The following is a 56,575-nucleotide window of genomic DNA, read 5'->3' as shown; positions in this document are numbered from 1 at the left end:
TTTTGGCGTCGAAGATCCGGGTGCCGCCGTGGCGGCCATTCGCGCCTTGGGCGTGCGTGGCATGAACGTCTCCATGCCTTACAAAACGCTGGTCACCCTGTACACAACGTTCAACACCCCGGAAACCCTCAACCGCGACCTCGACGAACCCCGCGATGCCTGGGAAATAGCCAACGCCGCAACGGCGATCCCTGTGCAGTCCAGAACCCGCACGCGCACGGCGTGAGATGAACCGGCCAGGGAGCCAGTACCTTCTTGCCTGCGAGATGAATTGATTAGTGTGCTTACGACTTGGCCTGGTATTTGCTGTCCAATTGCCATCTCAATGTCGCAGTGGATTAAGTGGATGTCGCTATCAAGTCATTTCATGCCGTTGTCCGCAAGCGAGAAGCGCTGGCTACCCTGGTTCGGCAAGACCGGAAAACTCTCGATGGGCTGGTCGTGCTGGCTCAATCGATCGGCATACCCGGTGATCGAACAAACCTTCGAGGCTATCGCTGAAACCCGGGTGCAGTTGCTGCAGAACTGGACGCGGGAACAGTGGGAGCACCTGGCGGAACTGGCGGATAACCTCGGTCGTGATTTCGCCAACCTCGACAGCACTGCGCTAACGGACAAGCTCGACCAGGCCGCAGATTTTTCCGAGTTATTTGTCGTTGATGCCAGCGGCCAGGTCATCGTGTCGACCTGGAGTCGCCGCGGCAAAACCCGGCTCGAGCACACCCGCGCATTGGCCGAAGGCTTGAAAGCGCCGTTCCTCCATGGTCCTTACAGCGATCCGTTGACCTTGCCAATCGGCCCCTCGTCTTCGCGCTTCCACGACGAAGTCACGCTGATGTTCTATCAGCCCCTGCGCGTCAATGGAAAAGTCCTGGGCTGCCTCTGCGGGCGCGTGCCCAACGATGTGTTGGGCGATCTCATCCAGCGCGAGGCCGGGCACATTTTTGCCGAGTCGGGCGACAACTATCTGTTCATGGCGCAATCGCGTTTTGATCCGGCCATCGAGCCCGGAACCGCCTTGTCACGTTCGCGTTTCGAGGACGGCACCTTCAGCCACGGCGAGAACCTCAAAAGCGGTGTACACACCCCCTGGAAGACCGTGCAGATCCAGCGCCACACCGAACTGGAGCTGCGCTTCACCGACCCGGCGACCCAGCAACTGCACCCGGGCGTACGCGAGACCATTCGTGCCGGCTCCAACCTGTTCGTGACTTACCCCGGTTACTCGGACTACCGGCACATTCCGGTAGTCGGCAAGGGCGTGACCTTCCAGCTGCCAGGCTCACCTGATCGCTGGGGCATGATGTGCGAGGCCGACCTGGAGGAGGTCTACCGCCGGCGCTCGCTCAGCCACGGCCTGATGAAACCCTACGTCGCGACCATGACCGGACTCTTTGCCAGCAATTTCCTGGCCCAGCATTACAGCGGCCTGGGCCAGGGCGTGATCGATAGTGTCGAGGTCTTGAGCATGTTGTGTGCGACGCTGCTGTTCAGCCGGCTCGGGCCCAAGCGTCTCGCGGCAAGGCTCAACGAGATGACGAGCGTGATCAGGACCATCGCCGAAGGCGAGGGCAACCTGCGTCAGCGTCTGGACATCAAGCGCATGGCCAACGATGAGACCGGTGATATGGGACGCTGGATCAACAGTTTCATCGATAACCTGGACTCGGTGGTCGGGCAAGTGGTGAAGGCCAGCAGCAACGTCGGCACCACCAACCTGATGATGCTGGGCCGCAGCCAGGAAGCCGGTGTCACTTCCACCGAGGTGGCCGAAGCGGTGCATCGGATGATGATCATCGTCGAAGACCAATTGGGCGAGATCCAGCAGGCCTCGGCCAGCGCTGAACAAATGAAACAGGCGATGGACGAAGTGGTCACCCGCGCCCGCGAGCAATTTCTCGCCGTGCAGGAAGGGACGCAGTCCATTCGCGATGTCGTCGAGCGTTCTTCTTCTAGCGTGCAGTTGCTCGATAGCAGAATGACCGAGATCGGCAAGATCACCGGCCTGATCAGCGACATCACCAACCAGACCAATCTGCTGGCGCTCAATGCCGCCATCGAGGCCGCACGAGCGGGTGAACACGGGCGAGGTTTCGCGGTGGTTGCCGACGAGGTCCGCAGCCTGGCCTCACGCACGTCACGGGCGGCCGACGATATTCGGCACATGGTCGAAGGCTTGCAGAAAGAAACGCAAAAAGCCGTCAGCTTCATGGAGGAGGGCGTCAAGGACGTCGATAACAGCCTGCGCCTGGCCGAAGATGCCTCCTCGGAAAACGTGCAGCTGCATCAGGCTGTAGAAAGCATGTTCGCGATCATTCAGCAGCTCAACAGGCGCAGCCTCGACTGCGGCAAGACGATCAGCAAGGTCGATCACTGCTCCACGCAAATGCGCCAGACCGTGGTGGTGCTGCAGAACAGTGCGGAAACGGTGCGGCTCAATGCCAACAAGCTGCAGAAACTGGTGGGGCAATTCGAGGTGAGCAGTAATACCGAGCGAGTGGCCGCCGCATGAGCCATTTGATATAGCTTGAAACGAGGTTTTTATTCCACAAAACAAGTACTAACGAATTTTATATTGCGTTTTAATCTAATCAGGTATTTTGAATTGATTGGAGTATTTGTCATTGAAAACCCGAGCTTTTTTACCCCTGGGCCTGGCTTTGCTGGCTACCTGCTCAACTGCGTGGGCAGGTGCCACCCTCGATCGCGTCACGCAAAAAGGCGAATTGACCGGCGTGCTGATGGAGAGCTATCCGCCGTTCTCGTTTCTCAACGAGCAGAACCAGCTGGACGGCTTTGACGTGGACGTGGCCAAGGCCGTTGCACAACGCCTTGGGGTGAAGCTCAAGCTGGAAACACCGTCCTGGGATGTCATCGCCGCAGGTCGCTGGAGCGGACGCTATGACATCTGCGTGTGCTCGATGACCCCGAGCAAGGCCCGCGCCGAAGTGTTCGATTTCCCCGTGGAGTATTACCAGTCGCCTGCGGTGATCGTGGTCAATGCCAAGGACAACGCCATCACGGCGGGCAAGGATTTGTCCGGCAAGAAAGTCGGTGTGATCAGCGCTTCAACTTATGAAGCCTACTTGAACAAGGACCTGGTGATCGAGGGCGCCGGGGACAAGCCATTGAGCTTTCCGTTCGACAACGTCCAAGTGGCGCCCTACGACAATGAAACCGTGGCCTTCCAGGACCTGGCACTGGGCAGCGGCGTGCGTCTGGATGCAATGGTCACCAACCTGATCACGGCCCGCGAGCGAATTGCCCAAGACCCGCGTTTCAAGATCGCCGGCGAGACGCTCTATGCCGAGCCGAATGTGGTGGCGATTGAAAAGGGCGATGCGCAATGGAATGCCAAGGTGACCGAGGTGATCGGCCAACTGAAGGCTGACGGCACCTTGAGCAAAATATCGCAGAAGTGGATCGGTGCCGACATCAGCCAATGACAGCCCTGAACCCACACCCGGCCAAAACGACGCTGGCCGCCGACATCGGAAAGCGTCGTGTGCACCCGCTGTTTGCCTTTCGCACGCGCCTGTACCTGACGTGGGCGACGCTGTTCGGATTGTGCGTGATGTTTTTCATGAGCTTCGACCTGAAGTTCTCGATCATCCTGGAGAAATTGCCGAACCTGGTCGGACTGCATCTGGGGCCGAACGGTTTCCTGCAAGGTGCCGCGCTGACGTTGTTCCTGTGTTTCGGCTCGATCTGGCTTTCATTGCTGCTGGGCTTCGTGACGGCGCTGGCGCGATTGTCACGCAGCGCGGTGGCCTATGGCATCGCCAGTTTCTATGCGTCCTTCTTTCGCGGCACGCCGTTGCTGATCCAGATCCTGCTGATCTACCTGGGCCTGCCGCAGTTGGGCGTGGTGCCTGGCGCCATCAGTGCCGGGATCATTGCGCTGTCGCTCAATTACGGGGCCTACCTCAGCGAGATCTTCCGTGCCGGCATCCAGGCGGTCGCCCCCGGGCAACGGCAAGCGGCGATGGCGTTGGGGCTCGGGCCGATCGCGGCTTTCGTGCACATCATTTTGCCGCAAGCGATGCGCACGATCATTCCACCGACCACCAGCCAGTTCATTTCAATGCTCAAGGACTCATCGCTGATTTCGGTGATGGGCGTGTGGGAGGTGATGTTCCTGGCGCAGTCCTATGGGCGGTCTTCCTATCGCTACATCGAAATGCTCACCACCGCAGCCGTCATCTATTGGTTGTTGTCCATCGGGCTCGAGCTGATCCAGCACCGCCTTGAGCGCCACTACGGCAAAGGGTTCAAGCACCCGCGCTGATTCGCTCTCAGTCATTCACTTTTTTCAGGAACCACCATGTCCGATCCAAAACCTCTTCTGTTTGCTCTCTATGAGCAAGCCAGCGTGGGCTGTGGCGGTGCGCCAAGCCTGTGGACGCACCCTGCTGACGAACGCCTGGCGATCAATTCCCTGGGCTACTGGTCGAACCTGGCGCGCATCGCCGACCAGGCGCACCTCGACATGCTGTTTTTCGCCGATGTCCTGGGTTTCTATGACGTGTTTGGCGGCAACGCCGATGCGGCGATGAAATGGGCGGTGGAAGCGCCAGCCAACGACCCGCTGATGATCATTCCGGCACTGGCGGCCGTCACGCAAAACCTGGCCTTTGGCGTGACCGTGACCACCAGCTACGAGCATCCCTTTACCCATGCCCGCCGCTTCAGCACCCTGGATCACCTCACCAATGGCCGGGTCGGCTGGAACATCGTCACGTCCTACCTGTCCAGCGCAGCGCGCAACTTCGGCCTGGAGCAGATGATCAAGCACGATGATCGTTATGAGCGCGCCGAAGAGTTCCTGGATGTGGCCTACAAACTCTGGGAAGGCAGTTGGGCTGCCGACGCCGTGGTCGCGGACAAGGCGAGCCGGCTCTACGCCCGGGGTGATCGCGTGCGACCGATCAATCATGCGGGTGAGCATTACCGCGTGGCCGGACCGCACCTGACTTCTCCATCGCCGCAACGCACGCCTGTGTTGATTCAGGCGGGCTGGTCGGGGCGCGGTCGTGAGTTCGCCGCCAAACACGCCGAACTGATCTTCATCGCCAAGTCCAACCCCCGGGAAATTCGTCTCGGGCTGGAAGAGATCTGGGCCAAGGCCGAGGCCCGTGGTCGTCAGAGCGAAGATGTAAAGTCGCTGACGGTGCTGCGCATCGTCACGGCGAAAACCGAAATCGAAGCCCAGCGCAAATATGACGAACTGCAAAGCAACTACCACTTGCAGGCACAGCTGGTGAGTTATGCCGGTGACACCGGTATCGATATCGGCCGCTACGCCGACAGTGAGGCGCTGTCCACCCACACCGAGGGCATGACCTCCTACGTGATGCATCCCGATGGCAGTGGCAAACCCTTGACCGCCGGCGACGTCAAACAGCGCTTTGCCAAGGTGACCCGAGGCAGCGACCTGATCCTGGTAGGCACACCACAACAGGTGGCCGAGCACATCGAGGAACATGCACGAATCTCCGGCACCAGCGGCTACATGCTCAACCCGCTGATCAGCCCCGGCAGCCTCGAGGATTTCGTTGAACTGGTGATCCCCGAGCTGCAAAAGCGCGGGCTGTACCGCAGCCAACCGCATAGCGGCACCTTCCGTTCGCGGCTGCGGGCAGACGGTTCAAGTCGTTTGCCAGCCTCGGCCTATGGGGCTTCGTTCCGTTTTGACTGAGCCTTGCAGGCATCTGGATAGTAATCCCAACCCTGCGAGTCCGTTCAATGCGCTGCGACAGGCTGACTGTCCAGCGCATCGGGCTGGGTGCGAATGATCATCAGTCCCGCCGCTGCAATCGCCAATGGCACGATCAGCGCCGAGTAATAACCCGCAGGGCCGCCGTGCTCGAGAAACCAGCCGCCGCTTGCTGATCCGATGATCGCGCCTACCCGCCCCAGGGCAATCGCCCAGCCTGTCGCCGTGGCGCGCAAGGCGGTCGGGTACGCCTGGGCAACCATGTAGTTCAGGACGATTTGCTGACCGCCGATACCCAAGCCGGCCAAACCGGCGAGGATGAACACCAGCGCCCAGTTCGTGCCGCTGTTCGCCAGGCCCAGGCACAGGGCAATCCCGAATAGGAACAGGGCCAACAGCAACAGTCGAATGTTGATCTTCGGCAAGATGATCGAGAGTGGAATCGCACAAACGACAAACACGGCATTGACCGCAACAGTGCCCATGGGTGCCTGCTCTGCGGGGAGCCCGGTGGCTTTGAGAACGGTGGGTAGCCAAGAGAGAAACATGAACCATGCGACCCAATTGAACAGGTAGATCGTCCATATTCCAAAGGTATTGCGCGCCTGGCCGCCAGAGAACAGGGAGGTTACGCTGGTTTTGACATCCACCTCCGGAACACTGAAGGTACTGCCGGGCAAGAACTGCTTTTTGCTGATGGTGGCAACAATTTTCCCGATCTTTGCAAGGCTGCTGTTCGTGCGGCGTCTCGTGAGGAAATACAACGACTCTGGCAGTGCGAACATCAAGACAACCACCAGCAGCAGCGGCACGATACCGCCGACGGCAAAAATGCCTTGCCAACCGATCGAGGGCAGCATCCGGGCGGCCAGTAGCCCGCCAAGAATGGCGCCTGCGGGCAGCCCCAGCAAAACGGTGGTCATGATAGTGCCCCGCTGTCTGGCACTGCCGTATTCGGCCGCGAGCGATAGCACTACGGGGGTCGCACCGCCCATGCCAAGCCCGGCGATGAAGCGCAGGACCAGGATCTGCTCGGTAGTCTGCGCAAATGCGGTGGCCAGGGAGGCGAAACCAAACAATGCGACGGACCCGATAATCGTCGGTCGTCGGCCGAATTTATCGCCCATGAGGCCCAGTACCATTGCCCCGAGCACCATGCCGACAATTCCGGCGGTCAGGATAGGCGCCAGAGCGCCTGCGCCGAGTCCGAATGCCTGGATGATCGAGGGACCGGTGAACGCAATCGCTTGAGTGTCGAATCCGTCGAGAATGGCGACGAAAAAGCAGAGGGCAAAAACCCGCCACTGAAAAGCACTGGTTCGAGTGCTATCGATCAACTCGGGAATTGAATAATGAGTGCTCATGACGGCTCCAATCAACAGGTCGTTTGTTATCGTTCTTGTGCGCAGGCAGAACCTGTCGAATCACAGGCTAAGGGTGATGCGGAACAGGGTCTAATATCGTATTGGTGGCGTACGATACCCAGCAGGTATGATCGACCAGCGCAAGCTGCGAGCAGCTCAGGTGCCGAATGGAGTAGAAAAGTTGTACAAATTCTCTGTTAATGGCGTAAAAACTATACATTGAGCTAATCTTGTATAGTATTTAAAAAAACGCCGAGACGCTGATGAACATGGCCAGTCCCAGACGCTTTCTCGAACCTCGCCTATCGAGATGCTGGCTGTTGCTGCTGATACTCGCCGTACCTGCCTGGGCGGATTGGCGTCCCGCGTTGCCTGATGCTCGCCTGGTGGGCAGCGGCGACTTCACCTGGTTCGGCATAAGCCTGTACACCGCACGGTTGTGGAGCCCGGGGGTGCCGATGACCTGGGATCAACCCTTTGCGCTTGAACTGACCTATCACCGTGACTTTTCCAGGGGCACGCTTGTTGAGGCCAGCCTCAAGGAAATGCGTCGCATGGGACCGGCTCGTCCAGAGGAGTCCACCCTTCAACGCTGGTCCGATGAAATGCATGAAGCCTTCGTCGATGTCCGGCCCGGAATGCGCATTACCGGGGTCTACCACCCAGGCTTTGGCTGCACGTTCTACGTCGACGGCCAGCTTCGCCGGCGGGTCGACGACCCTGTATTTGCCCGCGCCTTCTTCGACATCTGGCTGGATCCGCGCACGCGGGACAAGCCGTTGCGTCAACGACTGCTGGGGATGACCGGGCCGGCTGATTGAGGAGGTTGAGATGCGTCGAATACTGGTACTGCTCGTTTGCCTGTTGCTGGCCAGCTGCAACAACGTTGGGGTGGAGCATTACGCCCAGGAGCGACCGGCGCTGGATCTGGTAGCGTTCTTCTCCCGGCCGGTACAGGCCTGGGGAATGTTCCAGAATCGCTCGGGCGAGGTGGTCAAGCGTTTCCACGTGCAGATCGAGAGCCGTCTCGAGGGGCAGCAATTGATTCTCGACGAGCGTTTTCTCTACAGCGATGGCACGCGCCAGCGCCGGGTCTGGACGCTGCAGCCCGCCGGCGCCGGGCGTTGGCGTGGGCGTGCGGACGACGTCATCGGCGAGGCAAGCGGCGAGGCCGCCGGCAACGCGCTGCGCTGGCGCTATCGCCTTGACCTGCCGGTCGACGGCAGGCATTGGGAAGTGGATATGGACGACTGGATGTACCTGATGGACGAAGACACCATGATCAATCGCACGAGCATGAGCAAGCTTGGCGTCGAGGTGGGACAAGTGACGCTGTTCTTCCGTCGCCAGCCGTAAACGGATTCACGCACGGGGTGCAGCCATGCGCAGGATCAGCGGCAGCCACACTGCCCACAGCGGCGCGAGCAGCAGGGTCGTGCCAAGGGTGCCCAAAGGCAGACCGATACCGGCCAGCTTTGCGCCGGCGAGGTAAGCCAGGGGGCCACCGCACAGGCCCAGTAGCGCTCCGTACCACACCGGGCGTCGCGCCCAGGCCAGGCTGTGGCGCAGCCCGCTGGCCAGCACCAGCCACAACAGGGCCAGCCACAGGGGCAGGGGTTGCGAGGTAAAATCGAAGACGCCCAGCGCACCCAGGCCGGCATCCAGCAGCCAGCCTGTCAGCCCCACGCAGACCAGTGTGGTTGCTTCGTCCCGCGGCCGTGGGCAAGCAGCCAGATGCACCAGCAAGCCCGCCACCACTGGCAGCAGCAGCCAGGGATGCCGCTCGCTCAGCACGCAAGCCCACCAGGCGGCCTGCATCCACAGCGCGTTGCCGATCAACCAGGCCCGGCTCAATTCAGGCGGCCGGCAGCGAGGCGCGGCGGGCGGCCGGGGCTGCCCAGAGCAGTTGCGCGACACCGATGGCGCGCTCCTCGAAACCGCCCTGGCAATAACACAGGTAGAACTCCCAGAGGCGCTGGAAAGTGTCGTCATACCCCAGTTCTACCAAGGCGCTGCGCGACTGGCGCAAGTTGTCGCGCCAGTGCTGCAGCGTGCGCGCGTAGTCCAGGCCGAAGTCCTCCATGTGCACCAGGTTCAATGCGGTGTGGCGACTGGCGGTCTGCAGCATGACGCTCAAGGAGGGCAGGGCTCCGCCGGGAAAGATATGGCGCTGGATGAAATCCACCGAGCGCTGGGCCTGCTCATAACGCTGGTCGCGGATGGTGATGGCTTGCAGCAGCATCAAGCCGTCGTCCTTGAGCAGCGAGGCGCAGCGGCGAAAGTAGAGCGGCAGATAGCGGTGCCCGACCGCCTCGATCATCTCGATCGAAACCAGCTTGTCGAAGCGCCCGCCGAGGTCGCGGTAGTCTTCGCGCAGGACGGTAATGCGCTCTTGCAGGCCAAGCGCCTGGACGCGTTGCCGGGTATGGGCGTACTGCGCCTCGGACAACGTGGTGGTGGTCACCCGACACCCATGGCGGGTGGCGGCGTGGATTGCCAGGCTGCCCCAGCCGGTGCCGATCTCGAGCAGATGGTCGTCGGGGCGCAACGCGAGTTTGGCGCAGATACGCTCGAGCTTGTTCAATTGGGCCTGCTCCAGGCTCTGCTCCTGACTGTCGAACATGGCAGCGGAGTACATCATGGTCGGGTCCAGCAGCCGCTCGAACAAGGCATTGCCCAGATCGTAATGGGCCAGGATGTTGCGTCGCGAACCACGCCGGCTGTTGCGGTTGAACCCGTGCAGCAGGCGCAGGATCGGACGACCGAGGCGCGCCAGGCCGCCCTCGAGGGCGTCGAGCACCTCCAGGTTGGCGACGAACAGGCGGGTGACCGCGGCCAGGTCCGGACTGCGCCAGTAGCCGTGGGTATAGGCTTCGCCGGCACCGATCGAGCCGTTGGCAGCCACCATGCTCCAGGCGGCCTCGTCGACGATCTCGACCTCTGCATGCAGCGTGCTACCGATGTCGCCGAACAGCCACTGCCGCCCGTGGCAGATCAGGCGCAGACGGCCCTGGCGCAGGTGGCGAAGTTGCGAGAGCACGGCGCTCCTGGCCAGGCCACCGAACAACGGCGCCAGGCCAAAGGATTTGCTAACGCTCAGGGTTGGATCGGACATGCTCGGACTCCTCGATGACAGGGGTTTCGCTGCTCTGACAGGGCGTATGGGTGTAGAGCGGGGTGCGCTTGAGCAACAGGCGCAGGGCTTGCCAGTAAATGGCGCCGAGGGTGCGCAGGCTCATCCAGGGGAAGGCCAATACGTGGCGTCGAAGTGCGGCGGCATCCAGTGGCTGGCGGCGCAGGGCCAGGTCGGCCTCAAAGACTTTTTGCCCTTCGCAGCGGTTTTCCATGTGGATGCGCAGGTGCTCGCCGTCAATGTCAAAGCGCATGTGGTACTGCATGTCCAGCGGCAGGAACGGCGAGACATGGAAGGCCTTGTTGACCGAGAACTGTCGGGGCTGACCGGGCAGCACCGACAAGACGTAGTGAAAGCGCTCACGCCAGGGTGTGTTACGCACCTCCAGCACAATCGCCGCCAGCAGCCCGTCGTTGTCGTGGCAAAAGTAGAAACTGACCGGATTGAACGAAATCCCCCAGCTGCGCGGCTGGGTCAGCAAATGAATGGCGCCGCCCGGCGCCTGGCCCAGGGCCTTGGCCACCACTTCGCGCACGGCATCCTTCAAGGGCATGCCGCGACGAGTCCAGGCCGGCAGGTAGTCGGTTTCCCGCCAGCACAACGGCGCCAGGCGAGAAGCACCGAGCAGCGGGGACAGGCCCAGCAGCCGTTCCTGTTCGTCCAGGTCCAGGTAGAACATGCCGCTGCGATAGCGGAAGCCATGGAACCGCGGCGCCAGGCGCCGGTGGCTCACCCAACCGTAGCAAAGGCTGCTGTTCACAGTCGCTCCCCGAAGCTTTGAGCGACGTCCAGTGCGCTGACCACGCCATCCTCATGGAAGCCGTTTGCCCAGTAAGCACCGCAGAAGTAGCTGTGCTGGTTTCCCTGCAGCTCACCCTGGCGCGCCTGGGCTGCCATGGCGGCCAGGCTGTATTGGGGGTGGGCATAATTGAAGCGTGCCAGCACCTTCGACGGGTCCACGCTGTCGCCCTGGTTGAGGCTTGTGCAGAAGGTCACCGGGGCGTCGAGGCCCTGCAGGATGTTCATGTTGTAGGTCACGGCCGCCGGGGCATGGGCGGGTCCGCCGAGGCGATAGTTCCAGCTCGCCCAGGCCTTGCGCCGGCTGGGCAGCAGGCGGGTGTCGGTGTGCAGCAGGACTTCGTTGGCGGCATACTCAAGGGCGCCGAGCACCTCGCGCTCGGCGGTCGACGGTTGCTCCAGCAGCGCCAGGGCCTGGTCGCTATGGCAGGCGAACACCACCTTGTCGAAACGCTCATGGCCTGCGGCGCTGTTGATCATCACGCCGCTGTCGTCCCGGCGCACGCTCAGCACCGGGCAATTTAGCCGAATGCGCTCGCTGAAGGACTCGCACAACGGTTGCACGTAGCTGCGCGAGCCACCCTCGATCACTCGCCACTGAGGCCGCTGGCTGATCGAGAGCAGGCCATGGTTACGAAAGAACCGCACGAAGAAGTGCAGCGGAAAGTGCAGCATGTCGGCCCTTGAGACCGACCAGATGGCCGAGCCCATGGGCACGATGTAGTGATGGATGAAACGCTGCCCGTAGCCTCGCGAGTGCAGGTAATCGCCCAAACTCATGCCGGGCTCGATGCGCTGGCCGTCCAGGTCGGCCACCGCCTGGCGGTTGAAGCGCAGGATATCGCGCAACATGCCCCAGAAGCCCGGCGACAGCAGATTGCCGCGCTGGGCGAAGAGGGTGTCGAGGTTGTTGCCGTTGTATTCCAGGCCACTGTGCGGATCGTTGACGGAAAAGCTCATCTCGGTGGGGCGCGAGGCGACGCCGAGGTGATCCAGCAAGCGAATGAAATTGGGGTAGGTCCAGTCGTTGAAGACGATGAAACCGGTGTCCACGGCATAACGCTGTCCCTGCCATTCGACGTCGACCGTATGGGTATGACCGCCAATCCAGTCAGCCGCTTCAAACACAGTCACCTCATGACGACGTGACAGCAGATAGGCACAGGTCAGCCCAGAGATCCCGCTACCGATGATGGCGATGCGCATGTGCCGCTATTCCTGTTCGGTTCGCGCCAGGCGACGGCCCAGGGCCAGGCGCCAACGCGCTGGCAGGGCGCCGAGCAGGCGCAGGACGAGAGTGAAAAGCCGTGGAAAGTTGATCTCCAGCGGACGGCGCGTCAGGCGCGCGATCACATGCCGCGCGGCGCGGTCGGCGCTCCAGATTTGTGGCATGGCAAAGGTGTTGCGCCGGGTCAGCGGGGTGTCGATGAAGCCCGGGCTGACCAGCGTTACATCGATGCCTTCGGCGTGTAGATCCAGGCGCAGGGACTCGACCAGATACCTCAGGGCCGCCTTGGACGCGCCATAGGCTCCCGCCCGCGGCAGCGCCAGCCAGGTCACCGAGCTACCGATCACGACCAGGTGGGGTCGATGCCCGCGGCGCAGCAGGGGAAGGGCCGCCTGCAGGCAGTAGCTGACCCCCAGCAGGTTGGTGCGTATCACACGCTCGACGGTCTCGGCCTCGAACCCGCCGGGCACCAGGTATTCGCAGGTGCCGGCGTTCAGGATCACCAGGTCCAGCGCGCCCCACGCCTGCTCGATGTTCTCGCAAATCGCCTCGACCTGGCGTGGCTCAGTCACATCGCCAGTGGCGAGCAGGGCCCCGGGGTAGCGCAGCATCAGCGGCATCAGTGCTTCCGCGCGCCGGCCACCCAAGGCCACCTCATGACCTTGATCCAGAAGGCGTTCGGCCAGGGCAGCACCGAGGCCGCTGCTGGCGCCGGTCAGCCAGCAGCGGCTCATGCCAGCCTGCCCTTGATCCAGCCGATCACCCCGCCAAGCAGCGGAACGTGCTCGTAGAGCAGGGCGCCGGCATCGAAGTAGTCGTGGTGCAGGTAGACCTGTTGCGCCCAGCGCAGGTGGCTGCACCCTTGCAGGCGGATCGGCCGGCCGCGGGACAGGCGTGGATGACGAAAGTGCAGGTTCCAGCGAAGGTAACCGTGGCCAGGCGCGGTTTCATCCACGTCAAGGATGTCGTAGCGAATATCCTCGACGTTGCTGTACAACTTTTCAAAGTAACTGCGCAGTGCCGGCAAGCCCTCCACCTGATGCAGGGGATCACGAAACTGCACGTCGTTGCTGTAGAGCTCGCCCAGCCGGTGCAGGCTATCAGCGTTCAGCGTGGCGAACGTGTCAGCGAAATGGCGGAGATAGGCAGACATGACAGGCTCCAGGCAAAATTGTACAAGTCGATAAAACTGTACAGGTTTATCTGTAGCCTAGGGCGAAAATTGTACAAGTCAATATGCTTGTACACTTTTTGTGGCGGTCGTGGCGTAACGGGTGTCAGCCACCGAGCCTCGCCAGTTGACGGCGAAGATCGGCCACTTCGTTCTCCAGTGCCTGGATTTTTTCCAGGGCGGCCATCTTGTCGCTGACGTCGTGCTGTATGCCGATGTAGTAGGTCAACTGGTCGGCTTCATTGTGCACGGGGGTGATCGACAGCTCGTTCCAGAACAGGCTGCCATCCTTGTGATAGTTACGCAGCACCTGGCGGCAGGGCTGACCGAGGCGGATGGCGTCACGGATGACCGCAAGGCCTGCCTGGGCATGATCGTCGGCCTGCAGGAACCGGCAATCCTGGTAGAGAATGTCGTCGGCACTGTAGCCGGTCAGGCGCTCGAAGGCAGGGTTGGCATAGATGAGGATGCTGTCATCGCCTTCCTGCTCGGCCACGACGATGCCGTCATTGGAGGCTTCGACCATCAGTTGCAGGAGTTTGGCGTCGATCATGGTCTGGGCTCGCGGTGGTTCGTGGGTTTGCCCCACAGCGTAGTCGTCAGCGACAGCGATGCCTAGATGGCAGGGCGCAGGAGCCGGTCTTCGATGGAGGCTGGTTTAAAAGTGCCGGGCCTGGTTTAGAATGCCGACACACTCAGCAGGCACCCCCTTTCAATGACCGAGCCCAGCGAATCCGCCTCCGACGACGTCTTGCTCCCCATGCGCGAAGTCGCCAGCCTGACCGGCGTCAACCCGATCACCCTGCGGGCCTGGGAGCGCCGCCACGGGCTGATTCGACCAGTACGCACGGTGGGCGGTCATCGCCTGTATTCACAACAGGACGTCGAACATATCCGCAATATCATGCTCTGGACGAGCCGGGGCCTGCCGATCAGCAAGATAGGCGCTTTGCTCGTGCGCCAGCAGGACACCCCCGGTATCGCTGGATCAGGCTCGGTCGAAGCGCCCCTGGTCCAATGGCAAGAGGCAATTCATCGCGCCACCCAGGCGTTTGATGGCGCCGAGCTGGAGCGTCTTCACGGGCAACTGTTCACCCTCTACCCGAAGGCTACGGTGCTGGAGACTATCCTGCTGCCGGTCTGGCGCAGACTGGCAGCAGGCAATGCTTTCGGCCGCCGCAGCCAGTGGCTGTTCCTGGACGCCTTCCTGCGTGCGCGGCTGTTATTGCGACTGCAGATGAACCCGGGCAAGGGTGCGTGCGTGCTGCTGGCAGACGGCTCGGGTCATGCACACGAACTGGAGCTGTTGTGTGCCGGTGTGTTGATGAGCAATGACCAGCTGCGCATCGAGGTGCTGGGCCCGGGCCAGCCCCTGGAAGAACTGCCGTTGCTGTGTAAAGCGATGCAGCCCGCCGCGCTGGTGCTGTGGGTCCAGGCGCCTCTGCAGGCCGATGCGCACCAGCGCCTGCGCGCCCTTCAAATGGGCGTCGCGTGCCCGGTGGCGTTGGCCGGCGACGCAGCTGCCACTTCGGCGGCAGGCTTGCGCGGTGCTTCGATTGCCATTCTGGGCAATGACGAAGCGAGTATTTTGCCCAGGCTTGAAGCCTTGGTCAGGGGGACGCTGCAAATTTGAATCCGGTTGTTCCAGCTCAAGTCAGGGAACACGACGGGGTTTCGGATCGAAACGGGTTCCCGCCAGCCTGATGAGCACTGGCAGTATGCGAATCACCGGCAGACTGAGCACCCCACAGCACCAGGCCTCATGAGTTGCCGCTCATTGGCAGTACCTTGTGGAAAGCAAATGGCGTATAGTTCATTTGACTGAAAAAATTATTCATTTGGAGGTAGTGATGATGAGCGCTTCAACGGTTGCTCCGCGTCCGACCAAAATCAAAGAAGAGCCTCGTGAAGCCGGGATTGCGGCCTTTTGGCGATTCAGTTCCGCCCGCGAGTTTCTCAAGGACTCCGAGCGGCTGAATCAGATCAGGGAGGGATTTCCCGCCTATCTCGTTTACGCGGTCAGGCAGACCTTCGACCTCCATGAGCGCAATCTGGAAACGCTGCTCAATGCCTCCTTCTCGACACTGGAAAGACGTCGGCGTGAGCACAAGAACCTGGATTCCGTTGCCTCCGAACGCCTGGATCGGATCGCCACAGTGGGTCACCTGGCCGAGGAGGTCTTTGAGAGCCAGGAGAAAGCGGCTCAATGGATGTCGACTGCCAATAAAGCGCTCGGCGGTGCCGCACCGATCATGCTCTGCGAAACCGAGATAGGCGCCAGGCAGGTTCGCCGTGTCCTGCATGCCCTTGAATGGGGTGGTGCAGCCTGATGCGGGCTTGGCGAATTGCGAAAGCGAAACGTGCGACCGATCTATCAGGTATGGGAGCTGCCATCGAAGGAGGGCGGTGGAACGATCAGGACGTGCCAGCTGTGTACATGGGACTGACACCGGCTATCTGCTGCCTTGAAACATTCGTCCATGCGGGGGGCGAGCCTACTTTCCCGATGAAGATCACCTGCTTCGAGCTGCCCGCCGATGCCGCGCTTTACTGGGAGCCTGATCCAAAAACCTTGCCTGAAGGCTGGGCGAGTCTTCCCGCTGACCGTCCAGGCATGGACTTCGGCACTACCTGGCTGAAGGCGAACACTCACCTTGGCTTGATCGTGCCCTCGGCAGTGTTGGTCCTGGAGCGTAATGTGGTGATCAACCCCAATCATCCGGCGGTCAGCCAGATCAAGGTGGTCGATGTCTTTGACTTCATGTACGACCCTCGCATGTTCAAATAGGGCATCTCACCTCACATGAGCTCCTGGAATGGAAAGCTACTTGCGTCGCAACTTCGTGGACTTTGACCCTAACCTCGACCTGGATAGGAATTTCTTGACCTGAGGGCAGGGGACATCTACCAGGACTGTTGAAACATAACTCAACTAAATAGATGTTTAGTTGAGTTATAAGGATTATTCATATAAACGCACAGGGCAAAGGTGCGACTCTAACCAAAAACAGCCAACCATATAGTATGCCCACCACAATCCGGATCTTCCGTTACTTGCTCAACGACGCTAAAACCATGGGCATTGAGCAGCGCAGTATACTCATCGTGGTCCAGGCTGGCGTGATAAAGCGTTTCACCCTCGAACCTGCCCAACGCGATGCCATGGGCCGTTCCGCTGGTAAACATCAATGCGGCACCAGGTTGGGCATGGGCCTGGAAAATCGGGAACATTCGGCGCTGATCCTCAGGCGTCAGGTGAAAGAAACTGTCCCACGCCAGGATACCCGCGTAACGCTGATCAAGCGCTAACTGGCGCATGTCGGCAACATGCCAGTCGTGCTGTGGGAAACGTTGCTGACACAAGGTTATCATCGCCATGGACGAATCAATGCCACACACGCTGTGTCCGGCGTCGATCAAGTAAGCGGCCATGGGTTCGGCACAGCCACAGCCGATGTCGAGAACATCACCAGTAGCAACAGGCATGGCCTGACGAAAACGATCCAGCCAGGATTGCTCGACGAGGCGCCGCGAGCGAACACGATCCCATGTTTGAGCGTGACGCTCGTAGAGATCGATGATTTGATGAGCTGCTTCATGCATGAGGGGCAATCCTGAGGGATGTGGTCGAGGGATGTGGCTGGGGTTTGAAATGTACCTTGGAGACGCCCTGTGTGGAATACCTATGGGTACGCATAATGTATATTATGTTAAACGAGGTGCTATGTTAGGTATGTTCATCAGCAGCCTAAAGCACTGATGTGACCGACCACAATTAAATGGAATCCTAACGGCAGGCAATAAATCTAACATTTTCATTCGGTTATGTTCCTAGCTAGCAAGCACGCAGTTATCTTCTGTCGTTGATCGCTGGAATTGTATCGATATTTATCAACTGATAAACCTAGCGACATCGCTCTTTTCCACCTGATAACGAGCAATTCCACTGATTAACAGCTACCAATTCCACTTTTTTCAGACGAATAAATCCATTGCTTACGCAATAACAATAAGAAATTCCACGGTTTTTGGTGATTTCTTTGTTGGATAGTCCACCTGATAGTTTTCCATGCGTAATCGATTATCGGTGGAAATATAAAAAGATTTCCAGAAATCGATATCAATTAATTGACTAATTGGAATCGGACATTTACCGTTCCTAATGAGCCTGTGAGCTCTGTGTAACAGCGCGCATTTACGGTGCGCACCTTTTCTTAATAGATGCGGAGTGTTCATAGGTGAAAATCTACTTGCGGCCTCGCCCAATTTTCGACGACAAGGCGTCTCTGGAAACTCCATTATTAAACCTCTATGCTCGTTATCCGTCAGTGTGCAAATATTTTGAGAGCTTCCAGTCTTCTATTGATGTCGAGAAAGACTACGTTTGTGCACGCAAATTTTTATTAGCGCGCTGCGTAGAACCTAATACGTTCCCAAACTACAGAAATTATATTGAGCGCATACTTCTTTGGAGTTGGATCTACGCGGAAAAATCACCATTAGCTTTGAGTGTCAATGACATCAGGGACTTTGTTAGTTTTAACGAGCACCCTGCGAATGATTGGGTGGGAAGCTGTCCGAGACAGCGATTCACTGATAATGAGGGCTATATCGATTTCAATGACGCTTGGCGACCAATGAGGAATCGACGCTCAAAGGCGATGGGGAATTGTATTAAAATAGATGATGAGGACGACTCGACTTTTCAGTGCGTGACGTCAGTTAGTTGCATGGTTCAGTTGCTTAGTGCATGCAGTTCATTTTATAACTACATGATCGAGATAGGTGTTGGTAAATCGAATCCTGCGGCGCTATTAAGTAAACGATACGCTAATCGCTTGAGATCCACAAAAAAAAATAGGCCATCACTAACGCACGAACAATGGGCATTGGTTGTTGATACTGCGGAAACCATGGCGCAGTGCGACCCTAGATATGAACGATCGTTATTCATTATCATGGTAACCTATTACTTGTACCTTCGAGGTGCTGATCTCGCTAGCTTTAATGAAAACACACCATGCATGAGTTCTTTTTTTGAACGCGACGATTGTTGGTGGTTTGAATTACCAGGTCGAAGCAAGTCTCAGATAATTTCGGTGGACCCCGAATTTATTCCATATCTTGTCCGCTATAGAGAAAGCCGAAATCTGTCACCCTTACCGAGTCCTGGGGACAGTGATCCGCTGCTTGTAACGGTACATGGTAGACCTGGATTAACGGATCGACAGATAAGAAAAATCGTTCAAAACATTTTTGATCTCACGCTTTTGAAGATGGTACGTAGTGGTTCGAGCGATGAGCAATGTACTTCCCTTCGTGCTGCTTCTTTAGCTTGGTTGCGCGAAACCGGGGCAATGAACGCCGCACAATTTAGGGATCTTAGACACCTTCAGCGAGATCTCCGCTACGCATCACTCGCCTATACGATGGACCGGTACTACAGCAAAGGAACAGAACAGCTCTAGGGTGCAGTTGTATTGCAACCTGCTTAGCCTTCTTTTGGCCAGAGTTTTCTAGGAATACCTAGCGGCCAGATCGGAGAAATACAGATGTGATATCCGATAACTACCAGACCCGGATATTGCATAACGCTCCTGGTACACGCAAGCTAGCGCCACTCCAGTACTGCCTTGGTCAATTGTATGTCACGACTTCCACAGCCGCTGTTCGACACCTTCGAGTGCTTCCACGAGCTCAATTTTCTCCAGCTCAGCAACGAGCGTTCTACTGTCCAACAATATCTCAAAGGTTTCAATGACAGTTGCTGCGCCATTGACAGCTATCTGGTTGTGCGGAGTTTCTTGAAGTCCTACGCCGGCAACCGGTCAACCTTCAACTCCTTCAGAACGCATGTAGAACGTTTGCTGCTGTGGGCACTGATTGTGGCGCGTAAACCAATCTTGGATCTGCGCCGCTCCGATGCGGAGCATTTCATGGAGTTCTGTCTAAACCCGCCCGCGGATTGGATCGGCCCGATGATCAAATCTAGGTTCAAACGCATCGGTGGTCGCAAGAAGTTTGAATCAGATGAGTACGTATTGAATCCTGATTGGCGGCCATTCAGTTGCACCGTTTCTAAACGTGAGCGTAAGCTGGCGGCTGAAACGATCAGTGATCTCCCCTCGCGTAGTTACCATATGGCCCAGGGTTCTGTAGCTCAGGTCTTCGCTGTCTGCGGCAGCTTCTTTCAGTACGCGATGGATGAAGGCTTTACGGAAGCAAATCCGTTCCGTGCGATCAAGCAGAAGTCTATCTATAAGCAGAGAAACACACTGGACGTGGCATCACGGTCCCTAACCGAGTTGCAATGGAGTTTCGTGATTGATACTGCAGAGCAGATGGCGGGCGATGACCCCGCCCACGAGCGCACGCTATTTATCCTAACGACGCTTTTTGCCATGTACCTCCGGGTCTCGGACCTCATCGGGCGTGACAACTGGCGGCCAACAATGGGAGATTTACGACGCGATACAACGGGCAATTGGTGGTTTCACGTCGTTGGCAAAGGTAACAAAGCGGCGAAGATCAGTGTGAGGGACGAGTACATCGACCGCTATCTTGTAAGGTATCGCCACTTCCTTAATCTTTCTCCCCTGCCCTCACCACAGGAAAAAACGCCACTGATTAGCACGTTGAACGGTCGCGGTGGGCTCTCGGATCGACATGTACGATCTATTCTTCAAGTCGTGTTTGATCGCTCCTTGCAACGTATGCAGAGTGAAGGATGGAGTGAAGACGAGATTGATCAACTTCGCTCTGCGTCGCTTCATTGGTTACGCCATACGGCCGCAACGTTCGACGCGCCATTTCGCGAAATGAAAGACCTCCAGGCGGACTTGCGACACAATAGTCTAAGTACGACCCAAAACACCTATTACAATGCTTTGGATGAACAACGAGCGAAGTCAGTGAAGGGATTAAAAATGCGGAAGTAATTTCGAGCGCGTCAGATGAAGTTGGTTCTGGATGGAGCCTTACATCGCGCGTTTTTCTCTGGTTGTCGCCTAGCGTTTGTACAGCGACACCATATTTTTGGTTCGCGACAACTTGGTCAGACACCACTGTCTGCGGCGTGTTGAATAGGCCGCGCTGTGCATCGTAGGCAACGTAGGCATTGAGGGATATTGGCGCCCTTTTGATAGCGACTTTCAGCCAAGCTAAATACTTTAGAGGTATCGTGGCATACCTCTAAAGTATCTAATGTGAACTATTAGTACTCCTTAGGTTACTTTGGCCGATTACCGAACGTTTCTGGTGCTTATTTATTGAACGTTAACTGTTTTTTGGCGTATGTTGCAGCCGGCCGCCGAGCCGACGATTAGTTAGTGTTAGGCAGTGAGACAAAAGAATAAACACAAGGAATATACATTGGATAAGCTGGCTGACTTTTTTACAGAGCTGATGAGGCGGTATATGCCTGATCCGTTCGTTTTTGCGATCGGTTTAACATTATTGACCATGGCCCTCGCCGTCCTAGCGCAAGGACAGGCGCCTGCGTTAGTTCTACAAAGCTGGGGAGATGGTTTCTGGAGTCTGTTGGCATTCACGGCACAGATGGCTGTCATTCTGGCGATGGGTTATGTCCTGGCAGTCTCCTCGGTTGTTAACGGCTTTCTTGACCGAGTCGTAAGCCGTGTCAGCAAACCTGCGACTGCGATCATAGTTGCAACGCTCGTCGGGTCGATCGGCAGTTATCTTAATTGGGGGTTTGGTCTTGTCATCGGCGGTATTGTGGCGCGCAAACTGGCTGTGCATGTCAGGGGTGTCCATTACCCTCTGATCATCGCCGCGGCGTACAGCGGTTTCACATTTTACGGTCTGGGATTATCGGCAACCATTCCAGTGTTAATCTCCACGCCCGGCCACTCTTTGGAATCAAAGATGGGGCTGATCGGGTTAGGAGACACTATTTTTTCGTTGCCTATGTTGCTCACAACGCTGTGCGTGCTGATCACCTTGCCTCTTCTCAATGCGTGGCTGCACCCCAAACATGCCAAGGACATCGTTGAGATAGATCCGTCACTGCGCCGGGAGGACTCGGTTAATAAGACATCCCCGATTGACACTCTTTTTGCCGATAATACATTGGCAGCCAAGTTAAACAACAGCCGACTGCTAAGCACAGTTATCGGGCTGCTCGGCATGGGCTACCTAGCCCTGCATTTCATCAATGGCGGCAGTCTGGACCTGAATAAGATCAATTTTCTCATTCTATTTCTCGGCATATTGCTTCTCGGCACACCTAGACAGTACATCGCGAGCCTCAGCGAAGGCATCAAGACGATCTCGGGCATCATCCTGCAATTCCCGTTTTATGCCGGCATCATGGCAATCATGCAGAGTTCGGGTCTGGTCGAAAGTATTTCCCACAGTTTTGTCGGGGTAGCAAATGCTCAGACGTTGCCGTTCTGGGGATTGACCAGTTCGTTCGTGATCAACTTCTTCGCACCGTCCGGTGGTGGACACTGGGCAATTCAGGGCCCATTCATGATTGAAGCTGCGAAATCACTGAACAGCTCTCTCGCTCAGACATCGATGGCGGTCATGCTGGGCAATGCCTGGAACGATTTGGTACAGCCATTCTGGATTTTGCCGGCGCTTGCACTTTCGCGCCTGCGGCTCAAAGATGTGATGGGTTATACAGTCATTATGATGATCTGGGTTGGACTGATTTACATTGGGGCTGTGTTGCTGTGGGGCTATCAGAGCCACTGACGTTTGAGGGCGACGGGATTATTCCCGTCGCCTTGTTCATTGAGTCAGTGATTCCATCTCTACTGTTGATCATCCGCGTGTAACTGCCCACGGGTGTTGCGGGCAAGCCCTCCTAGCCGAAACCGTTACGCTTCCAGCCATACGTCGGTTAATAGTCAGTGATTCGGGGCTGAGTCTGTTCGATTCGCACTACCACGCCCTGATCCATACCTGTCATAAATCCGCTCTTCCATGGCAAAAAAGAGCCTTTTGTTTACGTTCAACGATCCCTGCAAATCCTTATACCGACCTGGCTATTCTGGACGTCACTTCAGACGGCTTGAAGGTCCGGGAGATTGTTGCCGATATCAGCTTTGAGGACTTGCAGACGCTCAGTGGCGTGCCGTTGATTCGATAGCGGATCGAATTTGCCTGGTCACCCAGCAAGTGCCGGACGGCCACAAGCTTGTCCGGCTACGGGTATTCTCTGCTCCAGAGCTCAAGCCAGAGAGCGGCCAGTTACTGAGAATATAGTTGAATGTTTCAACTATATTGCTATACTCCATCCATTCGACTGGAGCCTGCCATGTATTCTGACTTTCTGAATTTCAAGCTGGATATGACCAGTGCCCTGCTGATGGAACACGCTAACACCGTGTACCGTCAGCACTGGGATCTGGATGTCCGCGGGTTGCGGGTTTTGCGTCTGATTCAGGCCTGCCCGGACATCACTCCAAAAGAAGTTTCATCACGCGCTTTTCTGGAAAAAACACTGCTCTCCAAGACGTTGGCGCAGCTGGAGTCGCGTGAGCTCATCTTGCGCGTCCCTCACCCTGTCGATCGCCGCAGCGTTGGTTTGCGCACAACCTCCGAGGGCTCGCGGATCGCTGACGAATCCTCTGTCGTCGGTTCCCAACTGGAAGATCAACTGGTTTGCGCGCTCTCGCCGAAGGAACGCGTGGCACTTGATGGCCTTCTTTCAAAGCTGATGGAAAGTCTGCTTCCGCCTTCCTGACACCGCTTCACTCCCACTTTTTTCGCCCTCTTTTACATTAAGGAGTACCCCATGTCGTCCCTCGAAAAGTTGATTCCCGATCTCGATGCCTTGTTGCCTGAGCTGGAAGAGATCTACAAGGACTTGCACCGTCACCCTGAACTGTCGATGTATGAGTATCGCACCGCGGAAATCGCCGCCGACTACCTGGTGCGTTATGGGTACGAGGTTACACGCGAAATCGGTGTCACCGGCGTTGTCGGCTTGCTGCGCAACGGTGAAGGCCCGGTGGTGATGCTGCGCGCAGACATGGACGCGTTGCCCATGGCCGAAGCGACAGGCCTGCCCTATGCCAGCGACGTGGTCACCCGTGACGAAGATGGTGTTGAGGTTTCTGTCTGCCACTCGTGTGGGCATGACATGCATGTCACCTGGTTGATGGGGGTTGCTCGGGTATTGTCCGAAAATCGCGGCACCTGGCGGGGTACTCTCCTGGCTGTTTTCCAACCGGGCGAAGAAGTGGGTGTCGGCGCGCAGAACATGATCGACGACGGCATGCTCGATCGCTTCCCCAAGCCAGACATCATTCTGGGTCAGCATGTAATGGTGGGGCCAGCCGGTACGGTGGGGCACCGCAGCGGCACCATTCTTTCGGCCGGTGACAGCCTGAAAATCAAGATGTTCGGCCGTGGCGCCCACGGCTCACAGCCACAAACGTCGGTAGATCCGGTGATCATGGCGGCGTCGACGGTGCTGCGCCTGCAGACCATTGTGTCGAGGGAGATTTCCCCGCTGGATCAGGCAGTCCTTACGGTTGGCTCGTTACAGGCTGGCACCAAGGAAAACATCATCCCGGACAATGCGACGTTGAAACTCAACATGCGCACCTACGACGAGGGCGTGCGCGAGCACATGCTGGGCGCCATCAAACGGATCTGCTGCGCCGAATGCTCTGCATCCAATGCACCACGCGACCCCGAGATCACCACCATCAACCGCTACCCGTTGACGGTTAATGATGAGCGCGCCTCTACCCGGTTGGCTGATGCCTTTGGCGCCTGGTTCGGCGACAGGGCTTATGAAACGGCGCCGGCCGCGGCGAGTGAGGATTTCAGTGTGTTCGGCCGCGCATGGAAGGTGCCCTACGTGTTCTGGTTCGTAGGTTGTACGGACCCGCAAGTGTACGAACAGGCCAAGGCCCAGGGAAAAATAAACAGCATCCCGAGCAATCACTCACCCCAGTTCGCGCCTTTACTGCACCCTACCTTGCGCACCGGGCTGGAAACCATGCTTTGCGCCGCATTCGCCTGGTTCGGCAACGCCGAGTAGAACAGTCATGGACACCCACCTGATTTACACCATCATCGATCTTCTCGGTACCTTTGCCTTTGGTGTATCCGGCGCAGTGGCCGCGCGTCAGCAGCGATTGGACCTGTTCGGCATTGCTACCATCACGTTCATCGTCGCCTGCGGTGGGGGGATTCTTCGGGATCTGTGCCTGGGCACACTGCCACCGGCCGGGCTGTCGAGTTGGCGCTATCTGGTGGTGTCGCTAATCGCTGCAGCGTGGGTGGTGTGTGCTTACCCAATGGTGTGTCGAATGAAATCACCGGTACAGCTGTTCGATTCCATTGGCCTTGGACTGTTTGCAGTGGCAGGCGCGAAAAAGGCACTGGCCGTCCAGGCCGGTGCCGAGGTCGCGATCGTACTGGGGATGGTCAGCGCTGTCGGTGGCGGCGTACTCAGGGATATTTTGCTATCACGCGTGCCAAGCATCCTGCAGCGGGAAATCTACGCGTCTGCCGCGTTGGCAGGCGCAGCTGTGGAGGTTTTGCTCAGCTACAGCGGCGCCAATTCGGTGTTGACCTCGTGGCTGACCGCCGCGGGATGTACCGTACTGCGCATGGCGTCACTTCACTACGGTTGGCGGCTGCCCTCCATTGGAGATGATTCTGCCAATTAGCCTGGCAGTGCTCTTCAGGTCCGACGGTGCACATAAAAAAGGCCCGCGCGTGGGCGGGCCAAAAAAGTGCATCAAAGGAATGATGAAGTGGAGATACACCTGCACTTGCTGCGCAAGCGGCACCCTGTGAATTCATCCCCGCTAGCTTACCCCTGTTACTAAATTCTAGATCATTGATTTTATTGATAATTAGAATCGAAAATAGGACTTATCCCTGAGCTGTTTCCAACAGTATTTATCGTGCTGCTGCAACCGGTGGAAGCACTTAGACCAACAATTACCCCGCCAAAAAACCACTTCTCATTGTGGCCAGCAACGACTTTTGCAGCCTCCTGCCAACACCAGAATCTAGAAAATAGCTATTGGGAGTATTCGATGTTCAATCCTAGACATGTCGCGATCGCGTGCACGCTGATCTCGGCAAGCGCGTCTTGTGCCTTTGCCAGTGATCAGTCCGACGCCAAAGGCTTTATCCAGGACAGTGACCTGAACTTGCTGTTGCGTAATGCCTACTTCAACCGCGATTACAAGAACCACACCAATGACGCCAGGGTATGGGGCCAGGGTTTCATCGGTACGTTCCAGTCCGGCTTCACCCAGGGGGCCGTCGGTGTCGGCCTGGATGTCTATGGCTTGCTCGGTGTGAGGCTCGATAGCGGTCGTGGGCGTAACTACACAGCCTTTTTCGATGAAGACAGCGATGGCCGCCCTGTCGATGACCTTTCGGAGGCAGGAGCTGCACTGAAACTGCGTTTCTCCAATACTGTATTGCGCTACGGCAACCAGTTCCCGTCCATGCCGGTGCTGGCCTATGACGATTCGCGTCTGTTGCCCCAGTCGTTCACTGGCACGCTTGTCACGAGCAAGGAAATCGCAGGGCTGGAACTGAATGCCGGACGGTTCACCGCGGACAGCCCGATGGGCGATCCTTCACGGGATCCGAATCATCTCAAGAGCATCGATGTGATTGGCGGCGGCTACAGTGTGACCGACGCATTGAGTGTCGCGGCGTATCACTCCGACGTGAAGGACACCTACAAGAAATACTATGGCAACGTAAACTATACCGTGCCGTTTTCCGATTCCCAGGCGCTGAACCTCGACTTCAACATCTACCGCACCGACTACGCCAATGGCTCTCAGGCAGCGCTGGATTTTGGTGGAGATGGCGTCAATGACACCAACACTATCTGGAGCCTGGCGGCCAAATACAGCGTCGGTGCGCATGCATTTATCGTCGCCCATCAGCGTAACAGCGGCGATGCCGGTTATGCCTATGACTATGGCGACGGTGGTAGCGCCATTTATGTCGCCAACTCTTACTACTCTGACTTCAACCTCAAAGACGAGCAGTCCTGGCAACTGAGTTATGAGCTGGACTTCTCGGAGTTCGGTGTCCCGGGGCTGACGTACAAGACGGCTTACGTGCGCGGCAGCAACATTGATGCAGGGGGGGAGCAGGACGGTACGGAGCGTGAGTTCTTCAATCAGGTGAAATACGTAGTGCAGGAGGGCTCGTTCAAGGATCTGTCATTCAAACTGCGCAACTCGATCTACCGGGCAGACCGCGATGTTGGCCCTAACCTGAATGAAGTCCGGGCGTTCATCGAATACCCTCTGGACATACTCTAGGCAATCGCGCGGTCTGACTGAACGACTCATGGAGAGTGGCGCGGCGGCATCGGGATTGAACTGCCGCCGTCGCCCTGACTATTAAACGGTTGAATGCCTTTCCCGTAGCGAATTCTTGATCAACGCCCCAATGGGGGCTAGCGTCGGGCCAGCGAAAAGTGCAGCCAACTGCATGACATCGGCACTGACATTGCCCAATAGGGTTTGCCACCGCTCATTCAGCGCGCGCAGGGCAAGCTCATACATTTCGAGGCCCTCGTCAGATAACTGCAAGACAACCATTCGTCTGTCCGGCCGCTCACGTCGACGTTGCACCAAGCCTGCTTTTTCGAGTTTTTCAGTACTCAAGGTTACTTTCGAAGGCAGGGTATTCAGATACTGAGCGCACTGGCTCGTAGTCGCGACGGCACCCTGGGCCAGGCTATCAAGAATTCGAAAATCCAGAACGGTCAGGTTGTGGCTGGCCATGGCGTTTTCCATCCACTCCCCCATCGCTTTATTAACGCTCTCAAGCACATCAAATGCGTCAATTAAATGAGTAGCCACTCATGCCTCCAAACAAATGTTTTGATTAATGACTGTAACAGCAACCCCTGAAATCAATCATATTCAAATGCCATACTTATTATTCACATCTTGAATAATTGAAGCGAGCGCCTCTTATTGACCGAATTTATTTTAGAGTTTATAAATACCGGCAGTTTCTATTGGCGCTTTTCACCATCGCGAAACAAGTCAGAACAACCCATGACCTCCAAACCCGACCTGCCAAAACCTGCCAAAGCCCGTAGCCGATCCTCCATTGGCGCCGTACGCAGCCCTCAGAGCACAGAAGCCATTCTTGAGGCAGCTGCGGCCATCCTCGAGGAGCGTGGCTATCAGGCATTCACGATGGACGCACTGGTGGAACGTGCCGGGTCGAGCAAGCCTACGATCTATCGCTGGTGGAAGAGCAAGAGCGCGTTGCTCAGGGATGTCTATGAACGCACCGCCCTGACATTCGTGACACAGCCGAACACCGGTGACCTGGAGAAAGACCTGAACCTTCACTTGCGGTCCCTCTGGTACTGGTGGCGGACATCAAGCGCGGGAGAGACATTGCGCAGCTTGATTGCCGAGATCCAGCACGAGCCGACAGCGCTTGAGGAGTTCAGGAAAGAGTTTCTGCCACGTCGCGAGCGCACGTTACGAAAGATCTTTGCCCGGGCAGTGGCGTCGGCGGACATTCAGGAAAGCCCGGCCGTTGATAGTGCCGTCTCGATGCTGACCGGGATGTCCTGGCTTCACCTGGTCACGGCAGACCTCGAGAACCTGGATGACATCGACAATGCCGTTGCCATCATCGTGAAGGGATTGAGGGCTGGATAAACCGGAATGACCGCTTCGGCGGTTTTTTAACCAGCATAACGACACTAACAGTGTTTATTAGAATTTCTGGCGAAAGCCCTGCCCTTACTCATTTTCATCGCATGCTTCAGAGAAAATCGTTAATGAAAAGTCCATCGATCCAGGGTGCAAAGGGCTGGCCGCCCTTCACGAAACCAGGCAGGAACGCATCGTTAGCGATGGCGCTGGCGCTGCTTTGCGGATGCACGTTCAGCGATCTGAAACCCCAATCCCGCCTGTTGCAGCCTTCCGAGGTCAACAAGACGCTTGCCAATAGTGGAGTCAAGCTCTCCGAGGCTTCGTGGCCGGCCGACAACTGGTGGAGCAGTTTCAAGGATCCTCAACTTGATGCGTTGATAGTTGAAGCGCTCACCAACAGCCCTACCCTTCGATCCGCCGCAGCGCGTGTCCACCAGGCCAGCGCACTGGAAGCGATACAGGGTGCCCAGTTGTTGCCGGACGTCAGCGCTTCCATGAGTGTCACCCGCGAGCGGTTCAGCGCCAATGGCACGACCCCGGCGCCTGCCAAGGGTACTTGGCAGAACGTCCACCAAGGCACATTGAATGTCGGCTATGAGTTGGATTTCTGGGGCAAGAACCGCTCTGCAGTCGAGGCGGCCGTGGGCAGGCGAAAGGCATTGGAAGTCGATGAGCGCGCTGCCGCCCTCATCCTTTCCTCCTCCATCGTACAAACCTATATCGCCCTGCAAAATGTCTATCAACAAATCGACGTCGCACAGGCCCTGCTCAATCAGCAGGAGCAGATTGAGGAACTCACCAAAAAGCGTTTCGTCGCCGAGCTCGGTACGGAAATTGACATCAGGCAGTCACAGGCCGCATTGCCTTCCAGTAGAGCCAATATCGCAGCGCTCAAAGAGTCCGTCGAACTTAATCAGAACAAACTCGCCTCACTGCTGGGCAAAGGGCCTGACCGTGGACGTACGATCACTCGACCTCACCTGCAAGCCAGCGACACGGTTGTGATGCCGTCGAATATCCCGGTCGAACTGATTGGTCATCGCCCGGATGTTGTGGCCCAACGCTGGCGCGTGGAAGCCTCCGGTCATGAGATTGATGTGGCCAAGGCACGCTTCTACCCGGACGTGAACTTGACAGCTTTCATTGGATTGCAAAGCCTGGCGTTCGACACGTTCAACGATCACGGCAGTCGCATCCTGGGAATCGCTCCCGCGATCAGCCTGCCCATTTTCGAAGGAGGCCGCTTGCGCGGCAACCTCGATGCGCAGGATGCGGCCTACGATCTCGCTGTTGAAAACTACAACCAGACGGTCATCGACGCGCTGCGTGACATCGCCGATCAATTGTCTTCGCTTCGCTGGTTGAAGGAACGCCTGGCTCAACAGAACGAGGCCGTAGCGACTGCAGTGGCCGCAGCGGATCTCGTCGACAAGCGCTATGGCGCGGGCCTGGCGACCTATCTGCAAGTACTGGCGACGCAAAACGCAACGCTCGTTGAAAAACGCCAACTGGTCGATTTGCAGTCCAGGGCGCTTTCCTTGCAAGCCAACTTGAGCCGGGCTCTGGGTGGTGGATACCGCCCGGAAATGCCCATGACTGCCAATGCAAACTCTACCGTAGCTGATAAATCATGACGTCCAATACTTCCCCCACGACTGAATCCGCAAATCGAAAAGCCCCCTTCTTGCCTCGACTTCTATTGCTTCTCGTCATCGCGCTGTTAGTGGCGGCACTGGCAGGGTGGTACGTGATGAAGCTGGGAACGGAAACCACCGACGATGCCTATGTCGACGGCAACATCGTCCAGGTGACTGCTCAGGTCAGCGGCACGGTGACGGTCATCAGTGTCGACAATACGGATCACGTCGACACCAATTCACCCTTGGTCACACTGAACGCCGTGGACGCCGAGATTCAATATGAGCGCGCGAAATCCAACCTGGCGCGGGCGGTTCGCCAGGCACGCACTCAGTATTATCAAGTGCAACAGTTGCAGGCCGAGGTCAACCAACGTCAGAACGACGTGCGCAAGGCACAGGACGACGTTCGTCGGCGCAGTCAGCTTGCCTCCAGTGGGGCAGTGTCCCGTGAGGAGATCAGCCATGCCGAAGAAGTGCTCAAAAATGCCATAGCGGGCCTGGAGGGTACTCGCCATGCCTTAGCCGTTCGCCTGGCCATGGTGGACAACACAACGCTGCGAACCCACCCTGACGTTCTCGTCGCGGCAAGCAATCTGCGTGACGCGTACATCTCGCTACACCGTACACAGGTCTATGCGCCCACCTCGGGGATCGTGACCAAACGCAGCGTGCAAGTCGGGCAGCGAATCAGTCCGGGCGTGGCACTGATGTCGGTTGTACCCATGGATCAGGTTTGGGTGAACGCCAATTTCAAGGAATCTCAACTCGAACATTTGCGTATCGGGCAATCGGTTCATTTAAGTGCCGATGCTTACAGCCGCCATGTGGATTTCCATGGCACGGTGGTCGGGCTGGATGCGGGCACGGGAAGCGCGTTTTCTCTGATGCCGGCACAAAATGCCACCGGCAATTGGATCAAGGTCACCCAGCGCGTCCCTGTGCGAATTGCCCTGAAACCTGAAGAGGTTGCACGAAACCCGCTTCGCCTCGGCTTGTCCATGCGCGTTTCGGTGGACACCTCGGATACCAGCGGCCCGGTTCTCAACACTCGTACACCGCCGCAACCTGCTTATAGCACCGACATTTTCAACAACGAGCTTAAAGATGCCAACGACATCGTCGAGCGGGTGATTACGGCCAACGCAGATCGTCCTGGCTCCAAAGATTTGAATCTGTAACGGGGCCTGACCATGTACAGAAAGAATGCCGCCTTATTGCTGACCGTGGGACTGTTGTGCGCGCTGGAATACTTGCAGGCAGGCATGATTGCTTTTGCCTCGGCGCCCATCCGCGGAGAAATAGACGCCAGTCCCGAAGAGTTCACGCTGGTCGCAGCGCTGTATGCGTGCATCGCCGTTGTGGTTATTTCCAAACAGCGCTGGCTGGTCGAGCGGCTGGGTTGGCGCAACTTCATGCTGGGTTCCATCAGCATTTACGTACTGGGCGCATTCGTGTGTGGCGTGGGGACTGATCTGAATACCTTCACGGTCGGTCGCGTGATCATGGCCTTGGGTGGCGCATCGTTCATGACCTCCGCGCGCTTGATGGTCAATCTGCTGCCGCCTGGCCCCGGGCGTTTTGTCGGGGTCAAGGTGTTTGCCACCGGTCTGGCGGGCGGGACGGCTTCGGCGCCCTTCCTCTCGTCACTGGTGGTGGTTGAAGATACCTGGCACGCCATTTTCGGGATATTGGCTGCGGGCGCTGTGTTTGCAGCGTTTCTGTGCACGCGTTTTCTGCCCAATACCCTCGCGCCCGAAGATGAAAGAACGCCCTCCAGCCCGGCCAATATCCTCTTGTTATCAGTCAGCAGTTTTTTCCTGCTTTATATCCTCCAACGCTCTTACTACGACTTTTACAACGAGTCATTCATTCTCATCGCATTTGCGCTGCTCGCTGCGCTGGGCATCTACATCTTTTTTCACACCGAACACGGCAAACACGCGCCTTTCCTCAAGGTTAAAGACTTGATGCAGCACCGCTACATGCTAGGGGTCGCCCTCTTCTGCTTCACCTACATAGTGCTGGGCGGCAACAACTATATCTTGCCGTACTTTCTACAGACCGGGCTGGGCTACTCATGGGACACCATCGGTACGTTCCAGGCGTTCGGCTTGGCGGGAGCGCTGATCACCTGGGGTTTCATGTCCGTTGTCATTCCCAAATTCCCCGCACCGAAGAAGTTTTTCGTCGCCGGGTTCGCAGCGTTGCTCGGGTTCGGCTGGTTGTCCTCATCCCTCACGCCTGGCGCGAACATGTGGTCAAACATCTTGCCTGCGCTGGTGCTCAATGGTTGTTTCGTGATGCTGGTACTCGCCACGGCGGCCATGCAGACATTTCGCGACGTAACACACCATGACACGCTGTTCGCCCATGCGTATCAGATCAAAAGCATGCTGGCGCAGATAGCCATGGCACTTGGCACAACCGTTGCGACCTTGTTCCTGCAATGGCGCACCACCGTGCAATACAACAACCTCAACAGTCACTTCAGCGCCGGCGACCCGCTCTATCTGGAACAGACCCGAATGCTGGCCGAGGCACTCACACCTGCCGTGGGTGCGGGCCCTGCCAGCCAGATTTCGGTGGCGACACTTGCCCAATCCCTGCACCAGCAATCAACTCTGGTGGCGAGCATGGAGTATTTCTGGGCGGTCATCGTTGTCGCCAGTGTTGCGCTGGTGTTTTCCGCGACGCAGAAGACTTTCAAGTGAGGCCTGCCTTACCTGTCAGCCTGAATCACTGCCAATGCGCACACAGCTTGACCAACTCATCGACCACATACCTGACCTTCGGCCGCAGGTGCGACACCTTTGGCCACACGGCATGCACATCGACTGCTTCGGGTTCATACCCCTGCAAAACCTCCACCAGCCTGCCCGCCTCGATATCCTCCTGGAACAGGCTGCGTGGCATCTGGCATAAACCGGTGCCCGCGACCGCCGCGAGAATCATGACTTCCCCGTCGCCAATCTGATGGGTCGTGGGTGGCGCGAATCTGACAGTCTGCCCGCACTGCATGACCCGCCACGCCAGCGGCTGGCCGCGCCTGTGCCCGACAATGCAACGGTGCTTGCTGAGGTCTTCCAGCGCCTGCGGAACGCCAAAACGCGCCAGATAGTCGGGGGCGGCACATATCGCCCAGCGTTGCCTGGTCAGCCGCCGCGCCACCAGGCCGCTGGTGTCTTGCAGTTCTCCGAAGCGCACCAGCAAATCGATGCCCTCCTCGAAGGGATCAACCAGGTGGTCGGAGAACGTCAGGTTCAGTTGCAAGGCCGGGTATTTGTTGGCGATCTCGAACAGCAACGGGGCCACGACCCGACGCCCGAATGCCACGGGGATGTCCACTCGCAGGCGTCCGGAAGGCTCGCCACCGCCGGGGCCCAACCCGCTCTCGGCGGCGCCGATTTCTTCAAGGGCGCTGGAACACGCCACAAAATACGCCTCACCGTCCGCGGTCAGGGAAATGCGCCGCGTCGTGCGATGAAACAACTGGGTGCCCAAGCGTTCTTCCAGGCGCGCAATGGCTTTGCCGACGGCAGATTTTGACACGCCGAGGCGATCGGCCGCTTGGGTGAAACTGGTCGAGCGCGCCGCCACGACGAAGGTGATGACGCCTTGAAACGAATCGATAGGTACCATGCCGGCTCGATGATTGTAGAGTTTGGATCTACCCAGATTATAGTTTCAAACCATTTATCGCCAGCCCACGCAACAGTACGATGGGCTTCTCTTCTCCTGATCATCAATGCCCAAAAGGACATCATCATGCCCGTCGTACGTGTGAGCTGGTTCGAAGGTAAAGACCACGCGCAAAAAGCCGCTGTAGCCGCGGATATCACCGAAAGCATCGTTAAACACACCGGTACAGATGCCAACTACATCTACGTCATTTTCGAGGACGTTGCGGCTTCGGACTGGGCCGGTGCCGGCAAACTGTTCGGGGACGCACCGGAAAAATCCTGACCCCATCCGCACCGAATGCATCGGCTTGGCCAGCGATGCATCCTCAACAGGCTTTTCACGAAGCCTCTGACGAAGGGCTACCCATGCATCCCCATATCTCCTGCCTGTTTTCCCTCGCGGTAAAACCCGAAGCATTTGCCGAGTTCAAGGCGCTGATCTCGAACATCGTGGCTGCCACCCGCACCGAGCCCGGCACGCTGGTTTACGAATACAGCGTCAACCAGGACAACAGCACCGTTCACATCCTTGAACGTTATGACGCCGGTGCCGTCGTCAGTCACGTCGACACCACCTTCGCTCCGTTCGGCGAACGTTTCCTTGAACTGTGCAGCGTGACCAGCCTGGTGGTCTACGGAACACCGGATGCAGAAGTCCGCAAACGCCTGGACCCGTTCGGCGCGGTCTACATGACGCCTTTCGACGGCTTCAGTCGCTAAGTTCATTGACTGCGCAGGCCAACCAAAACACTGGGTCTGCGCGCTCCCCCTTTCCCGCACAGAGATCACCATGTCTGCCATTGCTGAAGTAATTAAGTCGCGCATTTCCGCCAACAGTTACGACACTGAGCGCGAGTTGACGGATCAACAGGTCACCGACCTGGTCGATCTGGCCACGCACGCACCCTCCGCCTTCAACTTGCAGAACTGGAAGTTCCTGGCCGTTCGCAGCAGCGAAGCAAAGGCGCGGCTGCTGCCACTGGCCTACGGACAACAGAAAGTCATGGACGCCGCCGTGACCTTTATTGTCTGCGGCACCCTCAATCCCCATGAAACCCTGCCTTCAGCCCTGAAACCGACGCTGGATGCCGGCATCATTGATCAGACGATCTACGACATGTGGCTGGGCGCCGCTCAAGGCATGTACCAGCAAAACCCGCAGCTGCAACGCGACGAAGCGATCCGCTCAGGCTCGCTGGCCGCCATGACCCTGATGCTCGCCGCCAAAGGTCAAGGCCTTGCTTCGACGCCCATGATCGGTTTCGACCAATCGGCAGTGGCGCAAGCATTCGGTTTGTCCGCGACGCAGATCCCGGTGATGTTGATCACCGTTGGCTACCCTGGCTCGGCCAACTGGCCGCAAAAGCCCCGAAAAGCCGTCAACGACGTTCTGCAGTTCGTGTAAGCAGTGCTGCCAGCGAAAGCCAGGCCCTGCCTACCTTCGCTGGCCTTTGCATTTCGCCCCGCGACACAAAAACATGCCTGGACTGTAAATCAGTGACCGCACAACCCATCTCACCCGCTTCGCTACGGGCGATTCTGACCGCCGCCTGCCTGGGATTTCTCGTCGTTCAACTCGACGTCAGCGTCGTCAACGTCGGCCTGGGTGCCCTCAAGCTCGCGTTCGGCACCGACCTCACCGGCCTGCAATGGGTCATCAACAGCTACGCACTGCCTTTTTCCGCCTTGCTTATCCTGGGTGGCGCCTGGGGCGACAAGTGGGGAGCAAAATCGGTTTTTGCAGCGGGCTTCGCGCTCTTTACCCTCGCCTCCATTGGCTGTGGCCTGGCTGACAGCATGACCATGCTGATCAGCATGCGCATTGTGCAGGGCATCGGCGCGGCCTTCCTGATTCCGACATCGCTGACCCTGATTCGCGTGTCGTTTGATGACCCCGATGCACGTCGCGCGGCTGTTGCGCTCTGGGGCGCCTGTGGAGGGATTGCCCTGGCCGCCGGACCTGTGATCGGCGGACTGATGATCGAATACTTCGGCTGGCGAAGCGTTTTCCTGCTGAATATTCCCATCGGCCTGCTGGCGGTCGGGCTAATCCTGCGATACGCGCCCGCCTCCCCGCGGGTTGAAAAGCATGTCGATATTCCAGGGCAGGTCAGTATTGCGATGTGCCTGGCGTCACTGACCTATGGCTTGACCGAATCCAGTGCCAAAGGTTGGGCAAGCGAAACACTCACTGCGATGGCAATTGCCGCGATCAGTGCGCTGGCATTTGTCCTGATCGAGCGTCGGGTCAAACATCCGATGCTGCCCACTCATCTGGCGACAAACAAAGTGCTGGGGAGCATGGCGCTCGCGGGCGCTGCGATCAACCTGACGTTTTATGGAACGGTCTTCGTCTTCAGCATTTATTTTCAAGCCTTTCTGCACTACGACGCCTTCAAGACTGGGCTCTCGTTTATCCCGCTGACGGCGGTGCTGACACTGTCCACGATGCTCTCATCCAGGTTCGCCAGGCGGTTCAGTGCCACTGGTATCATCACGACGGGTTTCACGGTCCAGATCTTCGGCTTCATCGCGCTTTCACAAACTACCTCCAATAGCTCGCTCTGGTGGCTCAATGGTGCGTTGATGCTGGTGGGAATCGGTAGCGCCATGTCGGTCCCCTTCATTACCAACTCGATGCTGTCCTCGGTTACGCAGCATGACGCGGGTATCGCCTCCGGTCTGATGGCCTCTGCCCGGCAACTGGGCGGCGTAATCGGCGTGGCGGTCTTCGGCGCGATGATCGCCCATGCGGATCAAGCCGATTTTTCTGCCGGGCTATCCGGCCCGATGCTGTTTTCAGCGTGGGTCCTGGCAATCTGCATCGGCGTAAACCTATACGCAGCTTACGCCGGGAATCGATAAATACCGATATGGATGAGAGCCACCCCCATGCGCCCTGAATCAACTGCGCGATTTCTTAAACTGGATGGGATAGCACCATGAAATACCCACTGAACAATCAATCGCTTCTCTCGCTGCTCGGCGAAGACTTGCACTTGCCCCATGAAATCCCTGGTCAACCGGTACGGGTTTCTGACTTCGAAGGCCTGAAGCTCAACAGTTTTGTCACCAGCGACGGGGTCAACCTCGCCTATTGGGAAGCCGGTGCTGGCACGCCGCTGATTTTCATCCCAGGCTGGTCAGCCAACGGCGCGTTGTATTTCCACCTCATGCACATCCTCAGCCAGCATTATCACGTGTACGTGCTGGATGTAAGAAACCAGGGGCTCTCGGAAAAGGTGGCCTTTGGCAACCGGATTTCCCGCTATGCCATAGACGTGAAACAGTTTGCGCAACACCTGGGCGTGTCCCAGGCGCATTACTGCGGTTGGTCGATGGGGGCGTCGATCCTGTGGGCCTATATTGACCTGTTCGGTACACAAGGCATGCGCACGCTGAGCATCATTGACCAGGCACCCTCGGTTTATTGTCATGCAGACTGGACCGAACAGGAGCGACTGCAAGCCGGGGCGTTCACCACCTCGCCAGAGCGCATGATAGCGTCCTACGCCAAGGGAGCGCCCAGCAACCAACTGATCAGCGCGACGCGGGTGCTGGAACGGGCCATGGCCCTGGACTCACCCTGGTTTCACAACGCAATCAGCCTGGCCCAGGCCGTTGTAGAGGACGATATGGCGTTTATGGAGCGCGTGCTGTTCGATCACGTCACCAACGACTGGCGCGATGTCATCAAGACGAAGATCGATGTGCCAACCGCCATTTTCACCGGCGAGTACAGCGACTGGCTGGACAGCCAGCGTTGGATGCATTCGGTCATCGCCGGATCTGCGCTGCATGTGTACACCAGGCCTGAACAGGGCGACCACTTCCTGGCCTTGAAGAACCCGGAAAAATTCGCGACCGACCTGCGAGGGTTTCTGGACAAGTGCTGAGTCAGCGCCCGCCCGGGGAAGTCCTCTCTACTGCTCCCAGTGAGGATGGGCAAATCGCTCGGCGAGAAAATTGATAAGAACCCGGACCTTGGTCGCCAAGTGCTTGCGGGTGGGATAGACCACGTAGATGCCCAGCTCGACGGACTGGTACCCGGGCAGGATCTCGACCAGGTCTCCCTTGCGTAAATCCTCGGCCACCATGAAGCTGGGCTGCAAGGTTATCCCGCCCCCCGCCAAGGCGATACTGCGACAGGTATCGCCATTGTTGCAGCGCACGATCGAGCGGGTGCGCACCGTTTCGCTGCCGTCAGGGCCCGTGAACTGCCAGTCATTGCCGCTGGCGAAGTTGGTATAGGCGATCACTCCGTGCTCGGCCAGGTCAGCCAGGGTGCGCACTGGGGGGTGACTCGCCAGATAAGCGGGTGAAGCGCACAGGCACATCCGCGTGCCCGCCAGGCGTCGCCCAATCAGTGAAGAGCTTTCCATGCGCGCAATACGCACCGCGGCATCGAAGCCCTCCTCCACAAGATCCACCAGACGATCGTTCAAGCTGATATCCAACTCGACATTGGGGTAGGCCTGCATGAAGTCGCCCCAGAGCGGCGCCAGGTGCAGCACGCCGAAACTGACCGGTGCATTCACCCTTAAAACGCCACTGGGTTCCGGTGCGTTGGACGATACCGCCTCTTCGGCCTGGTCCATCAGCGCCAGGACTTCACGTGCCTGGTGGTAGAACTGGCGCCCCTCCTCCGTCAATGAAAGCCGGCGTGTCGTGCGCTGCAGAAGCCGCGCCCCGAGTCGTTGTTCCAGGCCGCTCACGTAGCGTGAGATGGCCGCCTTCGACATACCCAGGGGTTCAGCCGCCCCGACAAAGCTGCCTTTATCGACCACGGTGCAGAAGACCTGCATCTCCAACGCTCTGTCCATCATTGTCTCGGTAAGTGGAACGGTAAGTCACATTTGGCCTTATTTATTCCGGCAACTCAATCTATAAACTGGCCCCATCGAAACGCACATCCATTCAGTGAGGCGCATTCACTCATGAACACATCGTTCCCCCTGTTGTTTGTGTCCCATGGTGCTCCGATGTTTGCCATCGAGCCGGGTCTGGCGGGTCAACGTCTGGCTCAAGTCGGTCGCGAACTGCCGCGGCCTGATGCCATTGTCGTCCTCTCCCCGCACTGGATGACCCGCGGCGAAGTCAGCGTGACGGCGAGCATTGCCCCCGAAACCATTCACGATTTCGGTGGTTTTCCAGATGCCTTGTACCAGTTGCGCTATCCGGCGCCGGGCGCTCCGGCGCTCGCCGCGAATATCGTCGGTCTGCTGCAGAAGGCAGGATGGAAGTCCCGGCTTGATGCCCGTCGGGGTCTGGACCACGGCGCCTGGGTGCCGCTGCTGTATCTGGCCCCCGAGGCCGACATACCCGTCGTTCAGGTCTCGATGCCTGCCGGCCTCGACACCTACCAGGCCTGGAAATTGGGCAAAGCCCTCAAGCCACTACGCGATATGAACGTGCTGATCGTGGCTTCCGGCAGCCTGACCCATAACTTGTATGAGTTTCGGGGGGCGGCCAGCCAGGGGGCTGACTACGTGAAAGCGTTTGCTGCCTGGACAGCCCAAACCCTGCAGACAGGCAACACCGAACTACTGCTCAATTACATGCAGCACGCCCCCTCTGCCGAACGTGCCCACCCGACTGACGAGCATTTTTTACCCTTGCTCATCGCCCTGGGCGCGGCCGGTGAACACTATGAAACCCGTGTCCTGGAAGGCGGCGTGAGCTATGGGGTGCTGGCAATGGACAGCTACCTGTTTTCCTCGAACCACCAGGATGGATCTGAATCCATTCAACTCAGTCAAGGCATAGAAAACCATGGGTGACATGACATTTTCCGAAGCGGTCCGCGAGCCGCAAGCGGGCCTGTTTTTCCGCAAAGGTAGCCGTACTTCGGCTCCCAAGGGCCGCCTTCTTCTGCTGCATGGTGTCGGTTCAAACGAAGCGAACCTTGCCTCATTGGCCGCATCGCTGCCCGCAGAACTGGAAGTGATCCTGCTGCGCGGCCCGCTGCAGGTCGGCCCACAAGGCTACGCCTGGTACCAGGTGAACTTCACCAGCAACGGCCCTTCGTTCAATCAGGAGCAAGCGGAGTCAAGCCGGCACCTGCTGCAGCGTTTCATCGAAGCCCTGCCCGAGTTGCCGACCGTGATCGCCGGTTTCAGCCAGGGCGGCATCATGAGTGCCAGCCTTGGCGTTACCGAACCCGAACTGGTTGCCGGCTTCGCCATTTTGAGCGGCCGCATGCTGCGTGAACTCGACCCCCGAGTCGCCTCCACCGATCGGCTCAAGTCCGTGCGCGCGTTCATCGCCCATGGGCATCGGGACAACGTCCTGCCAGTGGCCTGGGCGAAAGAAGCGGACGCCTGGCTGGATCGGATCGGCGTCGTCCACGAAACACACTTCTACGACATGGCCCACGAGATCGTCGCTGAAGAACTGGCGGATTTCTCGTCATGGCTGACCCACACGCTGTCACTCTCCAGGTAAATAAAGGAACTGCACCATGATCGACTCACGTACCGCGCCGTATGCCGCACTCGTTATGCGCCTGGCCCTCGGCATCATGTTCATTGCTCACGGCCTGACCAAAGTGCTGGTGTTCACACCGGCAGGCACCGCTGGCTTTTTTGAATCCATCGGTTTCCCGGGTTTCCTGGCCTACCCAGTCATGGCCTTTGAAGTCATCGGCGGACTGATGCTGGTGCTGGGTGTCTACGCGCGCTGGGTGGCCGCACTGGCGGTGGTTCAACTGTTCGTTGCCGCGAGCGTCCACTTCGGCAATGGCTGGAGCTTCACCAACGCCAATGGCGGCTGGGAATACCCTGTGTACCTGGCGGCGACAGCACTGGTCGTCGCGTTGTTGGGTGATGGCGCCATGGCGACAAAAGCCTCCAGCAAAGCGTAAGTGACTGCTGGCTCAACATCTGCCGACGCACTGCCCCAAGCGCGTCGGCAGTTTGCGTTTGGCTCAAGTGCAGGGAATCACGTCAGCCGCGATGTCATGAAACTGACGAAGGCTTTTATCTTGGGTAATGGCTGGCGACTGGATGGCCAGAGAATGGCAAAGGTGCGGTGGTCGCTAACGTAGCGATCCAGTACCGGCACCAATCGACCCTCAGCGATGACGTCCTCAACAAAAAAATCAGGCAGGCAAGCGATTCCCTGTCCCGCTTCAGCCATCGCTAGCAACGGTTCAATCGCGTTGGCGGTCGCCGACTGTCCCAATTCAACACTGGCCTGCCCCTTTTTGACCACCAGCGGCCAGGCGTCGAGTTTACCGCTGGTGGGGTATCGGTAACGCAGGCAGGCATGGCTGGACAGTTCCGATGGCCGTGAAGGCACACCCCGCAGTGATAGATACTCGGGCGACGCCACCAGGCGATGACTGTAGCCGTTGAGCTTGCGCATCATCAGCCGCGAGTCCTCAACCTCTCCAATACGCATCACGGCATCGAAACCCTCCTCGATGACGTTGACCAACCGATCACTGAACTCCAGCTCCAACTCCACTTCGGGATAGGCCTGCTGAAACGCAATCAGGTGCGGCATCAACCTCATCCCCAGCTGTGGCAAACCGAGGCGCAACTTTCCCTGGGGTTTACCGGCCGCCTGGGTGAGCTCACGCTTGGCAACCTCGTACTCGGCAAAAATTCGATGGCAACGATCCAGGAACAGGCTGCCCTCGGACGTCAGGGTGATGGCGCGTGTGGAGCGGTGAAACAGCCTGACGCCCAGCTCTTCCTCCAGCCGGGCGACCGCCTTGCCAACGGCCGATGAAGACACCCCGGTCCTGCGTCCGGCTTCGGTAAAACTGCGCGTTTGCGCTGCGTGAACGAACGCGTTGAGCGCTCCAAAATGATCCATGGCCACCTCGGTCTATTTAAGCCTTTTATTCGCAAATGATCGGAATTTCATCCTATATTTCTTTCCGATTATACAATTTATAGTCACCGCCATTGTGACTTCTTCCCGCTCTATCGCACGCGAAGTTACCTTCATCCGACTAGACGAGAGACCTCGAATGACTTCGATGCCTTGCCCCTATGGACTTGCGCCAGAGCTCAGGCAACACCCCGGCTTCGCGCGCGTTTTCCAACCTGGCCATTTGACCTTCGGTTTTATTGCGCCGCTAGAAAGCTATCCCAATAGCCCTGGCCCGACACTGCAGGATCACGCGCAATTAGCTCAAAAGGTTGACGAAGCGGGGTTTTCCGCCATCTGGCTACGGGACGTGCCCTTTTACGATCCGAGCTTTGGTGACGTGGGTCAGATCCTTGATCCGCTGGTCTATGCCGGCTTCCTCGCCGCCGTGACCACGCAGATAGCCATCGGTACTGCCGGCATTGTCCTGCCCCTACGCGATCCGTTGATCGTGGCCAAGCAGGCCGCGAGTATCGATCAGTTGCTTGGGGGACGATTCATTCTGGGCCTGGCCACAGGCGATCGGCCCGTGGAATACCCCGCCTTCGGACTCGACTTCAGTAACCGCGCCGAGCGTTTCCGTGACGGGTTGGCAATCATTCGCGCCGCCACGGAAACACACTGGGCCGTGCACCCTTCACGATTTTATGGCCAGTTGAATGGTGAGATTGACCTCGTTCCCAAACCAGTGGGCCCACGTATGCCAACAATCATCGTTGGTCAGGCTGGTCAGTCGCTGGAGTGGGTCGGCAAAAATAGTGACGGCATCCTTTCCTACATTTCCAATCCTGTCCTGATTCCCCAGATCATCGAACGGTGGCGCTCAGCCTGTGGCGACACCGTCTACAAGCCCTATGGCTACGGCACTTTGTTCGACCTCGACCAAGATCCAAACCATCCTCTGCAGGCTGGTCGCGTGCTGCGTGCCGGGCGGAACACGCTGATCGAACACTGGAAACGTCAACAGGATCAGGGCGTCGGTCACGTTGCCCTGCACTTCAAACCTCAGCGTCGCCACGCTTCGGAAGTCATCGACGAACTCGGCGAATACCTCTTGCCGCACTTTCCAAGTGCGTCCTTACCCGCCAACCCACTGACAGCGCAGACCCACTCATGAATCGTCCTTTGCATCATATGGATTTCATTTTCCAGACAGCCCTGGGGACCTATCCCCTGGTGGCGCAGTGCGAGATGCTCGCCGAACTTGGCTATCAGGGGCTGACGATGTCTGCCTGGAGCAAGGACCTGAAGTCGATCCCCCAGGTCAAACCCACTTGGGGCCTGGACGTCGGTGCGGTCTACGTGATCTATCGCAGGGGCCTGGAATCATTTGTGACCAATCTGTTCGAGACCATCGAAGGCTGCACCACCCTCGAGCTGGCCCTGCATTCTGGCGACGAAGTCACGAACCTTGACCGCCAGATGCTCGATCGCCTGCTGCCGATCTGCGAGCGCCGCGGCCTGGAGATCAGCCTCTACCCCCACGCCCGCTACGGCATGCAGACGACCACCGAGGCAGTGGCCCTGTGCAGGGAGTTCAACCATCCGCGCCTCAACATCGTGTTCAACGGCTATCACTGGTACGCGACCGAGGAACAGGCCCTGGAGCAGCGCCTGGACGCGATGTGGCCCTGGCTGAAACAGGTGAACATCGCTGGCACCCGGCGCTCCCCGCTCGGATGGGGTGGCCTGGCCACCATCGAACCGCTCGACGAGGGAGAAATGGACAACTTCGTGTTGTTGGGTGCGCTCGAACGGCGTGGCTTTGACGGACGGTTTGGCGTGCTCGGCTGGGAAAGCATGGGCGGCGATGTCTACGGCAACCTGCGCCGCTCGGCCACCGCCTTCCGGTCCATGGAACAACGGCTGGCCGCCCACCCTGAGTGGGCTGTCCTGACCGATTCGCCGCACTGAGCCAGGAGAACAATCATGGCTCATCGCATTCATGCACTCGATTCCTTCTTCTACTCGTCGATGGGCGTCTATGCCTTCCAGACGCAGTGCGAAATGTTGGCCGAGATCGGCTACGACGGCATCACTGTGGCTGCCTGGGGTGGAACACCACTGACTGACCTCAGCCTGCTGTCCAGCGTCCGGGACAACCATGGCCTGCACATCGAGGGCCTTTACCTGGTGCTGCATGAGGGGCGCAACGACGCCCTGATAAAGCGCATCGTCGAAACCGTCGAGGGCGTTGAGCTGATCGAGCTGGCGATACAGACCTCAGTCAATGGAGCCCAGGCAATTCTGAGGTTCATCGAGTCGCTGTTGCCCATTGCCGAACGGCGCGGACTGCGGATCGCCTTGTACCCGCACCTTCATCATGTCACCCAAACCACTGAGCAAGTCGTGCAGATTTGCGAGCTCTTCGCTCACCCACGCCTGGGCGCCTCGTTCAACGGCTATCACTGGTACGCCAGCCAGGAAGGCGAACTGGAAAAGCGCCTTGGTGCAATGAAACCCTGGCTCATGCAGGTGGTGACCTCTGGCAGTGCCCTTTCGCAGCTGGGGTGGGGCGGCGTGGCGACCATGGAACCGGTCGACCGCGGTGAGATGGACAACTTCGCCTTGATCGCCGCGCTCAATCGCGTCGGTTATACCGGCAGCATCGGCGTGCTCGGCTGGGATTACGGGGGCGACATTTACCTCAAGCTCCAGCGCTGCCTGGCAACGCTACGGGAAATCGATCAACGCCTGGCACGTCATCCGTCCTGGTCGGATTTCCCGCTGAAGTAGCGGATGGCCGCGTCACAGACCTCACCTCAAAAACGGAACATGCAATGACCGCCCTTTCTGTGCTTGACCTCATGATGATCGGCGAAGGCAAGACCTTCGCCCACACCATTGCCGATGCCACCGCCCTGGCGCGCCACGTGGAAGCCCACGGCTACAAACGCTACTGGATCGCCGAGCACCACGATCTGCCGGGGATTGCCTCTTCGGCCACCACCTTGCTCATCCAGCATCTCGCTGCGGCCACTCGCACCCTGCGAGTCGGTTCTGGTGGAATCATGCTGCCAAACCACTCCCCTCTGATGGTGGCGGAGCAGTTCGGGACTTTGGACACCTTGTTTCCAAGCCGTATCGATTTGGGCATTGGCCGGGCACCCGGATCAGCAGGGCTGGCTATTCGCGCCATGCGCGGTGACGCCTCCGAGCGCGACTTCGCGCAAGATATCCAGCAGTTGACGGACTATCTGGCGGACAACGGAAACCAGCTGGTTCGTGCAATTCCCGAAACCCATGACGTACCGGTATGGCTATTAGGCTCAAGCCTCAACAGCGCGGATCTTGCTGCAAAAATGGGGCTTCCTTATGCCTTCGCTTCACATTTCGCGCCTCGATTCCTGATGCAAGCCATCGCGCACTACCGCGCCTCGTTCCGGCCTTCACCATTGCTGGACCGCCCCTATGTCATCGCTGGCGTCAATGTCTTCGCTGCCCCCTCACGCGCCGAAGCCGATTACCTGGCGAGTTCGCACCGTCATTGGGTAAGCAATCTTTACGCGGGCAAAGCCGGTGCGCTTCCGCGTCCGGAAGAGGGTTTCATGGAAAGGCTCGCCGATGTAGATCGCCATAATCTGGCGCAGGCCATGTTTTGCACAGCGGTAGGCGACCAAGATGATGTTGGAAGTTGGTTGCGCGAGTTCGTGGCAACCACCGAGGCGGACGAAATAATAATCGATGCAAGAATTTATGATCCCCAATCGCGCTGCCGCTCCTATCAACTAGCGGCCGAATCCATTGCCGATCTGCTTGACTGATACTGACCGGAAAGGTGTTGCTGCGGCCCCTCTTTTGCTGACCTGCACACGAGGCCAGCATAAAACAGTGAACCGCTCATCGCCGGCACCAGCTGCGGCCACTTGCCGCAGCTAGTTTAATGTACTCCCCCACAGTATTTAAATATACTCCCCACCAGTACTGAGAATCCCCCCTTCAAATACCCGGGTACAATTCCCTCCATGCCTATTACTGGAGTAATTCGATGCCACATTCACCTGCTGAAAAAAAACGCGTATTGGGGAGAGTCAATCGAGTCAGAGGCCAATTGGATGCGCTCCAGGCGGCGCTTGAGCAGGGAGCGGAATGCGGGCCAGTCTTGCAGCAGATCGCAGCATTGCGTGGCGCCGTGAACGGTTTGATGGCGGGTGTCCTGGAAAGTCATTTGAGGGAAGAATTCTCGAATTTAGTCGATACGTCCGAGTCGCAACGTTCATCGATTGATGAAGTGGTTTCGTTGGTACGTACCTACCTTAAGTAACTACCTGCAACCGTCTTCGATCTAGCCGATTGCCTCGATCAAACAAGCATCATCACTTGGAGAAAGAATTTTATGAAATCCCGTGCTGCAGTTGCATTTGAACCTGGCAAACCACTTCAGATCGTCGAGATTGATGTTGCGCCACCACGCGCCGGCGAAGTGCTAATCAGAATCACTGACACCGGCGTTTGTCACACCGACGCCTTTACACTGTCGGGCGATGACCCTGAAGGTCTATTCCCGGTGGTGCTTGGTCACGAAGGTGCCGGCGTAGTAGTTGAAGTCGGTGAAGGCGTCACCAGCTTGAAACCCGGTGACCATGTCATTCCCCTCTACACCGCCGAGTGCGGTGAGTGCCTGTTTTGTAAATCCGGCAAGACCAATCTTTGCGTCGCGGTTCGAGAGACACAAGGCAAGGGTCTGATGCCAGATGGCACCACTCGTTTTTCCTACAACGGTCAGCCTCTCTACCACTATATGGGCTGCTCCACGTTTAGCGAGTACACCGTTGTCGCTGAAGTCTCTGTCGCGAAGATCAATCCTCAAGCCAACCATGAGCACGTTTGCCTGCTCGGGTGCGGTGTTACCACAGGGATTGGCGCAGTGCATAACACTGCCAAGGTCCAACCTGGGGACAGCGTTGCGGTGTTCGGCCTTGGTGGCATCGGTCTTGCCGTTATTCAAGGCGCGCGTCAGGCAAAGGCTGGGCGCATCATTGCCATTGATACCAACCCTGGGAAATTTGAACTGGCCAGGTCTTTCGGAGCGACGGATTGCATCAATCCAAAAGATCACGAAAAGCCTATTCAACAGGTCATCATCGAAGCTACAGGTTGGGGGGTCGATCACTCGTTCGAATGCATCGGTAATGTGCATGTCATGCGCGCCGCATTGGAAAGTGCACACCGTGGCTGGGGACAGTCGATCGTAATCGGAGTGGCGGGAGCGGGCCAGGAAATTTCTACCCGCCCATTCCAGCTCGTGACGGGGCGCACCTGGAAAGGCTCCGCTTTCGGCGGTGTCAAAGGCCGTACCCAACTACCAAAAATGGTTGAGGACGCGATGAATGGTGAGATTGAGCTTGCCCCGTTTGTGACGCATACCATGCCATTGGAACGCATCAATGAAGCGTTTCACTTGATGCATGAAGGCAAATCGATCCGTACTGTCATCAAGTACTGAGGGACGCGCCTGGGGCGCGAGTCCCGGACGTTCCCAGATTTGCAACGCATCAGACCAGGACAAGGCGCTGTCTAGGCTCGTGTGATAGACAACGCCTGCCCGGGCTGATTTCTTCTTCAGCAGCGCATTGCTGCTAATCAGAACTTAATTAAAAACCATTCCACCATCAATAATTACCGCCTGACCTGTCATATAGTCAGAATCAGGGCCGGACAAGAATGAAACACAGGCCGCAACGTCCTCTGGCTGAGACAGTCTCTTCAACGCGATATGCTGGGAAAATTGCTCCATTCCCCATTCAAAGTTTTGGTTGGCATTGTCCGCCACATCTTGAGCAACCTTGCGCATCATGGGTGTATTCACAATGCCAGGGCAGTAAGCATTCACCGTAATTCCGAGGTGGGCCAGTTCCCTGGCCGCCGTTTGGGTGATGCCCCGTACGGCAAACTTGGTCCCGCCATACACCGCCAGGTCTGGATTGCCGACGTGACCGGCCTGCGAGGACGCGCTGATAATTTTGCCGCCGTGCCCCAGCGTCTTGAATGCATCAACAGCCGCCTGTATACCCCACAGAACGCCACCCACATTGATATCAAAGGTTCTCCGATAGATTTCTGGGGTGATTGATTCAATCGGTGCAATCGGCGCAATGCCTGCATTGTTGATGACCACGTGTAGATCTCCCAGAGCCTCCACCGCTTGCTTCACGGCCTTGAAGACATCATCGCGGTCGGCCACATCAACCCTAATCGCCAGGGCTCGGCCACCCTCGTTATTGATTCTGTCCGCCACGAGACTTGCGGTTTCGATGTTCATGTCTGCACAGGCCACTGCAAAACCATCTGACGCCAGTCGCAACGCGATGGCCTCACCGATCCCTTGACCTGCACCTGTGACAAAAGCAACTTTTGCGTGGGATTTACTCATTTCATTTTTCCTTGTCGATCGTTGTGGGGAAATCAGACAGCGAGTACTAAAAAAGCCGTTTTCGAAGGCACGCCAGTCAGTCAACCGTCAGAAGCTCGCCTGGAGCTTCACGCCTGCAACCAAAGCGTTGTCCACTTCGTAAACACCGCCGGGATGACGGACGTACTGCACGTTCGGGCGCACGGTCAGCCAGTCGGTAACATGAACGCCATAGTGGAGTTCAATGTCGTATTCGCTGTGCTGAACGGGGACGTATTGCGGATTGTCGTAGTCGTCGATACCCGTGCTTTGGTTGATCTGGCGCTGGCGTTTGCTCACCGCATCGTTGACCAGTAGCCGAGCGATACCCAGGCCGATGTCATCCTTTGGCCGGGCATCGAACGGTCCCTTGTAGACCGCGCCGATGTTCTGGAAACTCTCGATGGCGCTGGTGGCCTTGTCGTGGACGGTCACGCTGGCGAACACGCTCAAGCCGCGTGAGGCATCACCGCGATGGCTGGTGAGTTGCTGCTGGCCCATGATCCACGCGCCATGTTTGCTGCTGCGCGATTTCGGCGCCTGCCCGGTCAACCCTTGCGGTTGGCCGTTGACATCGTCGTACACATCGTTCGCGCTGGCACTGCTGTGGTAGTAGCCCAACCGGTATTCACCCGGCAATGCGTCGCCACCCAGCGTCGGTGTCCAGATCAACTCCACGGGTACCAGCGCGCCCCGGGTGCCGCTACCGCTGAGTTTGAAGCCCTGGTCGGTCTCCAGGTTCTCGGGGTTTTGCTCGTACATCCCGACCTGCACAGCCCACTGCCGATCAATGTTGTACCGGGTTCGCAGCCCCCACTGGCTGACGGGGCCGCTGTACCACACGTCCCCGGCCACGTTGCCGACTGGAGCACTGCAGAAAGACAGGCTCTGGAAGTCACAAGGAAAGCTGTTGAAGTCCTCGTTGATGCCCAATCGTCCCAGCTTGAGGTCCAGGGCATTGTCGAAAAAATTTTGTCGGTACCACAACTGGGTCAAGCGCCAGGTCTGACCCCGCCCCCAAACTTCCTGCACGGAACTGAGCTGGCCCGTACGTGGGTCGGCGACCCGATCGTTGGAGAGATTGTTGCCGTTACGCTCGGTCACTAGGAGTTGGAACTCGGCGTCCTTCCAGCCAAGCAACTTTTGCAGATCCAGGTGCGTGCCGAGCGCCCATTGGGCGGTGTAGCGCGCGGTTTGATCATGGTCGTAGCCGCCGTGCAGATTGGTGGCCGCCTCACCGGTATAGCCGACAATGACGTCCACGCCCTTTTCAAGTAATTCACTGCGCAGTCCGCCCCAATCTCCCAATCCCCATCGGGACGAGGAGTCTGCGGCTGATACAGGTAATGCGATGCACGCCAGTAGCCCAGCCCCCAACGGTAGTTGCCAATAAGTATTCATGTCGCTTGATCCTTGTTTTTATGTTTTACGACACAGCGTTAGCCAGACCGCAGGGCAAAGCCCTTGCGGTCACGTAGCAAGTGATTGTTTGAAAAAGGACAGCGGCGGGTTAAAGGCCGGTCAGATGCCGGCCAGGCACAGGTACTTGATTTCGAGGTAGTCCTCGAGTCCGTACTTCGAGCCCTCCCGGCCAACACCGGATGCCTTGATGCCGCCGAAAGGTGCGGCTTCGGAGCTGATGATCCCGGTGTTCACCCCTACGATGCCGTACTCCAGGGCTTCACCCACGCGGAATACCCTGCCAAGGTTCGCGGTATAGAAATACGCCGCAAGACCGAACTCGGTGTCGTTGGCTTTGCTGATGACTTCGGCGTCGTCGAAGAACCGAAACACCGGCGCGAGTGGACCGAACGTTTCTTCCTTCGATACCCGGGCATTGTCGGGCACATCCACGAGGATGGTCGGCTCGAAGAAGTTGCCGCCAAGGGCATGGGCGGAGCCTCCCTTGATGACCTTGGCCCCCTTGGCCAATGCATCTTCAATGTGCTCGCGAACCTTGGACACGGCCCTGCCATCAATCAGCGGGCCGAGGGTGACGCCGTCTGCAAAGCCGTCACCAATCTTCAACGCACCCACTGCGGATGCGAGTTTGTCGACGAAGGCGTCATATACCCTGTCGTGGACATACAAGCGGTTGGCACAGACGCACGTTTGCCCGGCGTTACGGAATTTGGAGGCCAGCGCGCCCTCCACCGCGGCATCGAGATCGGCATCTTCAAAGACGATGAAAGGCGCGTTCCCCCCCAACTCCAGGGAGACTTTCTTGATGTCATGGGCGCACTTTTCCATGATCTGGCGACCGATTTCGGTAGAGCCGGTAAAAGAAATCTTGCGCACCGCCGGGTTGCTGGTCAGTTCCTCTGCAATTTCCGCTGCCGCGCCGGTCACTACCGACAGGACACCTTTTGGAATACCCGCCAGCTCGGCCAGGTAGACCAAGGCCAAGGCTGAAAATGGCGTTTGCGAGGCCGGCTTGATGACCATTGTGCATCCGGCCGCCAAGGCGGGCCCCGCCTTGCGGGTGATCATTGCGCTGGGGAAATTCCACGGCGTGATCGCTGCGCAAACACCCACGGGCTGTTTGATGACCAACAGGCGCTTGTCCGTGGCACCCGCAATCACATCCCCGTATACCCGTTTGGCCTCTTCTGCATACCACTCGATATAGGATGCGCCGAACGTGATTTCGCCCAATGCTTCTGGCAATGGCTTGCCCTGCTCAAGGGTCATGATGTGAGCCAGATCCTGCCGGTTCTCAATGATCAGGTCGTACCAGCGCCGCAGCCTGGTGGCGCGTTCCTTCGCTGACAGTTCACGCCAGGCAGGCAATGCTCGTTCGGCCGCCGCGATGGCACGACGGGTCTCGACCTTGCCCATGCGCGGGACCTGGCCGATGGAGACGTTGGACGACGGGTTGACGACCGTGATGGTCGCGGCGCTGTCGCCAGCCGTCCACTCACCATCGATGTACGCTTGTTGGCGAAAGAGTTGCGGGTTATTCAGAATCACTGCTGGTTCTCCAATGGGCGCGCAGTTCCGACGGAACCGCGCCTGTTCAACACCCGTCCGGACGCCTGCGCGGCAGAGGGGTGAAACCGGGTTTGGCGGTCGCGTTCTGTCGATCAGTGCAGTGCTTTTTGCACCTGGTTGTCCGCCACACTCACGGCCTTGAACCTGAAGCCGCGGTAATCATCGTTTTTCACTGCCTGCAGCTGTTCGCTGAATGCCCCCAGTCCACCCATGTAGAAGTAAACCTTGTTGCTCTTGCCGGGGATGTTGGCACCGAAGATCCACGAGTCGGTCTTGGCGAACAGCGTCTGATCGGCGATCCCCTGGCAGGTCACGCCCCATTCATGCTCGCTTTGCGGATCGGCTTCCACGCAGGCCAGCTCGTTTTCTTCCATGAAGCTGATGAGCTCGGACACCCACTCGACTTCGGTCTCGATGGTGGGTGGCAGATTGGTGAACGGACCATTGGGGCCGAGGATCATGAACATGTTGGGGAAGTTGGCGGTGGCGACCGACAGGTAGCTCGAAGGCCCGTCGGCCCAGTGATCGTTTATCGATACGTTGTCGCGCCCGCGTATATCAATGCGCTTGTAGTTGCCATCCACGGCATCGAAGCCGGTGGCGAATACCAGTACATCCAGCTCGTGTTCAACCCCGTCCGCAGTGCGAATGCCCTTGGCGGTGATTGCCTCGATAGGGTTGGCCTTGACGTCGACCAGCGACACGTTGTCCCGGTTGAAGGTGGCGTAGTAGCCGCTGTCGCAAAGCGGCCGTTTCGCATAGAGGTCGCGGGGCATCAACTTGCGCGCGGTTTCCGGATCCTTGACGATTTCGGCGATTTTTTCCCGTACGAAGTCCTGGGCGGCGATGTTCGCTTCTTCGCTGGTGGCGATGTCATTGAAGGTCTGGAACATGTAGCGGAAGCCGCCACCACCGTCCCAGGCGCGCTGAAAGATGGCTTTTCGCTGGGCGGCGTCGACACTCATGGTTGGAATATCGCTTTCCTGGAAACCGAATGCCAGGCGCGAGGAGCGTACCTCTTTCCAGATGGCATCGTAGTTGCGCTTGATGTCATCCACGTATTCGCGACTGACCGGGCCATTACCCACCGGCACCGTGTATTGCGCAGACCGCTGGAACACGCTCAAGTGGCCGACGATCGGGGCGATCGCGGTGATGACCTGGCAACCCGTGGAGCCAGTGCCGATGACGCCGACCCGCTTGCCTTCCAGCACGGCATCGGCAGGCCAGTTGGCCGTGTGGTACATCTGGCCCTTGAATTGGTCGAGGCCTTTGATCTTCGGAACATTCGTCGCTGAGAGCAGGCCGAGTGCCGTGACCAGATACTTGGCGCTGTATCGGTGACCGTCATCAGCCGTGACCAGCCAACGACTGCTTTGCTCGTCGAACACGGCAGAGGTGATCGCGGTGTCCAGCTGGATATCGCGACGCAGGTCGTGTCGATCGACCGCGTGGTTGAGGTAGGAGAGGATTTGCGGCTGGGTCAGATAGCGGGTGGTGATATCCCACTCCTGGCACAGCTCACGATCCCAGGAGAAGCAATAGACAAAGGATTCACTGTCGGATAATGCACCTGGATACCGGTTCCAATACCAGGTGCCGCCCACACCGCCCGCCTTGTCAAAGGCGCGCACTTTCAAACCGAGTTCATCGCGCAACTTCTTGAGCATGTAGATGCCGCCAAAGCCCGCGCCAATCACGATGGCGTCGTAGTTGATGATGTCGGTGCCAACGGAACGTTTGGCCAGAACTGTAGTTGTCATTATGTTCTCCTGTTTCGATCTATTCGCCCGCAGCTTCAACTGACGCCAGCGCGTTTTACAAAGCTGCAGGCAAGCCGCATCCGCTTTCCTTGACTGATGGCTCAGGGAAAGTGATCAACACATATGGGTGAGCGGGTCACTGCGACCCGCTAGCTCAACTAGAGCGAGAAGCCGCCATCGACGGCGATCGCCTGGCCGGTGACGTGGGGTGCGCAGGCCAGGTAAACCGCCAATTGCCCCATGTCTTCAACCGTTTGCGCCTCGCCTTGGGGCAGGAGGCTGGACTGGTGGCGCTCCCAGGACTGCACTTCCGTTTCCCCAGGTTGGGCCCAGCGTGCCGAAAGCCCTTCATCGCCCCGCCACATGCCGGTACCGACCACCCCCGGGCACAGTGCATTGACCGTGATGCCTTCGCGGGCAACCTCCTTGGCAAAGGCATTGGTGAAACCGATCACTGCGAATTTCGAAGCGCTGTAATGGGACAGGTCGGGGAATCCGACTTTGCCGGCGATCGAGGCGAGGTTGATGATTCGCCCGAACTGGTGCTCGCGCATCAACTTGAGTTCCGCCTGGCAGCAAAGGAACACACCGCGGGCGTTGATGTTCATGATCCGGTCCCATTCGCTGACCGGCAATTCTTCGACCTTGCCGAGGCTGACCACACCGGCGTTGTTGACCGCCACATCGAGGCGACCAAACGCGCTCCTGACGTGCTCGATCATGCTGGCGACGCTCTCGGCCTTGCTGACATCGACTTGCAGGGCGACAGCTTGACGACCCAGGGCACGTACACTGGAAGCGGCCTCTTCGGCGATGCCGATGTCGTAATCCGCGAGCACCAGGTCAGCGCCTGCCTGGGCCAGGCGCAGCGCAATACCCTGACCAATGCCACGCCCGGCGCCTGTCACCAGGGCAACTTTGCCTGTCAGGGAGAAGTCCACAGCTTTGGATTCGCTCATGTGATGCCTCTATTGATTATTGTTGTTGAGATGCGGCCGTCTCGGGCGGCCCGCTAATACAGTCAGAGCAAGGCGAGTGCCAAGTGCCGAATAAGTGCATGAAAGCCACAGGATAGAGCGGTCCAACAGATAAACGAGGTGCCGGGGCGGGCGTTTGGATAAAGACATGATGTCTCTCGCTCCGGCGCCCGGGCTGCGAATATTGAGATGTTATGTCTCACGTGGAACGGCTGATCGAATCAGCTTGTGGGGGATGTCCAACAAGCCTTTAATGACCCCTACAAAAATTAGATCTGACCCTTCGGAGGTAAAATGTCCTCTGGCTACGCAAAGACTCACGTCGACCATGTGAGTCGAGTGTTACGCACTGCCGAAAGTGCTCCGACCCTGCCGGTGCCCAACATCATCCTCGATTCGTGGCGTCGCTCGGTGCAGCACCACAAACTCGACCCTGGTTCATTGCAGGGTCCCAGAATTCTCGAGGCTCACCAGCTCCACGAGCACCGTGAGCGCGTTGACGACTTCCTGCACCTTGCCGGCGATGAGCTATCCCGGCTGCACAGCCGGGTCCGTGAGGCCGACTACTGTGTGATGCTCACCGACACCCTGGGTTGTACGGTTGATTACCGCATTGAATCGACCATCCGCAGCGAGTACCGCCGTGCGGGCATGGATGTTGGCACCTGTTGGTCAGAAAGCGTCGAAGGCACCACAGGCGTCTGTGCGGTCCTGATCGACAAGCAGCCGGTCACCGTGCACAAGCACGACCACTTCCGCGCCGCTTTTATCGGCATCACCTGTTCCGCCGCGCCAGTGTTTTCACCCAACGGCGAGATCCTCGCTGTCCTGGATGTCTCTTCGATCCGCTCTCCGGATGACCGGCGCAGCCAGCACCTGATCCGCCAAATGGTCATCCAGAGCGCCACGGAAATCGAGAATGCCTACTTCATGTACAGCACCCAGGACCTATGGGTGTTACGCGCCCATCCCCTGCCCGGCTATCTCGACAGCCAGCCACAATGCCTGTTCGCCTGGGATCGCGATGGCGTGATCCAGGCGCTCAACCCTGCCGCCCGCCGACTCCTGTTACAGCGCCATGGCAGAATTCCCGTCGGTATCGATGAAGCCTTTGCCTCTGAACGATTGCCAGCCGCCAGCGATGACAGTGTTCACTACCTGCCTTCCATGGGCCTGCATGTTCGGCTCAAGGCCCCGCGCAGACCGACCAGCGTGGCCGTACAAAGCAATGTCGCTTCATCACTTGACCCCAAGGTTGCCCAAGCGCTGGAGCTTGCCGTGCGCGTCAAGGACCGCGGGTTGCCGGTGCTGATCCATGGTGAGACCGGGGCCGGCAAGGAATACTTCGCCCTGCAACTGCATACAGCGAGCAAGCGCCGCGACAAGCCCTTCGTCGCGGTGAATTGCGCAGCGATACCCGAGAATCTCATTGAGAGCGAATTGTTCGGCTATGTCGCCGGTGCGTTCACCGGCGCTTCAAGTAAAGGCATGCGCGGCCTGCTACAGCAAGCCGATGGTGGCACACTGTTTCTGGATGAAATCGGCGATATGCCGTTGATGTTGCAAACACGACTGCTCAGGGTCCTGAGCGAGGGTGAGGTGGCACCGTTAGGTGGCGCCCGGCCACAGTCCATCGACATCCAGGTCATCTGCGCCAGTCACCGTGATATTTCCACCCTGGTGGAAACCGGCGGCTTTCGTGAAGACCTGTATTTTCGTTTGAGCGGAGCGCGCTTCGACATACCGCCGCTGCGTGAGCGCAAAGACAAGCTGGCGCTGATCAACAAACTGCTGAATGAGGAGTGTCAGCGCTCGGGAGACAGACTCGAACTGAGCGAGGCGGCGCTGGAAATGCTCTTGAACTACAACTGGCCGGGCAATATGCGTCAGTTGCACCATGTACTGCGCTACGCGTGCGCAGTCTGTAGCAGCCACATCATCGGCGTGCAGGACTTGCCTGCCACCCTTGGCACCAGTACCCCGGTAATGGGCCAGGAAACGGTATCCGGCAGTCCTGAACGCCAGGCCTTGATCGATACTTTGGTGCGCAATCGTTGGAAGCCTCTGTTGGCCGCCCAGGAACTGGGGATTTCTCGCGCGACCCTCTATCGCAAAGTGAACCTGCATGGCATCAAGATGCCGGGCAAAGGCTCCTATAACTGAATAGGCCCAGGCGCTACGAACGTAGCGCCTGGGCCTATTCTTTCAAGCTCAGATCAATTGCTGCAACTGCGGCACCGCCTCGAACAGGTCCGCCACCAGGCCGTAATCGGCTACCTGGAAGATCGGCGCCTCTTCGTCCCTGTTGATCGCCACGATCACCTTGGAATCTTTCATGCCGGCCAAGTGCTGGATCGCTCCGGAGATACCGACGGCGATGTACAGCTGTGGCGCAACGATCTTGCCGGTCTGACCGACCTGCATGTCGTTGGGTACGAAACCCGCGTCGACCGCGGCGCGCGAAGCACCGACGGCAGCGCCCAGCTTGTCGGCCAGGGCGTACAGGTGTTTGAAGTTGTCACCGTTCTGCATGCCGCGACCGCCGGATACGACGATTTTGGCAGCGGTCAGTTCCGGACGATCGGACTCGGCCAGTTCTTCGCCGACGAAGCTGGAGATAGCAGCGTCGTGAGCGGCAGCAACCGATTCAACCGAAGCCGAACCACCTTCAGCGGCAACCGGGTCGAAACCGGTGGCGCGCACGGTGATCACCTTGACCGCAGCGTTCGACTGAACGGTAGCGATGGCGTTACCGGCGTAAATCGGACGCTTGAAGGTGTCAGCGCTTTCGACCGAGATGATCTCGGAGATCTGGTCAACGTCCAGTGCAGCGGCAACGCGCGGCAGGATGTTTTTGCCGTTGGAAGTAGCGGCAGCCAGGATGTGGCTGTAGCCCTTGCCCAGCTCTGCAACCAGAGGAGCAACGTTTTCCGGCAGCTGATGCGCGTAAGCGGCGTTGTCGGCCAGCAGTACTTTAGCCACGCCAGCGATTTTCGCAGCGGCTTCAGCCACGGCGCCAGCGACTTGGCCGGCAACCAGCACGTGGATGTCGCCGCCAATCTTGGCAGCGGCAGCAACGGTGTTCAGCGTGGCCGGGGCCAGCACTTTGTTGTCGTGTTCAGCAATAACCAAGATAGTCATTTAGATTACCTTCGCTTCGTTTTTCAGTTTCTCGACCAGTTCAGCCACCGACT

General features: G+C 58.1%; 55 protein-coding genes and 1 pseudogene (1 of these 56 cut by a window edge). 37 read left to right on the top strand and 19 right to left on the bottom strand.

The genetic code is table 11. The annotated features are described in order from the left end of the window. From SOP95_RS24545 to SOP95_RS24525, 5 genes are all read left to right on the top strand, one after another. Nucleotides 1-226, top strand: the 3' portion of a protein-coding gene (locus tag SOP95_RS24545) for a hypothetical protein (RefSeq protein ID WP_323608634.1). It extends 128 nt beyond the left edge of the window; only the last 226 of its 354 coding nucleotides appear in the window; its start codon lies beyond the left edge, outside the window; its stop codon occupies nt 224-226. 120 nt (nt 227-346) lie between these two features. Next, a complete protein-coding gene (locus SOP95_RS24540; protein WP_323608633.1) occupies nt 347-2,512 on the top strand; it encodes a methyl-accepting chemotaxis protein in 2,166 nt (721 codons plus the stop codon). Between the two features lie 112 nt (nt 2,513-2,624). Next, nucleotides 2,625-3,446 carry an ABC transporter substrate-binding protein gene (locus tag SOP95_RS24535; RefSeq protein WP_274075702.1) on the top strand — a complete coding sequence of 274 codons (822 nt, stop codon included), beginning with the start codon at nt 2,625-2,627 and terminating at the stop codon, nt 3,444-3,446. Further along, nucleotides 3,443-4,288 (top strand): amino acid ABC transporter permease, encoded by an 846-nt coding sequence (locus SOP95_RS24530; RefSeq protein WP_274075701.1) that lies wholly within the window; start codon nt 3,443-3,445, stop codon nt 4,286-4,288. Before SOP95_RS24535 ends, SOP95_RS24530 begins: the two co-directional genes overlap by 4 nt. A 36-nt stretch (nt 4,289-4,324) precedes the next feature. After that, nucleotides 4,325-5,698 carry an LLM class flavin-dependent oxidoreductase gene (locus SOP95_RS24525; RefSeq protein ID WP_274075700.1) on the top strand — a complete coding sequence of 458 codons (1,374 nt, stop codon included), beginning with the start codon at nt 4,325-4,327 and terminating at the stop codon, nt 5,696-5,698. Nucleotides 5,699-5,742: 44 nt separating this feature from the next. On the opposite strand, the gene SOP95_RS24520 is transcribed toward SOP95_RS24525, so the two are convergent. Then, complete coding sequence (locus SOP95_RS24520; RefSeq protein WP_323608632.1) at nt 5,743-7,080, bottom strand: MFS transporter; 1,338 nt, start codon at nt 7,078-7,080, stop codon at nt 5,743-5,745. 269 nt (nt 7,081-7,349) lie between these two features. Here SOP95_RS24520 and SOP95_RS24515 point away from each other — a divergent pair, with 269 nt between their 5' ends. Both SOP95_RS24515 and SOP95_RS24510 read left to right on the top strand, forming a co-directional pair. After that, nucleotides 7,350-7,901: a chalcone isomerase family protein gene (locus SOP95_RS24515; RefSeq protein ID WP_323608638.1), complete on the top strand. Its 552-nt coding sequence runs from the start codon at nt 7,350-7,352 to the stop codon at nt 7,899-7,901. 10 nt (nt 7,902-7,911) lie between these two features. Continuing rightward, nucleotides 7,912-8,436: a DUF3833 domain-containing protein gene (locus SOP95_RS24510; protein WP_274075180.1), complete on the top strand. Its 525-nt coding sequence runs from the start codon at nt 7,912-7,914 to the stop codon at nt 8,434-8,436. A gap of 6 nt (nt 8,437-8,442) precedes the next feature. Here SOP95_RS24510 and SOP95_RS24505 read toward each other — a convergent pair whose 3' ends face one another. The 7 genes from SOP95_RS24505 to SOP95_RS24475 all read right to left on the bottom strand — a co-directional run bounded on the left by SOP95_RS24505 (nt 8,443) and on the right by SOP95_RS24475 (nt 13,963). Continuing rightward, nucleotides 8,443-8,934 (bottom strand): DUF2878 domain-containing protein, encoded by a 492-nt coding sequence (locus SOP95_RS24505; protein WP_323608631.1) that lies wholly within the window; start codon nt 8,932-8,934, stop codon nt 8,443-8,445. 1 nt (nt 8,935) lies between these two features. Further along, the gene (locus SOP95_RS24500) at nt 8,936-10,195 is read right to left on the bottom strand and encodes a cyclopropane-fatty-acyl-phospholipid synthase family protein (protein WP_323608630.1); all 1,260 of its coding nucleotides are present in this window, start codon (nt 10,193-10,195) and stop codon (nt 8,936-8,938) included. Then, the gene (locus tag SOP95_RS24495) at nt 10,170-10,973 is read right to left on the bottom strand and encodes a DUF1365 domain-containing protein (RefSeq protein ID WP_274075183.1); all 804 of its coding nucleotides are present in this window, start codon (nt 10,971-10,973) and stop codon (nt 10,170-10,172) included. The genes SOP95_RS24500 and SOP95_RS24495 overlap by 26 nt, the downstream gene beginning before the upstream one ends. Continuing rightward, nucleotides 10,970-12,217 (bottom strand): NAD(P)/FAD-dependent oxidoreductase, encoded by a 1,248-nt coding sequence (locus tag SOP95_RS24490; protein WP_323608629.1) that lies wholly within the window; start codon nt 12,215-12,217, stop codon nt 10,970-10,972. Before SOP95_RS24490 ends, SOP95_RS24495 begins: the two co-directional genes overlap by 4 nt. A gap of 6 nt (nt 12,218-12,223) precedes the next feature. Next, on the bottom strand, nt 12,224-12,973 hold the full coding sequence (locus tag SOP95_RS24485) for an SDR family NAD(P)-dependent oxidoreductase (protein WP_323608628.1): 750 nt from the start codon (nt 12,971-12,973) through the stop codon (nt 12,224-12,226). Then, complete coding sequence (locus SOP95_RS24480; protein ID WP_323608626.1) at nt 12,970-13,392, bottom strand: nuclear transport factor 2 family protein; 423 nt, start codon at nt 13,390-13,392, stop codon at nt 12,970-12,972. The genes SOP95_RS24485 and SOP95_RS24480 overlap by 4 nt, the downstream gene beginning before the upstream one ends. 124 nt (nt 13,393-13,516) lie before the next feature. Continuing rightward, a complete protein-coding gene (locus tag SOP95_RS24475) occupies nt 13,517-13,963 on the bottom strand; it encodes a PAS domain-containing protein (protein WP_274075187.1) in 447 nt (148 codons plus the stop codon). A 162-nt stretch (nt 13,964-14,125) separates the two neighbouring features. Here SOP95_RS24475 and SOP95_RS24470 point away from each other — a divergent pair, with 162 nt between their 5' ends. From SOP95_RS24470 to SOP95_RS24460, 3 genes are all read left to right on the top strand, one after another. Continuing rightward, nucleotides 14,126-15,043 carry a MerR family transcriptional regulator gene (locus tag SOP95_RS24470; protein WP_323608625.1) on the top strand — a complete coding sequence of 306 codons (918 nt, stop codon included), beginning with the start codon at nt 14,126-14,128 and terminating at the stop codon, nt 15,041-15,043. 184 nt (nt 15,044-15,227) lie between these two features. Further along, entirely contained in the window at nt 15,228-15,740 is a 513-nt protein-coding gene (gene parS / locus SOP95_RS24465; RefSeq protein WP_406590778.1) for a type II RES/Xre toxin-antitoxin system antitoxin, read from the top strand. Then, complete coding sequence (locus SOP95_RS24460; RefSeq protein WP_406590777.1) at nt 15,722-16,198, top strand: RES family NAD+ phosphorylase; 477 nt, start codon at nt 15,722-15,724, stop codon at nt 16,196-16,198. Before parS ends, SOP95_RS24460 begins: the two co-directional genes overlap by 19 nt. A gap of 209 nt (nt 16,199-16,407) precedes the next feature. Here SOP95_RS24460 and SOP95_RS24455 read toward each other — a convergent pair whose 3' ends face one another. After that, the gene (locus SOP95_RS24455) at nt 16,408-17,013 is read right to left on the bottom strand and encodes a class I SAM-dependent DNA methyltransferase (RefSeq protein ID WP_274075190.1); all 606 of its coding nucleotides are present in this window, start codon (nt 17,011-17,013) and stop codon (nt 16,408-16,410) included. A gap of 635 nt (nt 17,014-17,648) precedes the next feature. Here SOP95_RS24455 and SOP95_RS24450 point away from each other — a divergent pair. The 8 genes and pseudogenes from SOP95_RS24450 (at nt 17,649) to SOP95_RS24415 (ending at nt 26,696) form a co-directional block, all read left to right on the top strand. Then, nucleotides 17,649-18,878, top strand: coding sequence for a hypothetical protein (locus SOP95_RS24450; RefSeq protein ID WP_320394993.1), 1,230 nt, complete (start codon nt 17,649-17,651; stop codon nt 18,876-18,878). 177 nt (nt 18,879-19,055) lie between these two features. After that, nucleotides 19,056-20,348: a tyrosine-type recombinase/integrase gene (locus SOP95_RS24445; protein ID WP_323608624.1), complete on the top strand. Its 1,293-nt coding sequence runs from the start codon at nt 19,056-19,058 to the stop codon at nt 20,346-20,348. A 433-nt stretch (nt 20,349-20,781) separates the two neighbouring features. Further along, nucleotides 20,782-22,128 carry a short-chain fatty acid transporter gene (locus SOP95_RS24440; RefSeq protein WP_323608623.1) on the top strand — a complete coding sequence of 449 codons (1,347 nt, stop codon included), beginning with the start codon at nt 20,782-20,784 and terminating at the stop codon, nt 22,126-22,128. A 280-nt stretch (nt 22,129-22,408) separates the two neighbouring features. Continuing rightward, a pseudogene (locus tag SOP95_RS24435) lies at nt 22,409-22,525 on the top strand (3-oxoadipate CoA-transferase); the annotation flags it as partial. Between the two features lie 168 nt (nt 22,526-22,693). Next, on the top strand, nt 22,694-23,122 hold the full coding sequence (locus tag SOP95_RS24430) for a MarR family winged helix-turn-helix transcriptional regulator (protein WP_323608622.1): 429 nt from the start codon (nt 22,694-22,696) through the stop codon (nt 23,120-23,122). A gap of 51 nt (nt 23,123-23,173) precedes the next feature. Beyond that, nucleotides 23,174-24,430 carry a M20 family metallopeptidase gene (locus SOP95_RS24425; protein WP_323608621.1) on the top strand — a complete coding sequence of 419 codons (1,257 nt, stop codon included), beginning with the start codon at nt 23,174-23,176 and terminating at the stop codon, nt 24,428-24,430. Nucleotides 24,431-24,437: 7 nt separating this feature from the next. Next, nucleotides 24,438-25,064, top strand: a complete 627-nt coding sequence (locus SOP95_RS24420; RefSeq protein WP_323608620.1) for a trimeric intracellular cation channel family protein — start codon at nt 24,438-24,440, stop codon at nt 25,062-25,064. Between the two features lie 375 nt (nt 25,065-25,439). After that, nucleotides 25,440-26,696 (top strand): OprD family porin, encoded by a 1,257-nt coding sequence (locus tag SOP95_RS24415; protein WP_323608619.1) that lies wholly within the window; start codon nt 25,440-25,442, stop codon nt 26,694-26,696. Nucleotides 26,697-26,777: 81 nt separating this feature from the next. On the opposite strand, the gene SOP95_RS24410 is transcribed toward SOP95_RS24415, so the two are convergent. Further along, complete coding sequence (locus SOP95_RS24410; RefSeq protein WP_323608618.1) at nt 26,778-27,242, bottom strand: MarR family winged helix-turn-helix transcriptional regulator; 465 nt, start codon at nt 27,240-27,242, stop codon at nt 26,778-26,780. A 201-nt stretch (nt 27,243-27,443) separates the two neighbouring features. Between SOP95_RS24410 and SOP95_RS24405 the strand changes: the two genes are divergently transcribed. From SOP95_RS24405 to SOP95_RS24390, 4 genes are all read left to right on the top strand, one after another. Then, nucleotides 27,444-28,064: a TetR/AcrR family transcriptional regulator gene (locus SOP95_RS24405; protein ID WP_323608637.1), complete on the top strand. Its 621-nt coding sequence runs from the start codon at nt 27,444-27,446 to the stop codon at nt 28,062-28,064. Nucleotides 28,065-28,186: 122 nt separating this feature from the next. Beyond that, nucleotides 28,187-29,695, top strand: coding sequence for an efflux transporter outer membrane subunit (locus SOP95_RS24400; RefSeq protein WP_323608617.1), 1,509 nt, complete (start codon nt 28,187-28,189; stop codon nt 29,693-29,695). After that, nucleotides 29,692-30,879: an efflux RND transporter periplasmic adaptor subunit gene (locus SOP95_RS24395; RefSeq protein ID WP_323608615.1), complete on the top strand. Its 1,188-nt coding sequence runs from the start codon at nt 29,692-29,694 to the stop codon at nt 30,877-30,879. The genes SOP95_RS24400 and SOP95_RS24395 overlap by 4 nt, the downstream gene beginning before the upstream one ends. A 12-nt stretch (nt 30,880-30,891) precedes the next feature. Next, a complete protein-coding gene (locus SOP95_RS24390; RefSeq protein WP_323608614.1) occupies nt 30,892-32,412 on the top strand; it encodes an MFS transporter in 1,521 nt (506 codons plus the stop codon). Nucleotides 32,413-32,437: 25 nt separating this feature from the next. On the opposite strand, the gene SOP95_RS24385 is transcribed toward SOP95_RS24390, so the two are convergent. Beyond that, on the bottom strand, nt 32,438-33,340 hold the full coding sequence (locus tag SOP95_RS24385) for a LysR family transcriptional regulator (RefSeq protein WP_323608613.1): 903 nt from the start codon (nt 33,338-33,340) through the stop codon (nt 32,438-32,440). A gap of 126 nt (nt 33,341-33,466) precedes the next feature. Here SOP95_RS24385 and SOP95_RS24380 point away from each other — a divergent pair, with 126 nt between their 5' ends. From SOP95_RS24380 to SOP95_RS24360, 5 genes are all read left to right on the top strand, one after another. Further along, the gene (locus SOP95_RS24380) at nt 33,467-33,664 is read left to right on the top strand and encodes a tautomerase family protein (RefSeq protein ID WP_323608612.1); all 198 of its coding nucleotides are present in this window, start codon (nt 33,467-33,469) and stop codon (nt 33,662-33,664) included. A gap of 83 nt (nt 33,665-33,747) precedes the next feature. After that, on the top strand, nt 33,748-34,101 hold the full coding sequence (locus tag SOP95_RS24375; RefSeq protein WP_323608611.1) for a putative quinol monooxygenase: 354 nt from the start codon (nt 33,748-33,750) through the stop codon (nt 34,099-34,101). Between the two features lie 70 nt (nt 34,102-34,171). Beyond that, nucleotides 34,172-34,786: a nitroreductase family protein gene (locus SOP95_RS24370; protein WP_323608610.1), complete on the top strand. Its 615-nt coding sequence runs from the start codon at nt 34,172-34,174 to the stop codon at nt 34,784-34,786. Between the two features lie 92 nt (nt 34,787-34,878). Continuing rightward, the gene (locus SOP95_RS24365) at nt 34,879-36,246 is read left to right on the top strand and encodes an MFS transporter (RefSeq protein WP_323608608.1); all 1,368 of its coding nucleotides are present in this window, start codon (nt 34,879-34,881) and stop codon (nt 36,244-36,246) included. 77 nt (nt 36,247-36,323) lie between these two features. Continuing rightward, nucleotides 36,324-37,277, top strand: coding sequence for an alpha/beta fold hydrolase (locus tag SOP95_RS24360; RefSeq protein WP_323608607.1), 954 nt, complete (start codon nt 36,324-36,326; stop codon nt 37,275-37,277). Nucleotides 37,278-37,304: 27 nt separating this feature from the next. On the opposite strand, the gene SOP95_RS24355 is transcribed toward SOP95_RS24360, so the two are convergent. Continuing rightward, the gene (locus tag SOP95_RS24355) at nt 37,305-38,204 is read right to left on the bottom strand and encodes a LysR family transcriptional regulator (RefSeq protein ID WP_323608606.1); all 900 of its coding nucleotides are present in this window, start codon (nt 38,202-38,204) and stop codon (nt 37,305-37,307) included. Nucleotides 38,205-38,318: 114 nt separating this feature from the next. On the opposite strand from SOP95_RS24355, the gene SOP95_RS24350 reads away from it, so the two are divergent. From SOP95_RS24350 to SOP95_RS24340, 3 genes are read left to right on the top strand one after another with little or no spacing between them, the layout of a single operon-like run. Continuing rightward, the gene (locus tag SOP95_RS24350) at nt 38,319-39,161 is read left to right on the top strand and encodes a DODA-type extradiol aromatic ring-opening family dioxygenase (RefSeq protein WP_323608605.1); all 843 of its coding nucleotides are present in this window, start codon (nt 38,319-38,321) and stop codon (nt 39,159-39,161) included. Then, nucleotides 39,154-39,825 carry an alpha/beta hydrolase gene (locus SOP95_RS24345; RefSeq protein ID WP_323608604.1) on the top strand — a complete coding sequence of 224 codons (672 nt, stop codon included), beginning with the start codon at nt 39,154-39,156 and terminating at the stop codon, nt 39,823-39,825. Before SOP95_RS24350 ends, SOP95_RS24345 begins: the two co-directional genes overlap by 8 nt. A gap of 16 nt (nt 39,826-39,841) precedes the next feature. Next, nucleotides 39,842-40,243 carry a DoxX family protein gene (locus SOP95_RS24340; protein ID WP_150779244.1) on the top strand — a complete coding sequence of 134 codons (402 nt, stop codon included), beginning with the start codon at nt 39,842-39,844 and terminating at the stop codon, nt 40,241-40,243. Between the two features lie 77 nt (nt 40,244-40,320). On the opposite strand, the gene SOP95_RS24335 is transcribed toward SOP95_RS24340, so the two are convergent. Next, nucleotides 40,321-41,202: a LysR family transcriptional regulator gene (locus tag SOP95_RS24335; protein ID WP_323608603.1), complete on the bottom strand. Its 882-nt coding sequence runs from the start codon at nt 41,200-41,202 to the stop codon at nt 40,321-40,323. A 157-nt stretch (nt 41,203-41,359) separates the two neighbouring features. On the opposite strand from SOP95_RS24335, the gene SOP95_RS24330 reads away from it, so the two are divergent. From SOP95_RS24330 to SOP95_RS24305, 6 genes are all read left to right on the top strand, one after another. After that, nucleotides 41,360-42,376: an LLM class oxidoreductase gene (locus tag SOP95_RS24330; RefSeq protein WP_323608602.1), complete on the top strand. Its 1,017-nt coding sequence runs from the start codon at nt 41,360-41,362 to the stop codon at nt 42,374-42,376. After that, nucleotides 42,373-43,173 carry a sugar phosphate isomerase/epimerase family protein gene (locus tag SOP95_RS24325; RefSeq protein ID WP_323608601.1) on the top strand — a complete coding sequence of 267 codons (801 nt, stop codon included), beginning with the start codon at nt 42,373-42,375 and terminating at the stop codon, nt 43,171-43,173. The genes SOP95_RS24330 and SOP95_RS24325 overlap by 4 nt, the downstream gene beginning before the upstream one ends. 15 nt (nt 43,174-43,188) lie before the next feature. Next, nucleotides 43,189-43,995, top strand: coding sequence for a sugar phosphate isomerase/epimerase family protein (locus tag SOP95_RS24320; RefSeq protein ID WP_323608600.1), 807 nt, complete (start codon nt 43,189-43,191; stop codon nt 43,993-43,995). Between the two features lie 44 nt (nt 43,996-44,039). Next, nucleotides 44,040-45,023 (top strand): LLM class flavin-dependent oxidoreductase, encoded by a 984-nt coding sequence (locus tag SOP95_RS24315; protein ID WP_323608599.1) that lies wholly within the window; start codon nt 44,040-44,042, stop codon nt 45,021-45,023. Between the two features lie 224 nt (nt 45,024-45,247). Further along, nucleotides 45,248-45,523: a formaldehyde-responsive transcriptional repressor FrmR gene (frmR, locus tag SOP95_RS24310; protein ID WP_323608598.1), complete on the top strand. Its 276-nt coding sequence runs from the start codon at nt 45,248-45,250 to the stop codon at nt 45,521-45,523. A gap of 72 nt (nt 45,524-45,595) precedes the next feature. Beyond that, nucleotides 45,596-46,705 (top strand): S-(hydroxymethyl)glutathione dehydrogenase/class III alcohol dehydrogenase, encoded by a 1,110-nt coding sequence (locus SOP95_RS24305; protein WP_323608597.1) that lies wholly within the window; start codon nt 45,596-45,598, stop codon nt 46,703-46,705. A gap of 144 nt (nt 46,706-46,849) precedes the next feature. On the opposite strand, the gene SOP95_RS24300 is transcribed toward SOP95_RS24305, so the two are convergent. The 5 genes from SOP95_RS24300 to SOP95_RS24280 all read right to left on the bottom strand — a co-directional run bounded on the left by SOP95_RS24300 (nt 46,850) and on the right by SOP95_RS24280 (nt 53,363). After that, nucleotides 46,850-47,632: a (S)-acetoin forming diacetyl reductase gene (locus SOP95_RS24300; RefSeq protein ID WP_323608596.1), complete on the bottom strand. Its 783-nt coding sequence runs from the start codon at nt 47,630-47,632 to the stop codon at nt 46,850-46,852. 87 nt (nt 47,633-47,719) lie between these two features. Then, entirely contained in the window at nt 47,720-49,051 is a 1,332-nt protein-coding gene (locus SOP95_RS24295) for a carbohydrate porin (RefSeq protein ID WP_323608595.1), read from the bottom strand. 120 nt (nt 49,052-49,171) lie between these two features. After that, entirely contained in the window at nt 49,172-50,620 is a 1,449-nt protein-coding gene (gene gabD / locus SOP95_RS24290) for an NADP-dependent succinate-semialdehyde dehydrogenase (protein WP_323608593.1), read from the bottom strand. Between the two features lie 113 nt (nt 50,621-50,733). Further along, nucleotides 50,734-52,404: a flavin-containing monooxygenase gene (locus SOP95_RS24285; RefSeq protein ID WP_323608592.1), complete on the bottom strand. Its 1,671-nt coding sequence runs from the start codon at nt 52,402-52,404 to the stop codon at nt 50,734-50,736. Nucleotides 52,405-52,562: 158 nt separating this feature from the next. Then, a complete protein-coding gene (locus SOP95_RS24280) occupies nt 52,563-53,363 on the bottom strand; it encodes an SDR family NAD(P)-dependent oxidoreductase (protein WP_323608591.1) in 801 nt (266 codons plus the stop codon). Nucleotides 53,364-53,675: 312 nt separating this feature from the next. Here SOP95_RS24280 and SOP95_RS24275 point away from each other — a divergent pair, with 312 nt between their 5' ends. Then, nucleotides 53,676-55,544 carry a sigma-54-dependent Fis family transcriptional regulator gene (locus SOP95_RS24275; protein ID WP_323608590.1) on the top strand — a complete coding sequence of 623 codons (1,869 nt, stop codon included), beginning with the start codon at nt 53,676-53,678 and terminating at the stop codon, nt 55,542-55,544. A 48-nt stretch (nt 55,545-55,592) separates the two neighbouring features. Here the strand turns inward: SOP95_RS24275 and SOP95_RS24270 are convergent, their stop codons facing one another. Further along, on the bottom strand, nt 55,593-56,522 hold the full coding sequence (locus tag SOP95_RS24270; RefSeq protein WP_323608589.1) for an electron transfer flavoprotein subunit alpha/FixB family protein: 930 nt from the start codon (nt 56,520-56,522) through the stop codon (nt 55,593-55,595). Between the last annotated feature and the right edge of the window lie 53 nt (nt 56,523-56,575).

Origin of the sequence: Pseudomonas sp. YuFO8 (assembly GCF_035065025.1) — a bacterium.
In the GTDB taxonomy this organism is placed as follows: Bacteria; Pseudomonadota; Gammaproteobacteria; order Pseudomonadales; family Pseudomonadaceae; genus Aquipseudomonas; species Aquipseudomonas putida_AE.
This window is presented reverse-complemented; position numbering and strand designations above follow the sequence as displayed.

What these genes read in the sequence shown, in the direction of transcription:
- SOP95_RS24540 (WP_323608633.1), top strand. Translation starts at nt 347, where the DNA reads ATGTCGCTATCAAGTCATTTCATGCCGTTGTCCGCAAGCGAGAAGCGC.
- SOP95_RS24530 (WP_274075701.1), top strand. Translation starts at nt 3,443, where the DNA reads ATGACAGCCCTGAACCCACACCCGGCCAAAACGACGCTGGCCGCCGAC.
- SOP95_RS24525 (WP_274075700.1), top strand. Translation starts at nt 4,325, where the DNA reads ATGTCCGATCCAAAACCTCTTCTGTTTGCTCTCTATGAGCAAGCCAGC.
- SOP95_RS24520 (WP_323608632.1), bottom strand. Translation starts at nt 7,080, where the DNA reads ATGAGCACTCATTATTCAATTCCCGAGTTGATCGATAGCACTCGAACC.
- SOP95_RS24515 (WP_323608638.1), top strand. Translation starts at nt 7,350, where the DNA reads ATGGCCAGTCCCAGACGCTTTCTCGAACCTCGCCTATCGAGATGCTGG.
- SOP95_RS24510 (WP_274075180.1), top strand. Translation starts at nt 7,912, where the DNA reads ATGCGTCGAATACTGGTACTGCTCGTTTGCCTGTTGCTGGCCAGCTGC.
- SOP95_RS24500 (WP_323608630.1), bottom strand. Translation starts at nt 10,195, where the DNA reads ATGTCCGATCCAACCCTGAGCGTTAGCAAATCCTTTGGCCTGGCGCCG.
- SOP95_RS24490 (WP_323608629.1), bottom strand. Translation starts at nt 12,217, where the DNA reads ATGCGCATCGCCATCATCGGTAGCGGGATCTCTGGGCTGACCTGTGCC.
- SOP95_RS24485 (WP_323608628.1), bottom strand. Translation starts at nt 12,973, where the DNA reads ATGAGCCGCTGCTGGCTGACCGGCGCCAGCAGCGGCCTCGGTGCTGCC.
- SOP95_RS24480 (WP_323608626.1), bottom strand. Translation starts at nt 13,392, where the DNA reads ATGTCTGCCTATCTCCGCCATTTCGCTGACACGTTCGCCACGCTGAAC.
- SOP95_RS24475 (WP_274075187.1), bottom strand. Translation starts at nt 13,963, where the DNA reads ATGATCGACGCCAAACTCCTGCAACTGATGGTCGAAGCCTCCAATGAC.
- SOP95_RS24470 (WP_323608625.1), top strand. Translation starts at nt 14,126, where the DNA reads ATGACCGAGCCCAGCGAATCCGCCTCCGACGACGTCTTGCTCCCCATG.
- SOP95_RS24460 (WP_406590777.1), top strand. Translation starts at nt 15,722, where the DNA reads ATGGGGTGGTGCAGCCTGATGCGGGCTTGGCGAATTGCGAAAGCGAAA.
- SOP95_RS24455 (WP_274075190.1), bottom strand. Translation starts at nt 17,013, where the DNA reads ATGCATGAAGCAGCTCATCAAATCATCGATCTCTACGAGCGTCACGCT.
- SOP95_RS24445 (WP_323608624.1), top strand. Translation starts at nt 19,056, where the DNA reads ATGTCACGACTTCCACAGCCGCTGTTCGACACCTTCGAGTGCTTCCAC.
- SOP95_RS24430 (WP_323608622.1), top strand. Translation starts at nt 22,694, where the DNA reads ATGTATTCTGACTTTCTGAATTTCAAGCTGGATATGACCAGTGCCCTG.
- SOP95_RS24425 (WP_323608621.1), top strand. Translation starts at nt 23,174, where the DNA reads ATGTCGTCCCTCGAAAAGTTGATTCCCGATCTCGATGCCTTGTTGCCT.
- SOP95_RS24420 (WP_323608620.1), top strand. Translation starts at nt 24,438, where the DNA reads ATGGACACCCACCTGATTTACACCATCATCGATCTTCTCGGTACCTTT.
- SOP95_RS24415 (WP_323608619.1), top strand. Translation starts at nt 25,440, where the DNA reads ATGTTCAATCCTAGACATGTCGCGATCGCGTGCACGCTGATCTCGGCA.
- SOP95_RS24405 (WP_323608637.1), top strand. Translation starts at nt 27,444, where the DNA reads ATGACCTCCAAACCCGACCTGCCAAAACCTGCCAAAGCCCGTAGCCGA.
- SOP95_RS24400 (WP_323608617.1), top strand. Translation starts at nt 28,187, where the DNA reads ATGAAAAGTCCATCGATCCAGGGTGCAAAGGGCTGGCCGCCCTTCACG.
- SOP95_RS24395 (WP_323608615.1), top strand. Translation starts at nt 29,692, where the DNA reads ATGACGTCCAATACTTCCCCCACGACTGAATCCGCAAATCGAAAAGCC.
- SOP95_RS24390 (WP_323608614.1), top strand. Translation starts at nt 30,892, where the DNA reads ATGTACAGAAAGAATGCCGCCTTATTGCTGACCGTGGGACTGTTGTGC.
- SOP95_RS24385 (WP_323608613.1), bottom strand. Translation starts at nt 33,340, where the DNA reads ATGGTACCTATCGATTCGTTTCAAGGCGTCATCACCTTCGTCGTGGCG.
- SOP95_RS24380 (WP_323608612.1), top strand. Translation starts at nt 33,467, where the DNA reads ATGCCCGTCGTACGTGTGAGCTGGTTCGAAGGTAAAGACCACGCGCAA.
- SOP95_RS24375 (WP_323608611.1), top strand. Translation starts at nt 33,748, where the DNA reads ATGCATCCCCATATCTCCTGCCTGTTTTCCCTCGCGGTAAAACCCGAA.
- SOP95_RS24370 (WP_323608610.1), top strand. Translation starts at nt 34,172, where the DNA reads ATGTCTGCCATTGCTGAAGTAATTAAGTCGCGCATTTCCGCCAACAGT.
- SOP95_RS24360 (WP_323608607.1), top strand. Translation starts at nt 36,324, where the DNA reads ATGAAATACCCACTGAACAATCAATCGCTTCTCTCGCTGCTCGGCGAA.
- SOP95_RS24355 (WP_323608606.1), bottom strand. Translation starts at nt 38,204, where the DNA reads ATGGACAGAGCGTTGGAGATGCAGGTCTTCTGCACCGTGGTCGATAAA.
- SOP95_RS24350 (WP_323608605.1), top strand. Translation starts at nt 38,319, where the DNA reads ATGAACACATCGTTCCCCCTGTTGTTTGTGTCCCATGGTGCTCCGATG.
- SOP95_RS24345 (WP_323608604.1), top strand. Translation starts at nt 39,154, where the DNA reads ATGGGTGACATGACATTTTCCGAAGCGGTCCGCGAGCCGCAAGCGGGC.
- SOP95_RS24340 (WP_150779244.1), top strand. Translation starts at nt 39,842, where the DNA reads ATGATCGACTCACGTACCGCGCCGTATGCCGCACTCGTTATGCGCCTG.
- SOP95_RS24335 (WP_323608603.1), bottom strand. Translation starts at nt 41,202, where the DNA reads ATGGATCATTTTGGAGCGCTCAACGCGTTCGTTCACGCAGCGCAAACG.
- SOP95_RS24330 (WP_323608602.1), top strand. Translation starts at nt 41,360, where the DNA reads ATGACTTCGATGCCTTGCCCCTATGGACTTGCGCCAGAGCTCAGGCAA.
- SOP95_RS24325 (WP_323608601.1), top strand. Translation starts at nt 42,373, where the DNA reads ATGAATCGTCCTTTGCATCATATGGATTTCATTTTCCAGACAGCCCTG.
- SOP95_RS24320 (WP_323608600.1), top strand. Translation starts at nt 43,189, where the DNA reads ATGGCTCATCGCATTCATGCACTCGATTCCTTCTTCTACTCGTCGATG.
- SOP95_RS24315 (WP_323608599.1), top strand. Translation starts at nt 44,040, where the DNA reads ATGACCGCCCTTTCTGTGCTTGACCTCATGATGATCGGCGAAGGCAAG.
- frmR (WP_323608598.1), top strand. Translation starts at nt 45,248, where the DNA reads ATGCCACATTCACCTGCTGAAAAAAAACGCGTATTGGGGAGAGTCAAT.
- SOP95_RS24305 (WP_323608597.1), top strand. Translation starts at nt 45,596, where the DNA reads ATGAAATCCCGTGCTGCAGTTGCATTTGAACCTGGCAAACCACTTCAG.
- SOP95_RS24300 (WP_323608596.1), bottom strand. Translation starts at nt 47,632, where the DNA reads ATGAGTAAATCCCACGCAAAAGTTGCTTTTGTCACAGGTGCAGGTCAA.
- SOP95_RS24295 (WP_323608595.1), bottom strand. Translation starts at nt 49,051, where the DNA reads ATGAATACTTATTGGCAACTACCGTTGGGGGCTGGGCTACTGGCGTGC.
- SOP95_RS24285 (WP_323608592.1), bottom strand. Translation starts at nt 52,404, where the DNA reads ATGACAACTACAGTTCTGGCCAAACGTTCCGTTGGCACCGACATCATC.
- SOP95_RS24280 (WP_323608591.1), bottom strand. Translation starts at nt 53,363, where the DNA reads ATGAGCGAATCCAAAGCTGTGGACTTCTCCCTGACAGGCAAAGTTGCC.
- SOP95_RS24275 (WP_323608590.1), top strand. Translation starts at nt 53,676, where the DNA reads ATGTCCTCTGGCTACGCAAAGACTCACGTCGACCATGTGAGTCGAGTG.
- SOP95_RS24270 (WP_323608589.1), bottom strand. Translation starts at nt 56,522, where the DNA reads ATGACTATCTTGGTTATTGCTGAACACGACAACAAAGTGCTGGCCCCG.